The organism is Bacillus cereus group sp. BceL220, assembly GCF_051776965.1.
In the GTDB taxonomy this organism is placed as follows: Bacteria; Bacillota; Bacilli; order Bacillales; family Bacillaceae_G; genus Bacillus_A; species Bacillus_A cereus.
Window position 1 is genome coordinate 115,343 of the sequence record NZ_JBPWBC010000008.1, and the last position, 57,671, is coordinate 173,013.

Here is a 57,671-nt window from a genome sequence, read left to right on the forward strand (position 1 = left end):
AAATAAGTTTACCTCGATTGTATATCCCCTCTAATGAGAAAATAGTTAACCCACTTTCAACAGGAATTAAAGCTTCAAATCTCTCCAAAAAAAATACTCAAAAAAGACATCCCCAATTCTATAATCAACAACATGATCTAAATAATCATTTCTGCGTCATTGTAGGTAGTGAGTATGTCTTGAAAATTATTGCTTTACAGCAATCACTAATGCAGTACTCAGAAAAATTCACATTGTGGATTTGTTGTATAGATCCTTTTGCATATTCACTATTAAAAGAAATGAGTTTAATTAATGTAAACCTTTTACAAGTTGAAGAATTAGAAGATCGTGAACTAAAAGCAATTAAGAGAAAAAGAAAAGTAAATGAATATTGTTGGACTTTAAAATCTGTCTTGATAGAATATTTATTGGTCAATTATGATTTACCATCTATTCTATATTGTGATGGTGATTTATGCTTTTTCTCTGACCCTAATATTATTTTTGAGGAATGGGGTGACCATTCTATTTTCCTAACCCCCCAAAGAGATCGTGATTGGGTAGAAAAAATGTATGGAAAATATCAGGCCGGTCTAATTGGATTTAAGAATGATCTCTATGGACTAAAAAGTGTAAGATGGTGGAAAAATAAATGTATAGATTGGTGCAGTGCCGAGGCTGAGGAGGGGAAATTTGGAGACCAAAAGTATTTAGATTATATCCCTATATATTTTCCGAAAGTAAAAATTTCAAATAACTTAGGTATAAATGCTGCGCCTTGGAACTGTATATATAATAACGATTATAAAATTGACAAGACTAAAAACGATGTATTTATTGAAAACGACAAACTAGTTGTTTACCATTTTGCATGTATTACTATCTTTACTGAAAATGATTTTGATCTTTGGTCTTTGGGAGAAATTTCAATACCCAATAATATATTAAACCATATTTACACTCCGTATTTAGAGAGAATTCAATTTGTTTTAAAGCAATTAAAGGATAAATTCAATAAAGATACTAAACAATTTTTAAGTAAAAAAGATATAAATAAAGCTCAAACTTTATATAAAGATTCACAATTAAGAAGAAAAATGAATCAATCCAATCATTTTATGAACTTTTCCATGATTATAAGTAAAGAACGATTAATTCAAGGATTGACCTCTTATTATTCCTTAGAAAATTTCAACGCTAAATTTACTGTATGGATCTGTTGTATGGATGATTTAACTTATCAAATATTAGAGAAATTAAAATTAAAGCACGCCATACTAATTCCAGTAAAAGAAATTGAAAATCATGAACTCCTCAGTATAAAAAATGATAGAAGTTTACAAGAATATTGTTGGACATTAAAAGCGCCCCTATGTCTACATGTCCTTAGTCTTTATCCGGAAGTTGATCACATTATATATTGTGATGCTGATATGTATTTCTTTACAGCACCTAATATCATTCTTGATGAGTGGTGGAAATACTCTGTATTCCTTTGCCCTCAAAGAAGCTCTACTGCAATTGAAAGCATACACGGTATATACCAAGCTGGTTTAGTAGGCTTCAAAAACGATCAAAATAGTAAAGAAATTTTAACATGGTGGAAAGATAAATGCCTAGAATATTGTAATAATCATTATGATGTTGAAATGAATAGATGGGGTGACCAAAAATATTTAAATCACATTCCTAACATCTTTTCTAATATAAAAATCATGACTCATAAAGGTATTGATGCAGCACCTTGGAATGTCATTTTAAATAGCAGTTCTATATCTAAAACAGATAATAAAGTTTTTATTGATCAAGATGAATTAATAGCTTTTCATTTTGGAAGTATGCAAATTATTAATCCAAACGAGTTCGATTTATGGAAACAAGAAACTTTAGAATTACCTCCAGCAGTTTTAGATTATATATACATTCCTTATATTGAACAATTGAACAAGACATGTCATACCCTTCATAATACTTTTCAAAAATCTCCCTCCTCTTTATTTGCTGACCAAATTGATACAACAACAATAAAAAATTATTTTAAATACCCCTCCCCTCATCACAATTAAGACTGATACTTTCCTTATTTAAAAATAAATCTATTTATTTCAGCAACTAAAAATACATCTTAATAAAGGATAGATTATCATTATGATTGCTTCATTTAAAAATAAAACTTTCCTTATTACTGGTGGATACGGTTTTATTGGTTCTCACTTGGCACGAAGACTTTTAAATTTACAAGCAAAAATTGTTCTTTTCATAAGAACACCATCAAACTCTTGGAGACTAAAGGATATTCTAAAATATATTGAAACCTATGAAATAGATATACGAGATAAAAAACAAGTACAAGATGCAATAAAGAAAATTAATCCCGATTATATCTTTCACCTGGCAGCCTATGGTGTAAATTCTGCCCATACAGATTACATCCATGCTATAGAAACAAATGTTATAGGGACTTGTAACATTATTCAAGCAGCAAAATTGGTGAATTGTAAAAAAATCATCAATTTTGGGAGTAGTTCTGAATACGGTAACAAGATGGAACCTATTCATGAAAATATGTTACTAACTCCTGTGGATATCTATGGAAGTACCAAAGCTGCTGCTACTATACTCGCCCATCAAATTGCTAGCGAAAACAATATTAATCTTATAACATTAAGACCTTTTGGCATATTCGGAGAAGGCGAAGAGCCGCATAAAATTTTTAGCTATATAATCTTGCGAGTATTACAAAACAAAGATGTAAATTTAACTTTATGTAATCAATTAAGAGATTATTGTTATATAGAAAATGTAATAGATGCCTGTATCCTAGCAGTAGAAAATACTACTGTACAAAATGAAATCTTTAATATTGGGAGCGGCACTATTCACCCCTTGAAACATTATGTAGAATTATTATTCAAACATTTGAAAACCAATTCCAGACCAAATTACGGTGCAATTTCCTCTAGAACAAATGAAAGATGGGTTCCTGAAGCAGATGTGCAAAAAATAAAAAACTCTCTTTCCTGGGAACCTAGAATTAGTATTGAAGAAGGAATTATAAAAACTGTTAATTGGTATAAAAATAATAAACATTTATACCTAACTCCCTAAAAATAGGGTACTAAAGGAGGTGGACTAATTGTTAAACCAAAACTTTAATAATGCTTTTTACGGAAAAACAATTTTAATTACTGGACATACTGGTTTTAAAGGTTCTTGGTTATCCCTATGGTTGAATGAATTAGGTGCTACTGTAATCGGATATTCATTAGATCCTAAAAATAAAAATGATAACTTTAACATTACTAACCTTCAAAATAATATAATTGATATTCGTGGAGACATTAGAGATTTTAATAAATTAAATAAGGTTTTTACAGATTATAAACCTGAAATTGTATTCCATTTAGCTGCCCAACCTCTAGTTAAGTATTCATATGAATATCCTAGAGAAACATACGAGGTAAACGTTGTAGGAACTATGAATGTACTAGAGGCAATTCGATTACATGAATCAGCTAAAATAGGAATTATGGTGACAAGTGACAAGTGCTATGAAAATAAAGAATGGCCTTGGGGTTATCGTGAAATTGACCCTATGGGCGGCCATGACATATATAGCTCAAGTAAAGGATGCTGCGAACTTTTAATTTCTTCCTATCGTAATTCTTACTTTTCAGAAGAAAAATTTTCTCACCACAAGAAAATAATTGCAAGCGTTCGAGCTGGTAATGTAATTGGTGGTGGTGATTGGTCAATAGATAGAATTATTCCTGATTGTATACGAGCATTAGAATCAAACAAAAAGATTATTATTAGAAACCCTACTGCTATTAGACCCTGGCAACATGTACTAGAACCCTTAAGCGGGTATTTACTCCTTACAGAAAAAATTATAAATAATGGTATCCTTTATTCAGGGGCATGGAACTTCGGGCCATCCCTAAGCAATATTGTTTCAGTAGAAAAATTAGTGACCCGTTTACTAGATATTTGGGGCTGCGGGGATTGGACAGCAGAAAATATAGGTCCAATAAATTTTCATGAAGCAAATTTACTAAACCTTGACATTAGCAAAGCAAAATTCAATCTTGATTGGCAGCCAAAATGGTCCCTACAACAGACTATAGAAAATACAATAGAGTGGTATAAACGTTATAATTCTTACACCAGTTCTGAGATGATAAATCTATGTATTAGCCAAATCAAACAATATTGCATGCTTTGAACTACTCCCACATGCTCATACTTGCTGTGAGTTCCTTATGGAGGGAGTCTTCTTGGTTAAAATAATAAAAGATACATTAATTTTTATAGTCTAAATTATAAACCTACTATACCTAAAATTATGTGATTGTCCATTAACAAAAATTTTATTTCTTCGGTTATTTCAAATCAACTATTGACATTATATTGAAGAATAAAGGAATCACGTATTTTTCTAGTGATTCCCTTGTTCTGAGAAAATAATGTCTTGCTTTAACGACAATACAGTATATGTGATTATTAATTTATTTGTTCTAGTTATGAAAAAATCTATTCCTGTCAAAAGAGCTTTCTTCAAAGAAAAACTTCCTTTTTTTCTACTTATCCTACTCGAAAAGTAAATAATGTTATTTTTCAGATAATTACATCTACTATTTATAGAATTACACTGAGCTTTAACAAGCTTATGCTTATATATTGATTCTCTTATTTATTATCACCAATGTTGATGAATTTATGCATAGCTTATTCTATACACAAATAGCTTTTTGAATTATCTTTTCAGAATAAATAAAGGAGACTTTCTCTTTTATGCACTTTCCCCTTACCATTCTTAAATTTCCCTTTAATCAACAATAAGAACAAATCTTCAATATAGTACATCTTCTTTGAACTACCCCCACTTTCACTTCGTTTAGAAGTGAGGGATTCCTAAGTAAAGAGTTCTATCGAACTCTAATTGATTAGGCTAACCCCGCAGGCCTTGCGGTTAGAAGCCTTATCGCTTCACTCTTTAGATTGATACTTGCGTTAATATCCCTATCATGGTGTGTACGACAAGAAGGACAGTCCCATTCACGTAGGTTTAGATTTTTAACGTCTTTATTTTGATATCCACAACAAGAACATAATTGGCTGGAAGCAAATGTTTTCGATACGACAATGACTTGTTTGCCATACCATTTTGCTTTGTATTCTAACATTGATCGAAATTGCAACCAAGATACCTCACTAATTGCTTTTGCTAACTTATGATTCTTTAACATATTCGATACTTGCAAATTCTCTATACCGATAACATCGTGGTTTTTGATGATTTCAGTTGAAATTTTGTCCAAGTAATCTTTTCTAGTATTTGATATGTATTCATGAATTCTAGCTACCTTTACTCGTTGTTTATTCCAGCGAGAAGATCCTTTCATTCTTCTAGAAAGAACACGCTGTGCTTTCGCCAACTTATCTTCTAATGATCGGAAAAATTTCGGATTTTCATAGTGTGTTCCATCTGACAAAATAGCGAAATCTTTTAGTCCTACATCTATTCCAATGTAAGAATGTGTTTTCGGAAGTTCTTGTACTTCTGTTTCAACTAATAGTGACACAAAATATCTACCAGAAGGGTTCTGTCTAACTGTAGCATTTACAATACGCCCCTCTACTTCGCGACTTTTGGCAAATCGAACAAGGCCTAGTTTCGGCAACTTTATTTTGTTCCCTACAACGGCAATGTTTTCATTTGTTTGTTTTGTGGTATAAGATTGTACGTTGTTCTTCTTAGATTTAAAGCGCGGTGCGCTGTTTTGTTTTTTGAAAAAGCGCGTATAAGCATCTGCAAGGTTGCGAACAGACGACTGAATCGCAATACTATCCACTTCTTTTAGCCAAACAAGCTCTTTCTTCATGGCAGGTAGTTTGGCAGAGCATATACCATAGGTCAAGCCTTTTCCTGTCTCTTTGTATGCGTGATCCCATAAGGATAGAAAATGATTGAATACAAAGCGAGAACACCCAATCGTTTTGTTGATTAGAATTGCTTGTGCTTGATTTGGATAGATACGAAACTTATAGGCTTTATTAATCATTATTTGATTCACCTCCATTTCGGTATATGACTATTATATACCAAACATACATTCGATAGATAGTAGAGTAATACTTTCTATATGTCGAACAATTAAGATGGCTTCCTGCCATCTCTTGTTCGAGGCCAATTCATCTCCCACCTACTCACTGGACTGTGACCCTTCACGCTCCTTGAGGAAGGAGTCTTCTTGGCTAAAATGATAAAATAAAACAAAACCATACGTAAGATAATTTTACTATTACAAATAATGACATAGTCTGTTTCACCTTTTACATTATCTAAAAAAGAACTTGTAGGAATTCTTACAAGTTCTTTTTTATTTCCTTTATTCTCTTCTTATTTACATACGCAAGATTTATACATTTGGTGGTGATACATACTATATTTATCCGATAAAATAATCTAAAAATTAACACATAATTGATCGTTTTAAGAAAAAGAAATTTCATAAATCTTCAATCACAGTTTCTTAGTTCACCTGATAAAACGTATAAAGACTCCTATCATCTTTTGATAATTTTTGGATGTTTTATTCTAAGTACATTCGACAATAATTGATTATTTTCTGAATTTTCTTGAAAAAGTTGTAAAATCATACTATTTTTTCTTCTATTTTGCTATGATAGTTACAATTAAATTGGATTAGGATATTTCTATAAGATGGGGGCGTATATTATGAGTGTCTCAATAAAAGGAAATGAGCAGTTAACCTCTCTATTGAACGACTGGTATCGATCTATGCTATCTCAACAAGTTATAAAAGCTACTAATCTAAAAAAGAAAATTGATGAAAAAATCAGCAAATTAAGTACTGAGCCAAATCAAGAACATCAAGATCAAAATTTGTTACTATATTACTCACTACTTGAATTCCGTTACAATGTCTTAACAGATAGCCTTGGTATTCAACAAAATAGTTTTGATACTATTAGCGATTATGATATGCCTACAGATCAATTTCTACAATTCTATTATCATTTTTTCAAATCCATTCATTCCACTTTTATATCAAATTATACTGAGGCAGAGGAACATTATAAACTAGCAGAAAAAATATTGATAGCTATACCAGATGAAATTGAACACGCCGAATTTTACTATAGAATTGCTACTTTCTATCACCATACCTATAACAATCTCGCTTCTATCGAATACGCAAATAAATCGAGAGCAATCTTTTCAAAGTATGAAGGTTATGAAGTAAAAACAGCCTTTTGTAATAGTTTGCTAGGTGGCTGCTGCATCTATTTAAAACAGTACGAACAAGCAGAAGAATATCTACATTGTGCAATTGATTTACTACAAAAAAATAGGGAAGAAGATTCCTTGTTATACGTAAAAAATACTATGGGGTGGCTGTATTCTGATCAAAGTATGTCTACTTTAGCTATTCGTCACCTTTCAGAAGTAACAGAGAAAATCCCTACACACTTCAAGGCCATCTTCCTACAAGCTAAGGAACATTATAAGTTAGGAGAACAATCAACGGCCAGCCAACTCATTGATAAGGGACTACAAATTTGCAGAGAAATTCATAACGAAGAATACACACACCACTTCTCTATTTTAAAAAGATTAAACGAAAATATTCCATTGGAAGAATTAGAAAAAATCATTCAAGAAGGAATCTTATACTTTGAGGAAGAAGAATTATGGGAATATGTTGTCGAATACGCTGAATTATTCGCCACAAAATGTAGACAATTAGAGAACTACCAAAAGGTAAGTGACTATTTCCATATTTGTTATCAGGCAAGACAAAAATCAATCGCAAAAGGAGTGTTAAAATAATGAAAAAAATTAGCTTATTATTATCAGGCATTGCTTTTATTGGGGTATTAACGGTGGGAATTTTTCAGTTTTCTAAAACAGATCAGCTTGCTACTCATGGTCATTATCCTACTCCTTCATATAGTGTTGGCGATTATGGTGGTGCACCACCACAAATTTAATGTAACTGTATTTAAAAACCCTCCAAATGGAGGGTTTTTAAATGGCTTTTCTGCCTGTTCAATACGCATAGCGAGTACATATTATACTTATTTACTATGCATTTCCACTCTGTAACAAGATTCTAGCATTCTCTCCTAGAATCTCAACTTAAATCTTAAATCCACCAATTAACTCTTGAAGTTCTTCTGCCATCTGTGCTAATTGTATTGCTGAAGAATTTATCTCTTCCATTGAAGCATGTTGTTCCTCAGATGAACCAGCTATCGTTTGCATACTTGAAGAATTCTCTTTTACAGCCATAGCTATTTGATCAATCGATGTATCGACTTTCATTGCATCAGTAGTCATTGTATTAGATAGCTCCACCATACCATGCACTTTTGACACTATATCATTTGCAGATTTTGAAATCTCATAAAAACTTTGTTTTGTATCGTTCGCAACTTTAATTCCCGACTGTACCTCTACTCCCACTTCATTCATAGCTTTTACAGTCTCATGTACGTCTGCTTGTATTTCCTTAATTAAGCTTCCAATTTCCATCGAAGATTCGGATGATTGCTCTGCTAGCTTCCTAACTTCATCTGCAACAATTGCAAACCCTCGCCCCTGTTCTCCTGCTCTAGCTGCTTCAATTGCTGCATTCAATGCTAATAAATTTGTTTGTTCCGCAATATTTTGAATCGCTTCTAATATACTTCCAATTTGTTGCGATTTCTTATCTAATAATTTTATTACATTATCGGATTGAGAAACAGAGTGATGGATAGACTGCATTTGTGTTACAGTTTGTTCTACTAATTGTTCACCTTCATTGGCTTTTTGTTTTGTGTATATGGATGAAGCCGATACTTCAGATGCATTCTCAGCTACATATTGAATATTTCGTGTTACCTCACCAATTAATTCAGCTCCAGACTCAACTTCATTATTTTGAACCTCTGCACTATTCGAGATCTCTTCCATCTCTTTTGTAATTTGTTCCGTCGCAACGCTTGCTTGTTCTACACTAGCAGTTAGTTCCTCAGAAGACGCAGCTACATGTCCTGCAGATGTGTTAATTTGAGAAATAATATTACGTAACGACTCTGCCATTGTATTGAAACTACCGCCTAATTGACCAAGTTCATCCTTTGAACGAATATCTATTTTCTCGGTTAAATCTCCCTGACTAATTCTTTGTGCCGAAATAACTAATTGTCTTAGTGGATTAATAATAGATCTAAGTATGAATAAAATTACAATTCCACCTAACAATAATGAAGCCCCTATTATAGTGAGCGTTTTATAAAAAATAGGATTGGTAGCTTCTTCAATTTCTTTCGTAGGCATTACGCCAGCTATTTTCCAACCTGTTTTTTTGTTTGTCTTAAAGCTTATGTTTCGATCTTCCCCATTAAGGCTATAAGTAATTACGTCATCTTCTTTTTTGTACAGTTCATCCGCTAAAGTTTTCTCTAATTTCTCTCCTGGCTTTAGTGATGGATGAACAACTATTGTTTTATCTTGACTGACTATAGATACAAATCCTTGCTTTCCAATTTTAATCATTTTGGATGTTTTTACTATATCTTTAATATTCAAATCTACGCCAATGACACCACTTTTATCTGCATTTTGCTTTGCAATTGCTATTACCATATTTCCTGTAGACTTTGATTTATATGGAGATGAAACAATAATCTCTCCATTTGCTTTTACTGCATCCTTATACCAACTGCTTTCTAACGGATTAAACCCTTCTGGTATTTTTCCAACAGGTGCATGAATAAATTGATTGTTACTGGATGCCGTATAAATCGTTTCTATCTCTGGATGTAACTGTATATATTGATCAAATTTACTCTGTACATTTTGCGATTGTTCAGGATTATAATCCCCTTGTGTGAGTACCTTTGCAAAATGAGAGACATCTGTTTGCTTATTTTCTAATTCATCATCAACAATCTTATCTAAAATACTTATATTATCTTGTGCTGATTGTAAAATTGTTTCATTAAGATCTGTTTTTGCTTTATTATAAGATGATATTCCTACGATTAGACTTGGTATAATTAATATTGCTATAAATGCCATAGACAACTTCGTTTTAAGCTTTATTTGTCCCAATCTTTCTTTTATATTAAACACTAGATACTTCTCCCTTTCACTTTTACTACTGATATAGTTTATTTAAATTTTTCTCCTTTATTTTTTCTACATATATTTACAGTACCATTCGAAATGAAACCCCTATTAAATCCTATCATCTCAACTTCCTTATTTAACGATTTAAATTTCACAGGCAGCGTTTTATCTATCCTCCTTTCGAATATGTTATCTTTCCATATTCAGCAATTCTAAAACTACGAATTGTTCCCAATAAAATGGATGAAACATAACCTTCATTTAACAGATATTATTTGACCTTGATTGGATAAAAATTTTAATTTAGCGCTATTCAAATCGGATGAAGTCTTTACCATAATAAATTCTCTAAAAAATAACTACATAAATTTATTCTTTGTATGATTATGTTTAACAGCCTTTGAACCATTCTAAATGCATCACACTATTCATGAATCATTTACTACGGCCGATTTTGTTGTAAGAGATAACTAAACCATAAATTCTATATAAAAGAATAAAATAAATTGGAGAAATTCATTGTAACACGTATACATAAGTAATAGATATAAAATCCGATAATATATTATTACCTTATAATAAATAAATAATTCAGTATAAACTGTATTTTAGTTCTATAGAAGAATCTTCCCCTATATGCAATATTACATATAATCTACCTTATGTAGTTTGTTATACTATGCATGTGGATTTTTCATCCAAAAATCCACCCAAACGCATATTTATGTATATGCCACCCTAATTGATGAAAGTGAGAAGAATGTTTATCATTTTTCTCACTTTTTTATTTAGGTTCTGTTAATATTGTATTAAATAAGGGAAGACACCTTAGAGTTGGTGCTTCCCTTATTTGTTGATTATTCAAATCTAAAATAGGTATTTTCTAAACCTATTCTTTGCTTTAATGTTCTGCCCAAAGCATAATTATTTGGTAATTCTTTTTCAATGACACAAATAATATAACCTGCTTTTCCTGTTGTTAAATTAGTTAATTGTAAGTAGTTATTGTTGTCGTAGATATAAGAAATAATATATTCATAGAAATTATTTTCTTTGTCTTCTCTATTCATATCAACATTGTACAACCTAACTCTTGCTCCTGCCCAAATTTCCTCATCATCATCAACATTACTTAAAAGCATCCATTTCGAGTTATCCAATATTTCACCCTTTTCTTTAATTCGTTCCTACACCATATTCAAGGTATGCTAAATTATCCTTGTCTGATGAATATCTATTTATCTTTTCATATAGAGTAAACAAAATCTCTACTCATAATTTTTTCTTTGTTAGGCAAACTATATCTAAGCCGTTTGAACTAGCGGCTTCACTCTTCTGGTAATGGGATAGCACAATTTATTGAATTGACTAACTCATTCAACCCACTGGCACCGGCAGGCAACAAAATAGTTGTCTGCCATCTTCATGTATACTTTTTCTAATTTCATTACAAACCAAATGTGTGTTGTACTAATTTCAAAAAGGACGGAATTTCATTTTTGAAAATATAAAAAAGACAAGGTCCTGTCTACTTTTTGTATAGGACTTTTTCTTCTCACATATACTATTTTTGAACCTGTTACCAATACGTGTCCTAATGGTGTCTTGAATTCCTCCTAAAAAGGGCTGCAGATACGAGTGCATGCCCTTTTATTTAAATTGCTACTCTATCTTCGATAAAATAATTAAAAACTCAAATGCAATATTACATATTTTTTCAGTTAGGATTATATTAAGATTTACTTCATAGTCGAATTATGGTTTCCTATCTAATTCAGCAATATGTGAACTGTTTACCTAAAGAAAAGGCATCCAAAAGGTGTCTTTTCTTCTTTTAATCTAAAAAACATTTTGCCTTTTCAGTAAGATCCAATTATCCCTCTAACCTAAACCTCATAATTAAAGGCAATTTAATCATGGTACTCAAGAGTTTTCATCCATTTCAATATACCTATAGCTTAATTTAAAATCACATTTCCAGCACTATATTTGCTTTCCTACAGATTTTCTGTCTTGTTCTTAATTCTGTCAAAATCCTCATGTAGCTATACAAAGAATATATGCTATTATGATTTTAAGAAACTATGCGTTCCCTTAACCCTGTATCCGGCCCTGTATTTATTACAGGGTCTTTGTTTATTTTATTTAATACACATCCAATTTCAGTTAAAATTGTTTAAATGCTAATTAATTTTTGAAATGATATAACTATAAGCTCTTTTAGCAAATAAAATATAATATTAGACATATTTAACCAACTTGGGGCTATTATTAATTTTCTAAATATGCACTTCATTAACACTACACAAATAGTGTTAACTATCTTAATTGAATATTAGTAATAGTAAGTATAAATATTATCAATTTACTATATATTACATTTATGTAAAAATAGACGTATGTTAATCTTATTCAAAATCTTTCCCCTAATAAAGATTTGAAGTAGCATTTCATGATTCTCCTTACTGTTAATATGCCCTGGAAAAGAACCCTATAGGGTTCTTTTTCTTTTCATTATAACCTCAGTAAGTCCTTATTTAACATGCAAAAAGGACTGCTAATTATTTGCAGCCCTTTTACACGTTAATATACACTTGTATTACATGCTTAAAACTTTATTGTATTAGGTATTTATACCAACTAAACATGCCATTATCATTTAGATATATAACACTTCAAAGTTTAGAAGTATACAATAACAAATCTTTCCCAGCTTCCAGCTACATAACTAGTAGCTGTTAATTCTCTACCACCATTTGCTGATATATATCTACCATTACTTAGTGCTTGTAATACATATATCCTATTATCCCCACCATTATATAAGATAAATTTTTCCCATGCCCCAATTGATGTACGATCTGCTACTACTCTACCATTTGGCTCAAACGAAACATACTTCCCATTACTTTTAGCTTTTAAAGCGTACGTATATAATTCCCCCGTCGGAATTAATTCAAATTTCTCCCATTCATTAACTGCATTACGATTTGCTATTACATTTCCCAAAGGCTCAGCAGAAACATATTGTAAATTTGCTGCCTGTATAGCAACTGTCCAACTTCCATTAAATAAATTCACGCCTTTTAGTGAACCTGCTTTTGATAGATTGGCTGCCGATACATCATTCGATGGTGTAATCATCAATATCATTAAAACCATCGGCAACATCATTAAAACTAACTTTTTTGAGATTGTATTACCACTTGCACATGTTATGAACCTCTTCATTCCCATTCCTCCCTTAATATACATAGAACTCATATACATCATATCAAATTTGTAAAATATTGTAATAAAAGAGAGGGTTTATCAATAAATACCTTACTATTCTGTTTCTTTTTTCTCAAATCTATAACACTTAAACATGTATCAATTCTCAAGCACATTTTTAAAATTTTTTCCCCCTGATAAACAAATGTAGCAGTTGATGGCAAGGAGAGTATATACAAAAGAGAGAGTATTTTCATTTCACTTTTCTTTAAATAAAAGCCAAATAGCCGTTCATAATGAACGACTATTTGCATCTAACTAATAATTAGAAGGTTCTTCATGTTAATCTATTTTGTTTAATCCCGTTGAAGTAACTTGATAGGTTCTTTTTTTGCCTATATATTCTTGTTTATTATTCTCAAGGTTAATAAGTGTAGCGCGTGTCTTTTCCTTTACTGCTTCCCCTTCTATATGGGTAATCTCAATGTAATCTCCCGCTTTTACGGGCACCTTTTGGATTTCAGCAGTTTGTTGTCTATTTCCCACTATTTCCTTATTATACACAACACTACCGGTCGAATTCTTTACTGTAATACTTGCATACGTATTATTAAAGTAAGAATGTGGTACGCCTGCTTCTAAATTCACCTGCATTTTCTCTGTTGTCCTATTATAATCAACTTTTGCGATTTCTCTATCACTATATCCTTTTAATGACCACCCAAAATGATTTCCATCTAAAACCGTTGTTTCTGGCATTTCTTCTACTTTCTTCAAGCCTTCTGTTGTAACTTCGTACATGACTTTTTTTCCAAAGCTTTCTTGTTTACTGCTGTCTACATTTATTAAAGTAGCTCTATGCACACCTTCTAGGTGTGTCAACTCAATATAATCTCCTACTTTAACTGGAACTTTTTGCGATTCAGCATTTTGTTGTTTGTTTCCATAAATGTCTTTATTGTATACTACTTTCCCTGTTGCATTTTGTACTTTAATACTCGCATACGTTTCATTAAAATAATGATGCGGTACGCCTGCTTTTAAGTCGATTTGCATTTCTTCTGTCGACTTATTAAAATTAACTTTTGCAAACTCGAAATCACTAATTCCTTTTAGTGACCATGCAAATTGATTTCCATCTAAAATTGTAGCTTCGGGCATTTTTTCTGCTTTCTTCAGACCTTCCTTTGTAACTTGGTATATTGCTTTTTTTCCAAAGCTTTCTTGTTTACTATTACCTACATTTGTTAAAGTAGCTCTATGAATACCTTCTAGATGTGTTAATTCAATATAGTCTCCTACTTTGACTGGAACTCTTTGTGATTCAGCATTTTGTTGTTTGTTTCCATAAATGTCTTTATTGTATACTACTTTTCCTGTTGCACTTTGTACTTTAATACTCGCATACGTTTCATTAAAATAATGATGCGGTACGCCTGATTTTAAGTCGATTTGCATTTCTTCCGTTGACTTATTGAAATTAATTTTTGCAAACTCAAATTCACTAATTCCTTTTAGTGACCATGCAAACTGGTTTCCTTCTAAAATACTAGAAGAGTTCGGGATATCTGAATTAAAACCTAAGTTATCTAATATAGATTTTAGATCAGGTAAAACACCTATTCTATCATTCCACGGATCTTGAGATTTTGTTCCTGTATTCGGATTACTTAAGATATTTCTTAATTCGGCTGGTGTATAAGGAGAACCTCGATGTTCTTTAGCAATACCTTGAATCGAAGTTGCTGCTCCAGCAATAATTGGTGAAGCACTTGATGTTCCACTAAATGTTGATGTATATAAATTTGTAGTATTTTGACTTGAATTTGCTGATGTTGTATCAACATTTTCTCCCCATCCATATACATCTAATCGACTTCCATAATTTGAAAACCATAAACGTTTATGTGGAACAGTTGATGATCCCGCCCCAACCATAATAGCACCTGAATCCTTGAAGTCTGGACTATTTCGATTTAAGATCTTTTTTCCATTACGATCTTTAAAATTATCTAAGTCGTTTGAACCATTTGCGCCAGCTTCTATAATAATAATCCCTTTATCTGCACCAACACGAATTGCATCAAAAATATCTGGATGTACTTCTACAGGTAAATATTTATCCCCATACCCATCATACGAAGCTTGTGCCTCTAATAAAAGAATATCTCCCGCTTGTAAATTATGTACAGCACTTAAAATAGCATCCGCAGTATTATAAATTCCATTATCCCTAATCTGGGATATTACTTTTACATTTGCTTTTGGTGCAATTCCAATATTTCCAATTTGATTATCTTCAGATGAAACAATTCCTAATACAGAAGTACCATGAGCTCTATGCTGGCTTATATTTTGTCCCGACATAAGCTTAATATTTTTATTGACTAAATCCTCATGGTTCAATAACCATCCATATTCCATATCCACAAAAGTTGTATCCTTCCCATCACCACCTTTAATGCTCCAAGCATGCGAGGCATTAATTCCCTTTGGTGCCGCTTCAAGATATCCTTGATTTTTAAATCTAGGATCATCGTACGGATTAACAGATAAATCTGATAACTGTATTTCAGGGGGTGTCAAAATTTGTTTTTCTTGTATATAAGCCTCCTCTACGAGAGGAGATGTTTCAAATTTTTTCAGTAATAATTCTATTTCTATGTTATTAGGGGCTTGTACAATATAATAATTTAATAAATTATTAGCTGATTCATTAGCAACTGATTTAGATTGTACTGATAACTTTTCAATCTCTATCGGATTTACAGATGAGAACAGACGATTCAAAGTAAGTTCTGTATTTTCGGAAAATAACTTCTTTAAATTGTTATCATAATCTCCATTTTTTATTCGTTTTTCAATACCATCTTCATAAGGTAAATCAATTTGATTTTTAAACTTTACAATTAATCTTTCTTCCTGTGAATCTCTTTCTTTGTATGTGACATTATAAGATTCAGCGTAAACTTTATTATGAATACTATCATTTTGTAGGATTAGATCTGTTCCTACAAATGTGGTCATTGCAATTGATGAAATTAGAAACCCTTTGAATATGTTCATACTATACCCGCCGATCTATATTTTCTTGAGAATTTTTTAATGCGTATAATGGTTAAGATTTTTATATAATATATAAATCTATAATTTAACTTTTGTAGTGAAATCTATGACTTTATTAATAATCCCATAGAGGTAACCTGATATATTCTTTTCTTTCCCATATACTCCTGTTTATTATTCTCAAGATTAGTAAGTGTGGCGCGTGTCTTTTCCTTTTGTGCTTCTCCCTCTATATGAGTAAACTCAATACAATCTCCTACCTTGACTGAAACAGTTTGGCTCTCAGCATCTTGTTGTCTATTTCCTATAATTTCTTTATTGTACAAAATATTACCGGATAAATTCTGGACTTTAATGCTTGCATACGTATTAGTAAAATAAGAATGGGGTATACCCGCTTCTAATTTAAGCTGCATTTTTTCTGTTGCTTTGTTATATTCTATTTTCGCGATTTCTCGATCATTATATCCCTTTAATGACCATGCAAATTGATTTCCATCTAAAACCGTTGTTTCTGGCATTTTCTCTACTTTCTTCAAGCCTTCTTTTGTAACTTGATATCTTGCTGTTTTTCCAATGGTTTCATTTTTGTTATTTTCAAGGTTAATTAAAGTTGCTCGCGTTTTTTCCTTTGTTGCTTCTCCTTCTATATGGGTAAATTCAATGTAATCCCCTACCTTGACAGGCACAGTTTGGCTTTCAGCATTTTGTTGTTTATTTCCCACGATTTCCTTATTGTACAGAACGTTACCAGAAGAATTCTGGACCTTAATACTCGCATACGTACTAGCAAAATAGGAATGTGGTACACCTGCTTCTAGTTTTACCTTCATCTCTTCTACCGTTTTATCATAATCTACTTTTGCAATTTCTCTATCACTATATCCTTTTAATGACCATGCAAACTTGTTTCCTTCTAAAATTGTTGCTTCTGGCATTTTTTCTACTTTCTTCAGACCTTCCTTTGTAACTTCGTATATGGCTTTTTTTCCAAAGCTCTCTTGTTTACTATTATCTACATTTGTAAGAGTAGCTCTATGTACACCTTCTAGATGTGTTAACTCTATATAATCGCCTACTTTGACTGGAACTTTTTGCGATTCAGCATTTTGCTGTTTGTTTCCATAAATCTCTTTGTTATAGACCACTTTACCTGATGTGTTTTGCACTTTAATACTTGCATATGTACTATCAAAGTAGTCATGTGGTACACCTGCTTTTAGATTAATTTGCATTTCTTCTGTTGATTTATTTAAATTTACTTTCGCAAATTCGAAATCTCCAATCCCTTTCAGCGACCATGCAAATTCATTACCTTCAAAAATGTTTGGAGATTCATTTTTGATTTGTACCTTTTTCTCAACAGTTTGATCAAATATATCCGTTAATACAATTTTTGCATAAGCATTTGTTGGTAATGATATAGATTGACTGATTACATTTTGATAGGATTTAATATCATTAATTACGTTAATAGGTTGGCCCGTCATATTTTCATTGTTATAAATTTCAATTTTCCCCTTAAATTGCGGTGTACTATTTTCTTTTAGTTTCCAAGATACATTTAATTTTTCATTTTCATAATATATAGATTGGATATCAAAATCTAATTTTCCTATTTCAGGTTGAGTAGGTTGATTTAGCTTGAATATTTTTCCTGACCCAATAGTAGACTGCGTATTACCTCCTGCTTTGACCCATACATATTCTGAAGTAGATCCTCCATCATATTGATAAGTATTATCATGCGTTCCAGAAATACTTTGATTATTCCAAGAACTCCATTGTTTATCAACTAATTTTCGGCTATAACCATTTTTTAGGCGCGCTTCTCGAACATTCTGTCCACTATCAGCCCAGTCTTCTTGAAACATTCCTAATCCATGATTAAATGCAACATTAGCAACCGGAAAGTCCATAATTGCAATTTGATGCCATTTATTCTTTGTTACATCTTTCATCCATTGTCCAAATTTAGTATGACCATTTTCTTGCCATGAACGCATTGTCATTGTGTACCAATTGTAGTCTTTCCAACCATAAGTTGTTTGAACCTTCATTCCTGTTCCTTCTCCTCCAAAGGGTCCAGCTTGCGAATTCGGAGATAAGTATTCGGCCTTTATTGCTTCTTTAGAGGAAATTGGATCCCATAAGGCAAAATGTAAAGTGCGTTTTCCATTTTCATCAAACCCACTTTGTTGTTGAAAACCAGCATATCCTCCAGCTTCACCACCTGCATTCCAGTTGTGTACAGCCCAGTACGTATAAGGTGGAGTCTGAACTGGTGACCAGTCTATACTAATAATATCTGAGGCAGGTATATTTTGGGGACTCACATAAACTGCTGGAGCAGCTGAATGTGTTGCAGCTTTAGTGTGCGAAATAGACGTTCCAAACATAGAAAACATGCTACATGCTGCGGTCATTATAATAACTTTATTAAATCTTTTCTTCGTTTTCTGACTAATCACTAATCTACATCCTTTTCTAATTTTTATTATTGAATAATAACTTAGTAGAGAAATCTATCAAAATTCAAACAACATCCAGTAAATCTTTAAAATACTGCCCCAATTTTATGTTGTTCTATCTTCACATCTGATTCTTACATGTTATTTGATTGTAAGTGGTTTCCATAAAGATAACGCAAATATCCAATTCGGGTCACCATTTCCTTGATAATTTTGAACAGCTTCATACACTGTCCCTTGATGTTCTACTTTATCGCCCTTTGTATATGCCTTCTTTGGATCCCATTTTTCATAAGATACATTTTGATCTTTGGTTTTTACAAGAAGAATTTCACTTTGAATTGATGTATTTCCAGCTGCATCTACAGCCTTCACTGCATATTTATATTCCTTATTAACTGTTAAATTTTGATCAGTAAACGTCGTTCCTTGTACCGTTTGAATCAATTGCCCATCACGTAATACCTGATATTCTTTTACACCTATATTATCTGTAGAAGGATTCCATTTTAGCTCTACACTGTTAGAAGTAAGGTTGCTTGCATATAATCCTTTTGGCTGTGTGGGAGCTTCTGTATCTGGTTTCGGATTAACAATTTGATTTACTTTTTTCAGGCCATTCTTTGTAACTTCATACATTACTTTTTTATCAAGGCTTTCACGTTTATTATTATCTAAATTTATTAATGTTGCCCTCTCTCCGCCTTCTAAATGTGTAAACTCAATAAAATCGCCGGTCTTTACTGAAACTTTTTGTGTTCCAGCATTTTGCTGTTTATTCCCATAAAACTCATTGTTATATACTACTTTACCTGATGTGTTTTGCACTTTAATACTTGCATATGTACTATCAAAGTAGTTATGTGGTACACCTGCTTTTAAGTCTACTTGCATTTCTTCTGTCGATTTATTGAAATTAATTTTAGCAAACTCGAAATCACTAATTCCTTTTAGTGACCATGCAAACTGGTTTCCTTCTAAAATATTATTTACATTAGGCATATCTGGTTTAATTGGATTAGAATCCGTACCCTTCCAAATCTCTGCTGTTAAAATTGGATATCCTAATGCAGCTACTTTTTGAATAGTATCGTTATTTGGACGTAATCCCCACTTCTCAAAGAAAGGAATCAAATTTTGTTTGGCTACTTTTGATGCTGAAATCATAAATAATTGTTTTTTATTTTCATCAGTTTGTGGAAGTTCACTTGCAGGCATGTCTCTATACAATTGATGCAATTTAGGATAGAAATCCTCTCCATACGCTAACTGTAGTTGCCAAAGCATAACAAGCTTTACAAAAACATCGCTAATTTCATCATAATTTTTATTCACTTGTTCTAGATATTGAAATGCTTTTGGATAAATTCCACTTTTCTCTAAGTTGGATGGTTGATTAAATGCTTTTTCTACAGATAGGCTGTATATATTATTTTGTACTTCTGTCATATTATAAAACTTCCAGGGCGATTGTTGTCTCAAATGTCCTGCCTCATGCCAAGGGCCCCAGCCATCTGTTATAAATTTATTAATATCTAACACGTATTGGATTGCATCTCCTACATATGCTGTTCGATAAGAAGTTGCATACATATAATAATCAGGAGAATGATTTTCTTCTACGTAATGAACATAATGTTTATCTACTTGTTCTTCAGATAATCCAGCTACTTTGTCTTGAATTCGAGTAGCTTCATCCATCTTTTTTAAGAGTTGTACAGGATCTGTATTAGAACCCAACAAATATTTCTTAACACGTGCAGGACTGGCCGTAATTAATACACGTTCGCCTTTTAACTCCACTGCATGTGCATTAGGATATTGGTCCAGCATGTTTATTAAATCTTGTTTCGTATGCTTTCCTAGTTCAAAGAAAGGCATAGTCGTTCCACCTGTTGTGATTGTTGTTCGAATGGTACCACCTTGCTGTTTATTATAAAAATAAATCAGCCCCCCATTTGGAGATTGGATTGTGTTTACACCAGGTTTTAATGTAAATGATTTTATCTTAGAATCTTCTCTCCAAGAAGCATCATACGAATACGTTCCAATATATACCTGAATATCTTGATTACCTTCTACATTAATCGTTATTTGTTCATTTGGTTTTGCATATAAACCAGTTGGTTCATATGGACTAAATGCCATACTTTTTCTTTCCTGTTGTTTTAGTACCTCAACATCTCCTTTTCCTGGGACTGTAAATGTTATATTTTCTGATTTAACTGACTTTTCACTTTGCAGTGATGTCGATAAATTTTTTTGCTGCTCCTTTTGCTCCGCAAAGACATCTGATGAAGAAATCATTCCAGTCGCAAGCATAGTTACTGTAGCAGTAGCTGCAAGTATTTTTCTAGTTTTATGTTTTGAATTATCCCCCATATTATCTCCCTCATTTTTCCTTAGTACTCTTAAGGATTTTTTGTTTTCTTCTTCATGTTTTTACAATCTAAACTATTCATACTATTTAAGTTGTGTCTATTACTCTATATTTTTTCATAAATATCTCCTTTTCTTTATTTATTATTGTATATAAATGTTATTTGATGACACATTAAATAACAACTTTACGATAAACTCATCGATAACAGCCTATTATGTTTTGATTCTGTATTCTAAACTTCCATCTAATTGGAGAAATACACCCAATTGGAGAAATAAGTAAATAATTTTCAGCATTTAAGGGTTCGGATCTCACAAAAAAATTCATAAAACTTTTTTCACTTTAAAGGTTAATATAATTGCAACCACATTTGTTTAAGCCTCCACCTTTTTTGAAAAAAAAGCATCTAATTCCATTTGAATTAGATGCTTACATTTAGTCCTTAGGACAAATATTCTAAACTATTTATGTACTTGTAAATCTTTTTTTATTACTTCCCAGAGTGAATTATCTTGACGCATTGTTTTACCCTCTTCATCCCATTTTATTTTTCCTGTTCCCAATTCATAATCCATCCCTGTCCATGTGTCTTCACGAAATGCATAGAATGATTTATGCCAACCTTTTTGGTTGAAGATAGAAATAAGATCTTGCATGTATTGGGTAGCTCCTGGAACAGTACGGTTAATTCCAAACTCCTCTGCAATAATTCGATTAGATGATACATGATTTTTCTTAGACCATTGTTGGATTGGCTTCAAAAATTGCTCTAATCCCTGCTTATTCCACATTACAGGTTTCTCTAAATCTCTTACTTTTACTAATCCTGGATATTGATACTCCTTATTTTGTTTTTCACCTTGACTCGTTAATTCATATGGTTCATACATATGAAATGCATATAGGGTTTTTTTATCATTTACTGGTTTTAAATATTTAAAGGCCCATGGAGTAGCATATAAACCTGAATCTAAAATAATCGGTGTTTCTTGGTCTACTTCACGAATGGAATTGATTACTTTTTGATAAAATCTGTTTAAATCCGCTGTCGTTCCCTTCACTTTTGCATACCATTTCTCATAATCTTCCGTCCAAAAATCATTATATCTATTATTTTTAGCTGTTTCTGGATGTGGTTCATTTATAATATTATAACCAACCACCGCGGGGTGATCTTTTAATTCCAAAGCAAGATCCTTCCAAAATTGACTTGCTTGTTCTTGATACTTCTCTTCTTCCCATATTCTGTCGTCATTCTTGTTATTATTAAATTGGCGCCATCGATCACCAGGTAAGGATAACATTGTAAGAACAACTTTCATTCCTTGTGATTTTGCGGCATCTAAATCCGCCTTTAATTTTTCTAAATCCTCCTTTACTAATCCCTGATAGTTATCTGCATTACCTATCAGAAAATCCTTTCCAGAAGTATCTGGTTTATCCTCAAATAGAAAATCTTTATCTTTTGCCCATTTATCAGGTGCTAAACGTACATATTCAATATTAGCTTCTTTTGCACTTTTATAGTTTTCAGGTAATGACGTACTATTCATGAAATTAGTACCCTTTCTTTTCGAATCCCAAAAACTAATTTTTGAATCGCCTTTGTGGTATGTATCAGCTCTTACATTCATTTCCTGTACTCCGAAACTCATCATGCCTAATAACGCAACAATTGGCAAAATTTTTTTCACAACTTTTCCTTCTTTCTCTTTATATTTAACACACATAACATACCTTTGTTTTGTTACAGGAATATGGCAATTTTCCAAAAATGCTTTTTTAGTTTATAAGATAGCAGCGCATTCATAGAAATGAAAGAGATAATTAGAACATTGCTTCATTTTCAAAGAAACAAAAAAGGAATCCTTTACGGATCCCTTTTTGCAATGCACTCTTTTTCAAATGGTACATTTTGCACCTACTTTTAGTATACCTTATAATTCCTATAAAATAAATAAGATTAACTGAAATTTACTTCAAACTGTGATAGAAAACATAATTAAGAAGCGCAGATAACTAAATATTATCCCTTTTATTAAATAAAAAAGATTAAATAATTCCCCCTCCAAACTAGGACCCTTTTACACTTTTTTTACAAATATTATTATAGTTAGATAAACCAAATCATTACCCCATTAACAAAGAGACTCCATAATCGGAGTCCCTTTGTTAATTAGCTATTAAAAATGATAGCATGTGATTATTGTATAATTTTTTCCTTTTTTAGATCTGCATATTCTTCTACGAAATCCCATAAACCTTGCTTTTCGAAGTAAGAAATACTTTTTTCACTTCTTCTAAGAGTTTAATTGCTTCATCTTCATTAAGAGAACGTAAAATATTGAAATGATATACATACTCTTCATTTCCTAATTCCATACAAACTGCTAATCCTTTTTCAAATTGCTTTAAGAATATACAAGCTGTCCCTAATGTGTTTTCACAAGAAGCAACTTTCACCTCATACCCCATTAGCCCAAAATACAAGGAATATAGATACTTATTTTACTTTCAAAGGCTGAAACCTTGCTGCATAACTATTGAAAATAAACATAAGAAAGACGTTCAAATCCATATAGATAGAACGTCTTTTCACTTTACTTTATACATATACTGATTTTTCACTTATTCATTTTGCATTGTACTTAAAAAATCCATAAATTCATCTTCATTTACAGGTTTACTGTAGTAATAGCCCTGAATTAGATAACACGCATTACGTTGTAACACTGTTAATTGTTCCTTCGTTTCTACCCCTTCTGCTATCACTTTCATGTTTAAAGTATGAGCAAGTGAAATAATGGTTTGTATAATTTCATCTCCATCAGTAGAAGTTCCGATCCTATTAACAAATTCTCTTGGAATTTTTAAAGTATCAATTGGATAAAGAGGCAGATACGCTAGTGAAGAATAACCTGTACCAAAATCGTCAATTGATAAATGTACACCATATGATTTTAATACTTTTAACTTTGATAAGGTTTCTTTTTCATCTACCATTGCTATTCGCTCTGTTAATTCCAAATCAATCGAATTAGCAGGTACTCCTATCTCTTCTATAGTAGATATCATTGTTTGAACAAAATCTTTCTGTTCAAACTCTATAGCTGATAGATTTATCCCGATCTTTAGATTTGAAAAGCCCATAGAATGCCATTCTTTCAGTTGTCGACACGCTTTCTGTAACGTCCACTTCCCAATTGAAATAATCTGCGCCGTTTCTTCTGCGATAGGTATAAACTCAAAAGGAGAAATCAGCCCAAGCTCTGGATGTTGCCAGCGTATTAAAGCCTCTGCACCAATAACTTTACCTGCCTTACTATCAATTTGTGGTTGATACAATAAAAACAACTCATTATTTTCAATTGCATTTGGTAAATCCTGTTCTAATCGTAATCGACGAGTTACTTTTTGAGATAATGTCTCGTCATACATACAAACAGCATTGTTACCTTTTTCTTTTGCGCTATACATAGCGATATCAGCGTGTTGTAAAAGTGTAGTAGTATTTATTCCTCCAAATGGATACACTGCTATTCCTATGCTAAGAGATAAGTAAAAACTATGCTGATTTACTACAAATGGTTCTTCAGTTATACGAAATAAAGTTTTACACAAATCCAATAGCTGTTGCTCTGTTTGGTTATGGACAATGATTGCAAACTCATCTCCACCTATTCTTGCTAGAGGAATAGTCGGTGACAGATATGTCCTAAAACGTTTGGCAACTTCTTTTAAAACTCTGTCACCAATCGAATGACCCAATGTATCATTAATGGTCTTAAAGCGATTTAAATCAATATACAGGAGCCCAAATTTATCCTGTGTTTTTTTCGCACGCTTAATGGATCTATCTAATTCTTGTTGGAAGAATATACGATTTCCAATCTCCGTCACCGTATCATGGAATGCAAGGTAATTTATCTCTTCCTGTTGTTGTTTCATCCTCGTTATGTCTTTTACCATTACATAACTCCCAAAAATTTGACCTTCTATCATAATAGGAACTATAGTGACATACCAAAAGAGCATGTCCTTCTCATTGTTATTTTTCACACGTAACTGTAACGAAGATGAACTACATCGTTTCCCTTTCTTTATAGCTGCTTCCAATTCAGATTTATCTTCATCTAAAAAAATAGAGAAGCACTCTTTCCCTATTAATGCAGTACTTTCTTTTCCTAATAACATACTTCCAGCCTGGTTTATATTTAATACGATACCGTTTGAATCAATCGTTAAAATAGGATCCGGATGATACTCATATAATGACTTAAATCTCTCTTGATTTTTTACCAAATCATTAGATTTATTTATTAAATCCCTTGTTCTCTGAGATACTGTTTGTTCTAATTGATTATTAAACACTTTTAATGTTTTAGTTAACTCTTTGTTTTGCATTCGTACGATTGTATGACGAATCAGTACAAATACAAAAGCAATACAATTTCCCGTAATCAATGTAGCTGAAGAAGTTTGCTCTTTCAAAGTAAAGCCAATTAAGACTGCAACTGCAAGATAAGGGAATATACCAAGAAGTTTCTCTCCAAATGTCGGATTAATAATAAAATAATTTCTTTTAAAAGAAGCATCCTTTGGAATTGTAGCAGCAATAGCGATAAATAATAGTAAAACTCTATACAAACACCTTAAAAATATAACTGAACGCTCTGACAAATCATCCTGTAAGTAGAAATACAAGTAGTCCGTAATAGCCAATCCAGTTAATACTAGAATAAAAATAAACAATTTAATTTTTGCATTGAAAATAGCAGGTCGAAAGATTAGTGTAACTCCAAGTAATAGAAGTAATAAATCTATAATTGGAAAAATAAATGAGAGAAAAACATCTCCAATTGATAAGAATAAGATATTTGCAGATGGTTTATTAAATAGGTACCACTCTAATGTAAAAATGGCAGTAACAACAATGCATAAATCACAAATTAAATATGCTTTCTCCCATTTATTACATTCCATCATAATTTTATAAAAGAACGCAAAGAGAAAGAAGAACAAGAAAAATAACAAAAATACATCAGAGATATTAAAATTTTGTATTGGTAATTCTACATTAAGTACTTGAAAAGCAGATATGAAATTCCCTATCAAGAAACACCCTATCGCAATAGTAATACAAACCCAGAATACTCCTAACTTAATTCTTCTGGATAATATAGAATACAGTAATGAGATAAATACAGTAGTTTCAACAACTAAAGATGATAGCCGGATATTAAAATCTGATACAAAATAAAGATTCGGAAAAACAAATAAAAATATAACACAAAAACTTATATAAGCTATTAAAGCCAATAGCAATACATAAAATTGCACATATGCATGTTTACGCAATGGACTCACCTTCTTGAGTTTTTTCTATACTTTTATTAAAAAGGTCTTGATAGTGGCACAACTCCTACTAATTAAAATGTGTGCAACCTATTATGTATATTATGACCTTTTTAAAAGATTTCTTTCTACATACAACAGTCTTGTTAACTTTTTGTAGATGTTTACAATTATCAATACTGAGGATTCTAAAAAGGATAAGCTGAAAAATGTAGTTTTTTAAGTATTTGCGCATCGTAAATTTGGCGGGTACAACTTATCTACTCTTTACATATGAGATAGAATCTAATCCTCTATTGAATTATAGTTAGTTGCTATCTGTCACACTTAAAAAGGAATGAAATTTACTATCTTTAAAATAGAAATTCAAATTAGTTTACGAAACTACCTGCAACCATTATAGTTACACGAAAAGTTGATGTCAATTTCATATCCTCCCTTTTAACGGACAAAAGACATGACCAATTGAACAAAAATGTGATGTTTATAAAAAGGGCGGTAAAGTTTTATCTCCTTACTCAAAGAATTATAAATGATTTAGGATTAGATGAAATTGAAGCTAATATTGCATCTCCCTAAAAAGAATGTTACTCTAAAAGCAGAATTATGAAAGGAATGATGGATGAACAATGATTAACTAATTTATATTTTAAGTTGAATTTCATAACTTCAAACTACAAAATATAGGGTTAGTCTATCCATTTTTAAAATTCAGTTCATACTTTATTTGTCATGATTCAAATGATTAATAAGTACTTATTAAGTATAGACGAAAGACTAATCCTTCCGATTACAATTGGGGGATTTTTTTATTCCCATTTATGTTAGTTGGAACTTATTAATTGTTAAATTTACCTAACAAATAAAGGAGCAAGAAAAATGAGTACTTCAGACACTATTGTTACACATGTAATGCTCTATATAAGTCGTTAATATCCATCAAACTTATATAGAGCAATTAAAAACTGGATGGATGTTCCGACTTTATATGAAACGTTTCGATATATAAAGGAGGAATTATTATGTCAATGATAAAAGTCCAAGATTTAACTTTTTCATACCCAGGTAGCTTTGATAATATTTTTGAAAGTGTAAACTTCCAAATAGATACGGATTGGAAGCTAGGATTTATCGGTAGAAACGGACGAGGTAAAACGACATTCTTTAATTTATTGTTAGGGAATTATGAGTATGGTGGGAAAATCCTTGCTTCGGTAGAATTCAATTACTTCCCCTACTCTGTTGCAGATAGGAACAAATTCACTCATGAAATCCTTGAAGAAATTTGTCCCCAAGCAGAAGATTGGGAATTTCTGCGTGAGATATCCTATTTAAATGTTGATGCTGAGGTCATGTACAGACCATTTAAAACATTATCAAATGGGGAACAAACAAAGGTGTTGCTTGCTGCACTGTTTTTAAATGAGGGTCAATTTCTATTAATTGATGAACCAACAAATCACTTAGATACTGATGCACGAAAGATAGTCTCTGATTATCTAAGGAAGAAAAAAGGATTTATTTTAATTTCACATGACAGAATCTTTTTAGATGGATGCGTTGACCATATCCTATCTATAAATAGAGCAAATATTGAAGTTCAAAGTGGTAACTATTCTTCTTGGAAGTTAAATTTTGATAGACAGCAAGAGCACGAAGAGACTACAAATGAGCGTCTACAAAAAGACATAGGGAGATTAAAACAGTCTTCCAAGCGTTCAGCAAGTTGGTCTCATGATGTGGAAGCTTCAAAAAATGGAACGAGGAATTCAGGCTCTAAGTTGGATAAGGGGTTTGTAGGACATAAAGCAGCCAAGATGATGAAAAGAGCAAAAAACCTTGAATCAAGGCAACAAAAAGCTATTGAAGAAAAGTCAAAATTACTAAAAAATGTGGAGAAAACTGAGTCATTAAAATTGGAACAATTACAATTTAAATCAAATGAATTGATTACTTTGATTGATGTGTCCGTTAAGTACGATGACCAAATTGTGAATGAGTCGATTAGCTTCATAGTCGAGCAAGGTGACCGAATTGTACTTGATGGAACGAATGGGAGCGGAAAAAGTAGTATCCTAAAACTAATTCTAGGACATCCGATACAGCATACAGGCTTAGTTATTTTAGGTACAGGACTCATCATTTCCTATGTCCAACAAGATACTTCTCATTTGAAGGGATCACTATCAGACTTTATTGAACAGCACAAGATTGATGAGACCTTATTTAAATCCATCCTACGTAAGATGGACTTTGACCGAATTCAATTTGAGAAAGATATATCTCATTATTCTGGTGGCCAAAAGAAAAAACTACTTATCGCTAAAAGCTTATGTGAAAAAGCTCATATATATATATGGGACGAACCACTAAATTTTATAGATATCTATTCCCGTATGCAGATCGAAGAGCTTATTCAACAATTTAATCCCACAATGGTTATTGTTGAGCATGATAAAGCATTTCAACAAACAGTTGCAACAAAAACTATATCTATGTAGCTCAAAACGAATACTTGAAAATATAATCAGCAAATTGAGTCATTGAATTATAAAAACTTTAATGACGTGTTGAAAAAAGCCTAATTTCTCTACAATACATTGAGAAATTAGGCTTTAAATAGTAATAATAAAATTCATATACACTGAATAATTTACACGTTAGGTTTATCTGTTAATGCAGTAACAATCCTGTTCACTAAGTCTTCCGGCATCCATTCATGATTTGTATCATTCGTTTCATTTGGTCCTAAAGAATCAATAAACTTTTTAAACTTTGGAAATAAAACAATAGAAGTGATCCAATGTATCGTATGATTTATGGAGAAGAAATGAAAAACTCCTTGCTTTTCACCCTCCTGTAATATTTCTTTTAACTGTTCAAAATTACCTATGAAATACGGTTTAATCTTTTCTAATCGTGCACTTTCCTTAATAATCTCCTCATATGCCAACGATCCAATTTCAGGGTTCTCTTTTATATGTATAGTAAAAACCGTTAAATATTCTCTAAGGGCATCGATAGGATCAAATTGATTCTTCTCAAGAAAATTGGGTAGCTCATTAGCAAGGCCATATTTCTTAAATACCTCATAATATAGGTTTTCTTTCCCATTAAAATAGTAAGAAGCCATAGCAACATTCACTTTCGCTTCTTTTGCAATTTCTTGTATGCTCGTACCTTCGTAGCCACGCTCTCCAAATTTTTTCTTAGCAGCCTTTAAGATATTTTCCATCGTCTGCTCTCGAGATTTCCCCATTTCACACACCTCAAATAGTATATATTTCACTTCAAAAACCCAATAAGGACTTTGAATAGAGTATCTTTTTAATGAAATTTAATTATATATTTAAAGTGGTAACTTAACAACCGATGAGGTTCTGATTACTTTAAACAATATCCCCTTGCGTAGCATCAATAGCTTTCAACTACTTTACGCTCTTTTCTAATCGAGTGAAAGTCTGGACAAAAAACATCTAATGTTATCTTAACTTCGTGTGCAAACAAAAAAATAATAAGGACCAGACCTTATCTATAAAATAAATAAGATCTGATCCTTTCGTTACATTATACAAATTTAAAATAAACTAGCGCACTCGTATCTTGATGAAATAATTATCCATCAATCGTCCATCATTTTCTGACTAAATCTGTTTAATCTCGATGTAAGGTCCTTTAATGTTTAATTTGTTAATATCATTAGATATATTGCCTACAGTTGATTTTTCATTAAAAGTATAGACCTTTTCACCATTTACAAAGATACCCCAATTTTTATCTTCGTAACTGATACCATAACCAGCATTGCTAGACGTAGCTTTGAGTTGATTTCCATTCATTGAAAGAGATAATTTCCCTTTTCCTTTGTTAAGTTTATCATTCACGCTGTTGATACTATTCATTTGTTCTTCAAGGGCTTTTTGGTTATCAAGAGTAACTTGATGGTTTTTCCAGTCTAATTTATAGTGGTTCGTAAAGAATTCATTATATGTATCTTTATTATTTGTTCCCCACCATTTTGAACTTACCCATTCGATATTGTACTGATCTGAAATTCTACGATTTGTTATTTTTAAATCTGAAGTAGTTTCTGTTTTATCAGCAGTAATAACCGCTACTACGTTTGGAGAAAAACCATATCCTGTTAAAGCTGGTACTGTATCTTTTGAAACAAAATTATTCGTTCCTTCATTATAACTACGTGATTTCATAAATAGTTGATTACCATAGAAAGTATTGAAAGAATCACGATTATAAATTCCCCACTCTGGGAAATTAAATGATTGGAATCCTACTTTCCAATTTAATTTTTTATCTGTGTGAGTCTCTAATACCGTTTTATAATCTACTTGATCATAAGATACACTTTCTTTCCAAGCAAAGCTACCTGTGATACTTGCATCGGCATTTGGCCCTTTATCATTTACTCCTACTTTAACACTTCCACCAAGTGTATACCCTACCTCAGAAGTGACCTTTGCTGAAGTCATTGTATTAACTGGGGCAGCTTTATGGAATTGAGCACTATCACCACTTGTTATTTCTGCTTCAGTATGATAGGCTGATGGCCATTTTAAACCTGCGTTATAGTATCCGCTATTAATTGTATATTTAGCATCTATATTACTACCATCAGTGGTAACAATTGCAATCTTTTTATCTGCGTAAGGATCCTCAATAAAAGAAACTTTTATTGAATTTTTGATATTCTGCTTCATGTCATAAGTAGTTTTAAAACTATTATAGACCTTCCCACCATTTTGAAGATTTTCTACAGTTCCTTTAGAATCTGCAAATGCAGATGTTGCTTGTAAACCAAATGATCCAGACATAATAACGGACGCTACCGCAACGCATTTAGCTATTTCTTTTGCTTTTTTCATACAGACAGCCACTCCTTCTTAAACATTTAAAAGATATAAATATATTATTTCTAGTTCACAAAAATAGAGATAGATTCATAGCCATACAATATAGAAATTCATTAACTTTTATGACACTAACTAAAAACACATGTTTCACTAATCTTCCTCTCACTATTATTGATAACTATTATCAACATTATTAAAACATAAAATAACGATTTAAACAACAATTTTAAATACAAATTTAAAATTGTTGTTTGAAAAACTGCAAAAAAATTATAGAATTCTTCATTTCGAGAATTACTATATTTTCAATTACTTATTACAGCCTATATTCAGATACATTATTTCCTTTCCATTCATAATAATCTAAAATTCCTTCATAAATGGCTTCTGCTGCAATTTGTCTGCCATTTTCCGTAGATAATTTACTGTAATCAATACCATTATCTATAAACGCCAGTTCCGTCAACACAGCTGGCATGTCATTTTCTCTTATAACATGAAGGTCTCCATGTTTAACTCCTCTATCTCGTGTTTGAAGTGCCTCTACTAAACGTGTTTGAATTTTTTCCGCTAAAACACGACTTTCTTCCACATGAGGATTTGTTTTTTCGGATTTAGAAGATTTATAGTAATATGTTTCTGTCCCTTTTGCATTACCATTAAAAGCATTTGCATGTACGCTTATAAAGATATCACCCTGATTTTTCTTAGCAAATTTAACACGTTCCTGTAAAGAACTTTTTTGATCATGTCCTGGTCTACTATCAGATTGACGAGTTAATAAAACTGTAAATGGTGTATGCTTTTCAAGTAATTGTTGTAGACGTAAAGAAGTGTCTAGTACAATCTTACTTTCAGGTAATCCCTTTGTGGATTTCCCAGGATCTTCGCCACCATGTCCAGGATCAATAATGATTATTTTGCTTTCTAATGGGTTTTTTGGACGATGTTGCATCATATCTGTTTTTGCAGTAAGTTGAGCAGCTTCAGCACGTGTTATAAATCTATTTGGTTGCCAACCGTTCTCAGTACCATTAGAAATTTTCAAACCGATTAAAATATTGGCATATTTTTCTCCCCAATGGCCTTTTAAATCTTCAAATTTAACCTGCTCGTTATGATTTGGTGTGCTTTGTAGTTTATATGCATTTACTAGCATCGTAGCCATAGCAGCGCGAGTTACTTTTCCGGATGGATTGAAGATTCCATTACCCTCACCTTTAACAATACCAGCTTTTTCAGCAGCAGCAATATACGGAGTAGCCCAGTGGTTTTGTGAATCTGTAAATGATGGTTTTGCATTAGAGTCAATTTGTATACCTAAAACTTTTGTCATAATTTTTGTAGCTGAAGCTCTGTCTAATGAGTCATTTGAACCGAAAGTTCCGTCTGGATAGCCATTCAATACCTGTTTATCAACTAAATAATTAACGGATTTGTCCGCCCATGCAGGAACATCTGGGAACTTATGAGTATTTGCAAATGTATTAGATGAGTAGGATAATAAACTTCCAGCAAGAATTCCTGTAGCAATTAATTTGTATTTCAAAATGTAACACCTCTATCAATTTATTACAATTTGGTAAATATATCATTTATAATTAATCTTTAAATAATACGACCTTGAATAAAGAATAGATTAATTCGTTTATATTACCATATAACGGATAATGAATTTAAAATCGAACTATTACTCCAAAAATAATCCTCGGACATACACTTATAGATAGAGATTATTAAATGTACTCACCAACATTGTGTAACCAGTATAGTTACTTATATATACGAGTGTCAATTAAAATAACCTTACAATTTTGTAAGATAACCACCTTAATAGTAAACCAAGTAATTATTAAATATAATAAATAGTTACTAGATATAATAAAATAACAATCTTAAATTTTGAACAAAGACTAATTATTTTAATAGGAAAATAACTTATAACCACCGCATTTTCAACAATGCTTTTGAATCCTACTTTACTCTATAATTCTCTGTTATATTCCAACGTGAATGCTCCTATAATATAGTCAATTGCTGCAATGAATACTACTACTTATAACATTGTATTCCCTCAAAAAACATCTCTAGACGCCACCTAAAGTAGCCTTTATTAATACATTCACACAATCCATCTTTTCATTCCCTTAAGACATCCTCAAATTTTACAAGGACTGAAAAAAGAAGAGGGATACCTTCCCTCTTCACCAAAAAAATTAAAAAACACCTTAATTTATATCCCCTGCCTTTTACAATCTCACGTCTATTGATAGCCAGTTTAATTCTTCAATTCTATTTTCATAGATTCATGTATTCTTCTAAAGTCTGCTTTTGTTTATATATATTTTTAGCAATATCTCCTACATAGCGAATATGCCAAGGTTCATATGCATAACCTGTAATACTTTCCTTTCCCTTAGGATAACGAATGATAAACCCTGTACAATGCGCGTTTTCTTTCAGCCATTTTCCTTCCTTCGTATTAGCAAAGGATAACTCTAGTTCATTGTTCGCACTTTTAGAAGAAACGTCCATTGTTAACCCTGTTTGATGCTCGCTATGTCCTGGTTTTGCCGAGAAGCGATCCGTATGCTCTTGTCCTTTTCTTTTCACATTGTTTGTATACAATCGTTGTTGATAGTCATAGGAACGAAATCCCGAAACAGCATTTAACTGAATCCCCTCCTGCTTTGCTAAATCAAATAACCTTTCCAGTGCTTCTGCCGCCTCTTTACGGAGGTGGCTCTTTTCTACCGTTCCACTAAATGAGAATGGTACATTTGGTACAACTAAATCCTCTGGTTTATAGTCTTCGGGTAATCCATATTCCTTATTAACTACAGCCTGTATACTAGCAAAAGAACTTTCATTGTATTTTGATTGCCCTTTTCCTCTACTATCTTTCTCTTTATTTATGGAGTTTTCACGAGATTCATAGTTCGTCTTATCTGGTTCTTTACCAATAGATTGATTGGTGTAAATTATAAAGATACCTAACATCATAATTACACAAATGAAAATCCCTACTAATTTAAGTCTCATTATTCATTTCCTTCCTGCAACTCTTACTATTTCTCGTTCATAATATCTCAACCATATCAAATTCATATTAATTTGAAGTGAACTTTTGTTCTTACCATATTTCTTAATAGAAAGACTGTATATCCTTCTATTTGTTTGACGTCATTAAGATGCTCACAAATATAAATAAATTCTATTCCTACATATAGATAAAAAATCTAAAAATTTATATAATAAGATTAGAAGTGTAGCGTATTATTATTGAAGGGTCTTGGTATAATGCTAGGCATTAATGTAAAAAAAACAAATGAAGAGTTAATTATTTCATGGCAATTGGCGGAGATTACAATTCCATTACGTGATGTGATTGAGGTTACCGAAGATGCTACCTATGCTGGTGTTGAAGAAGTAGATGTAATACGTATTGGAACAGCTTATGGGACAACAGACCGTATTTTAATTAAAACAGTAAAACAAAATTATGTATTATTTACTACAAATAAAGTTGCTATTTTAAATGCCATTTACGCTTAAATATAGGAGTCTTCTTGGCTAAAATGATAAAAATAAGCACATCTTGTTATAAAAACAGATGTGCTTATTTTTTAATTTCTATGCATTTTTACGTTTCAAGAAAATAACTCCACCAACAATTAACAGTAATGCGCCTGCAGCCATAGAGATCCAACTTGTAAGATTAGTACCTGTTTGTGGTAACCATCCAATTTTAGATTGAATTTCTTGCTTAGGTTGTGGTTGTTCTTTTACTTGCTCGTTAGGCTGCTCTGGTGTTGGAGTATTTTCATCTGAATTTGGCTGTTCTGGTTTAGGTTGTTCCGGCTTTACCTCTTTAAATTTCACTGTTTGTCCCTTATCTTCAATTTCAGCGTGAATAGCTACTAATATATTATCTTGATACAGTTCTTCAAATACTACTACTTCTTTACCTTGTAATGCAGAAGCATTAAATGTGAAATCTAGTGTGATAGAACCATTCTTCTCTTTAGCAATAAACTTAGATTCTACTGTTACTTCTTTACCATCAACTAATAATGGCTTGTTTGTTGCTTTATCCATCAGTTTACCTTTTACAACATACTCTTTACCCACGATTAAGTCTTTGTATTCCACTTTATCTTGGATTGTTACAGATTTAGAAGCGTCTAACTCTTTAGAACCATCAGCTTTGTTTGTAGCTGTCGTTTTAATAGAAGGTTCTACAAATCGAACTGTTTGACCTACATCGTTAATGTCAGCATGTGTTGCAATTACTTGACCTTCATGTAATAAGTCTTCAAACACGACTACTTCTCTTCCTTGCTGTTCAGCACCAACAAAAGTAAAGTCTAATGTTACAAAACCGTTCTTTTCTTTTGCAGTAAACTTCGTTTCAGCTGTTACTTCTTTTCCATCAATTAATAATGGTTTGTTAATAGCTTTGTTCATTAGTTTACCTTTTACAGTGTACTCTTTACCTACAACTAAGTTAGTATACTCCACTTTGTCTTGAATAGTGATAGAATCCTTTGAATGAATCTCTTTTCCACCATCAGCTTTGTTTGTTGCTGTCGTTTTTACTGATGGCTTAACGAACTTAACTGTTTGACCTTTATCATTGATATCAGCATGTGTTGTAACAATTTTTCCTTCTTTCAATAACTCTTCGAATACTACTACCTCTTTTTCTTCTAAACCAGTTGCATCAAATGTGAAGTCTAATGTAATAGAACCATTTGCTTCTTTTGGTGTAAACTTCGTTTCAGCTGTTACTTCTTTACCATTTACAACTAATGGTTTATTAGTCTCTTTATTCATTAATTTACCTTTTAAAGTGTATTCTTTACCTACTTGTAGGTCTTTGTATTCCACTTTATCTTGGATTGTTACAGACTTAGACGTGTGCATTTCTTTTGTACCATCTGTTTTATCAGTAGCTGTTGTTTTTATTGAAGGAATCTTTTCATCTTTGACAATGTGTTTAATGATTTGACCATTCTCTTTAATTTCAAAAGAGAACGTTTCTTCATTTAATACATAACCTTTTGGTGCAACAGTTTCTTTATATGTGTATTTTCCAAATGGTAATTTTTCAAATTTAGCGATTCCTTTATCGTCTGTTTTTCCTTTTACTACTTCTTTTCCTGCTTCGTTATAAATCGTAAATTCTGCATTTGGAAGCTTGTTATTTCCATCAGCTACATCTACCTTTGTAATTTCTAGATCACCTTTGATAAGATGATTAACTGCCAATAACTCAATAATCTTTCCATGTTCCTTTATTTCGAACACAATTGGTTCTTTAACAAGAACATAACCATTTGGAGAAGCCTTTTCTACAAATGAATATTTCCCATACGCTAAATCTTTGACGTTAATCTCGCCATTTTTATCTGTCTTATATTCCCCAACTACTTTTCCACTTTCATCTTTCAATTCAAATACTGCACCTTCTAATTTTTTGCTAATATCTTCATTATCTACTTTTAGTAATTTTACACTACCTTTCACTTCGGTATTTTCCACCGTAAAAGTAAGTGTTTTATTGTGCTCTTTAATTTCAAAAGGATACTTTGTTTTACTTCCAATATATCCATTAGGTGTTTTTGTCTCTAAGAAATAATACTTACCATACGTAAGACCTTCAACGTTTGCAATTCCATTTTCTTTTGTTACTACTTTTTGCACTTCTTTTCCATCTTCAGTAAAGACTGTGAATTCAACATTTGGTAACATCTTTCCTGAATCACTGAGCTTTTTAATTTCGATGTTACCTTTTACTTTGTTATTTACTATTTGGACAGCTCCTGTTTCTCCTGTCTTAACTTCAATAGTTTGTGGTTTATCATCTGAAACATAGCCTGTTGGTGCTTTAATTTCTTTTAATGTGTAAGTACCAATTGGTAAGTTGTTTAATTCTGCCATACCATCAGCACCAGTCGTGATTTTTCCAACTGATTCATTATTTGCATTAAAGACCTCAAATACTGCACCAGCTAACACTTCTCCATTTTCTCCAACCTTTTTAATTTTTAAAGAACCAGCTGCTTCCCAATTTACTGCAAGATCACTACTAAGCTTTTCTTCATTTCTTTCTAATAGTACTGTAGCGTTCTGAACAGTATCCGTACCACGGTAAGCAATTGCTTGAACTTTAGTTAAATTAGCAGCTACACTTAAATTAAATTCACCCGTTTTTGTATTCTTAGGAATTTGGATACGAAATTTTTCTCCAACTGAAAGCTGATCTTTCACTTCTCCATTTTCACTAACAATTCTAACTCCATTAGGTGCATTTTCCGCTACTACCTTATAAGAACCACTCTTAGCATTTGTTTGTACTGAATATAAATTTGTTTCGAAGAATTCACCCTTTAATTCTGCTTTTTGCTTTTCAGCAGGAATCACATTCATAAAAACATCTTGAGTCTCTTCACTATTATTAGCATTACTAATAATAGCCTTAGCTGCTTTTTCAACATTTTTATTCTCATGTTTTAATTCATTTACATCGAGTTGACCTAATGCATTCCAAACCGCAAGTTGCGTTGCATAATGCGCTTCATTTTTATTAGCTACTCCCAGCTGTTCAGCACTTTTTTGCGGGAAACCATTTAATAAGACTCTATATACTACATTATCTGTTTTCCCCATTTCAGGAAGATCTTCACCATTTGGTGATTTTAATCCAAGGGTTAAGCAATAAGCAATTTGACCACTTGAATTTTTAATCATTTCAGTGCGAATGTACTTACCTAGACTATTACTATAACTCCAGTCCATTGAATATTTCTCATGCGTCATAACCTCTGCACTAGCCCTAGGTAAAAATACATTAAGGAATAATGCCAGTACTGATAATAATGTAAAAACTCTTATAATGACTCTCTTACCCAATTTTGTAACCTCCCTAGAATAAATTAATCCGAGTATATATCGCAATATCTAAAACATTCACGATCGACCCATTTATCATTATAAAACAATAAATTACAAATATTAAATAATTTTAATAAAATAGTCAAAAAATTTACACATTTTATTATTTATCAAGTTTTTTAACGAATTTACTATATACAAATTCTAAAACACGCCTACAATTTAAAAGACAAATATGTATGTTAAATATATAAATAGCAATTCTTTTGCTCCAGTTATTAAGCTTTCCCCCTATTAAAAATAGCCTTTTCATTTTCTTGTTAACCTGAGTAATTTATACACCTCTTTTAATCTATTACACTCCTCCATTTAAATATAAAGGTGACTTCTCGTTCAAATAATAAAGTGAAACTTTAATCCGTCCGATTCCCACCTAACTTCTTTGCTTTCATTGAATTTTTGAGCGGGAGTCTTACTCCCCAAAAATAGTTGGATATATTATGCAATATTGCATTTGATAATCATTTTCATTGTAACTATAATGATTACAGGGTTACTATTAATCCAATATTCTACATGGAGGTTTTATTATGTTTAAAAAAATTATTGTATCTTCTATGGCGCTTACTATGTTCGGTGGAGCTGCAACTATGCTAGAGGCACCTACTGCTCAAGCAGCTTCTAATAACTCAACGTCATCCTCTTACTTTGATGTCACTCCTGAAGAGGCCGTGGCTTTTTATCAATCTCAAGACTATAAAAAATTAAAAGTATTTTTGGATGACTTTGAAGCTAGAAACCCTTATACTCCAGGTGGAGGGTACGCTCAAGGGAGTGTACGTATGCAAAAATTCAACGATGCTCTTAGAGATGCCAAATTAACAAATGTCTACCAAGAATTTATTAGAATCTCATACTACAATCATTATCCAGAACCAAAATAATAACAACGGATTAAATGTTTATTATTTCTATAACTTAGCCTAATTTTAAATGTATAACCTAAAAATAATTACTAAAAACCACTCATATAAGAGTGGTTTTTCTATTTCCCCATATAATTTAGCGGAATGTTACATCACCTTTATTTTAATATCTTTTATAGTAGACATTCTCTAGTTGACACAATCTAGTAGGTTAGCAATGGGAATATCAAAATATATTTATAATTATTTTCTGTTTAATAGCAAAAAACGAACACCCTCTCACAATTAGATAAGGTGCTCGTTTTCATTTTTATCGGTAATTCTCAATTCACTTTAGCTTCTTTCCAATAAGTAAAGATTAAATTAACTTAAAAACAAAGCGTTTTACATTTAATTCATAGATCTTACTGAAACTTGGAATTGCCCCTTAGAACCATCATCATTTGAAACGTAAATTTTATATGTTCCATTCGGTAATGGAGATAAAGCATTCCGTACATTTGTAACATTAATTTGTTGTTCTCCAGGTTTTATATAACCACCAACAATTAGCTCTGTATTTGGACCTTTTACACTATATCCCATTGTATTTTGACCATTATTTTTCATAGAGAAGCTTAAGTCAGTACTCCCATCATATATGAAAGAAGTTACAGCCTCACCACTATAATCCATTGTTTGAGTTAATAATAAGTCTGCAGAAACGTGTTCAACTACATGAATTGGATCATTCGTTTTGTGCACTTCTTCAGCATAAGTATTATTCCCTAACACACCAAGTGTTAATGCTGAAACTACTCCACAACTAAGCGCTAGTTTATTTAACTTCATTTTAAGTTCCCCCTTGATGTTTGTATTCTATTACCATCATACATCCTTTTCCAAGTGCGTTTTTATGTAATAATTCATATCTATAAACCTATATATCTTAACTTTTCACCTTAATAGTTATTGAGAAACCCACATAGATAAAGCTACAATATTACGCTTCATAAAAAACTTATAAATTTTAAAGTCTTTTTCTAACAAAGTTTTATACGATTAAGTACCAAAATACTCAAATAAATAGCATTTCTATTTCAGATAAAATGTACTAATAAAATTTTTCTAAAATTTCACTTTGTAATTTGATATGTTCCATGTTAATATAACGAAGGCTACAAAACAGGCGTCACCATACATATCATTTTCACAGAATATTCATACTTAAAGAACCTTATTTTATCAGTAACTCAATCCCAATTTTACCTATACAAAAGTTAGTTTATAATTTCATATGCACATAAATTTAAATAGATTTTTTCTATTTTCCTTATCAATTTTAATACGAGTAATATAACAGTATTTTTCAAGTACCCTTCCTTTTTTAGATAAAAAGTCTACTAATACTAAACATCTATGTCCAACTCATACATAATTCTACTTACAAACTATTGGAGATGCAAAACTATGGGAATTTCTACTCTTTTATTAAATACCTTTATTATAATAATTTGTATCCTTAGCTATCACGTATTTTGGCTAGAGTTTAAAGAAAAAACAACATGTAATAATATATTATTTTCTATCCTTTCCTCCATTGCTATTATTTTTTGTATGACTTTTCCTTTTCATTTACATGTGGGATTTATTTATGATTTACGTTTTATTCCTATAATATTAGTTTTTCTATATGGAAATACAAAAAACATTGTTTTTATAGGAATTTTATATCTTTCTTATCGGTTTTACTTAGGCGGAAATGGCGTTCTTCCATCATTTATTATCTTCACTATTATTTTTGGTATAACAATGCTCTTTCGTTACTTATTACCTATGTATGTTAAAGAAAAAAAAGTATTATTAAGCTTACTCCTTATTTTAGTATGTACAACTTCACTTTCTATTTGCGGTATTGTAACTCAAATACATACAGGAGGGAAAATAGACTCTACTCTCATAGAATTTTTATTAAATTACATAATCATTAATATTTTCACAGTATTATTATCAGTTTATTTAATAGAGGGAATGATCGAGAAATATAAAATGAAAGAAAAGCTACAACGGGCTGAAAAATTTTATATAGCTAGCGAACTAGCAGCGTCAATTGCACACGAAATCCACAATCCACTAACCACGGTACATGGATTCACTCAATTATTAAATGAAAAACATGCCTCTAAGCTATCTCAGGATCAATACTTAGAAATCATGTTAATTGAAATGCAGCAAATACAATCTACTATTAATAACTATTTATCTTTAACCAAACCACAGAACACCCTAAAAGAGAAAATAGATATTAATCACATTTTAAATCAGGTGAAAGATACTATTTCACCACTCGCTCTATCATACAAAGTTGAAATCAAACAAAATAGTACAGATTCCTTTTATATAAATGGGGACCCCGAAAAATTCAAACTCTGTCTAAACAACATCATCCAAAACGGAATTGAGGCTATGAAAAATGGTGGATTATTACAAATAAATATACAAAAAGTAAAAGGAAATATCATAATTGATATTATTGATTCAGGAATTGGGATGTCATCTCAACAAATAAAACGAATTGCTTTGCCATTCTATTCAACAACAGAAAAAGGAACTGGGCTTGGTACTATGATTGCTTATAGTATTATTAAAGAATTAAACGGAGATATAGAGATAGAGAGTAACTTAGGTAAAGGGACACGCTTTTCTATTAGTATCCCTTACTAATGCGATAAAAATTTTCTGTTTAATTAATTACATAAATGAATTTTAAGAATCCCGCTAGCGCTAGCTTACTTATTAATTATCTTAAATTCATGTGTATTAATTAAAAATAATAAGGATCAGAGCTTATCTATTGTTACAGATATACTCTGATCCTTTAGTTTAATTCAATTAAAAACACTTAATATTTATAACTTTTCTTACATCGTGATGAAATACTAGTTCATCGACTTTATCTCATTTACTGATTAGATTGGTTTAATGTAAATATAACATCTCTCGACACTTAATTTGTTATTATCATTATAGACATTTCCTACAGTTGTTTTTCCATTAAAGTACAGACCTTGTGCCATTCATTGAAAAAGACAACTCCCTTTTTACTACTTCACTTCCACCGTATAATTCCCTGTCCCCCCGCCATACTGATACACATGTAAATAATACTTCCCTGGATACGTGTAGTAACTACCTACTAGTTTATTCCCTTGCTGCTGAGCATACGTAACATAATTAATTAAATCTGCTTCAGAATAAAGTACCCAGTTCATTCCGATATTATTTTCATTCGTTACGTTAATTTGAAGGTTTTTAGCAGTCTCCACATTAATTTCAAAGAAATCACTTGTATCGCCATTTCCTAAACTAGCACGTAAGACTTGATTTAACTGCAGTTTGTTTGCTGTTTGGAATGAGTTATTCGGTTCTTTTTCTACACTGTTATCTTCTTTCTTTTGAACAGTTACAGTCGCTGTAGCAGTATTAGTTGCTCCTTTATCGTCTGTTACCGTTAATTTCGTAGTATACGTTCCTTCTTTTGTATATACGTGAGTTGGATTTTGCTCATTACTTACTGCTCCATCACCAAACTCCCATTTATACGAAGTAATTTTCCCGTCTTCATCTTTTGATCCGTCGCTTTTAAATGAAATTGCTTCATTTACATTTCCACTATACGGACCGTTTATAACTGCAACTGGTGCTTTATTCTCTGCACCTTCTTCTGTATTAATACCGTGGAACACAACATCATATTCAAATTGTCCTGATGCATTCACGCGATAATTTACGAAGTATGCTGTTACTGTTTTATAGCCTGTCCATTCCTTTGCACTTAAACGTTTTAACGTATCATTAACGTTTTGTGTAATTGTTTTCCAATCTTCATATTCTCCTTTTGCTGCGGTTCCTGTATATGTACCTTGTAGTGTGAATGTATTAAAGAACTGTGATTTATTTTTCTTCACTGATACATTTTTCAATTTTGCTTCCGCCGTTATTTCTGCCGCAATATCTGAAACTGGCTTTGATGCATGATTCGCTAAATAATCGTCTGATACTAATGGCACATTATATTTCTCACGATTATCAACTAGCATTTGCATATAGTCTTGATATTCTTTATTTAAATTCACATCTTTACTTAATGTAGAGCGATATGCATCATATGCTGTTACATCATTTTTCCTAATAAGATCATGTATTTTATCGAACATATCATATCTCTTATTGTACATATAAGATTGTAAAGCAAAGGAATAATTATAGAACTCCCACGTTCCATACTTTGCATTTAACGTTCGCTCTGCCGTATAACGCTCCGCTGGGTTTGAAGATAATCCTCCTATAATACTCTTTCTCGGTACAACATTATCCGTTCTCGTTGCCCCTGCAAAAAATTCAGCATTCCCTTCTTCAAACCAAGATAATCTTTCATTTTCATATATTTTCCCTTGTCCCCATAACCCTGGTACTTCATATCTACCTTGTAAATAATGCGTGAACTCGTGTCTGAATAATTCTTCTAAACTATAAATACTTTCTTCTGGCGTACGCTCATAAGTAAAGAACGTACCTGTTCCTTCTATATAAAGACCACCGTTATTCGTTTCATAACCGTACAATTGACGATTAAATTGATATTCTGCTGGGCTATTATAAATAGCCATCGTTAGTACATCATCAGGATTTCCTTTTTCTAAAGGTTGATCACTTTCAACCGTACGATGGAATTGTGCCTTCACTTCTTTTGCCGCCCAATATAAACGTTTTACTTTTTCTTCTGTCACTTTATCTCCAGCTTTTAAAACAATTGCTCCATCATCAAACGTATACGTTTTTGGCAAATATTTTTTCTTTCCATCTTCTCTTATTTGATCTAAATTCACCTCTTTACCATTTGCATCTTTTCCGCCATAATTCGTTGCGATTTGCTCAGCAGCTACGAAATATTGCTCCCCTAAATACGGATAAATTTTCATCGCATCTGTTACAACTTGTAACCCTTTCGTTCCTGTACTATGGAACGTACCGAGTCTACCTGTATAATAAATGCCATTATTAATAAGCCAACCGTTTTTTGCTGTAATCGTTCCCATTAATGCAAAACGACTTAGTTCATTAATATAACTATCTATTTTCTGATACCATACTGTATCTTTCGGTGCTTTCCTCGTATCATACAAATACGATTGAATGTCGTAATCAACACCTTGCATAATATCGTAAATAGCATTTCCAGCTGAAAGATTATCTACTAATGTAGAATAATTATCATTATATTGTTTAAAAATTTTTGCAGCTGATGTTATCGTTTCCACATCACTCGAAGCGTTTCCTATTAACTTTCCGTATGATGATACCACTCTATTTTGCTCTAATGTACCCAGCTTGAAATTTGAATTGTTAGCTATCGCTTTTAATGCAGGTAAGCATTTATCATGATAACTCCGTTCATTTAATTTACTAAGTTCCGAATTATAAAATCCTAAATAAAATCCTGAACGTAATACCTCCACTAATGTCTCAATCCCTTTTGAATCATCCTTCGTATAGGCTTGTCCTTGCTGCTTCAATTTATCAATAATCGCCTGCATCCTACTATCATTTTGATAGAATGCTAGACTGTCTGTATTAAACTGAAATAGCCCCGTAATTTGCTCCCAATCAATTGTTACAAGTAAATCTACTAACTGCTGATTGCTTAATTGATTTAATTCAGCAATTGTATAAGTTTTCGCTACAGCTAATTGCTTACTTTCTTTTTTCACCTCAGGTGGTCTTTGTGATAAATCGGCAAATTGTAGCCTTTTCTCAAAAGACTTGCTTTCGAGCACTTTCGATGAATGAGCTAATTCTTGTACTGGTAGTTGTACACCGACTGGCTCCATTTTGAGCACATTTCGATAAGAAACTTGCTCTCCCTTAGTATCTTCTGCCAAACTGCCCCCTTGAAAACTCCCTAACATTAAACTAGCAAAACTTACCCCTACTAACATTTTCTTTGAATAGCCTTTCATACTCTCCCCTACCTTACATTTTTAGTGTCCCGCTCCATTATTTTACTATTTTTACTTTTTGTCCTGTATTGAGAAAAAATAAGGTAACGTTCACACATATATTCATTTCATGTAAAGTTAACGCTTGACTTTCCGTGCATTTTATATCAAAAAAGATAGATAATAGCAAAATTCCTGCTACATCTATCCTCGTTTTCAACACTATGATTTTAACTTTATAAACGTAACTTCCGGTAATGTTTGCATATGCTGAATAAACTCATTCTTTTCTTCTGACGATATATTTTTCAGTTGCATCCCTACCTTATAAACAGTTTCTGTACCTTGCTGTGAAGCTTCCACCTCATATGAGAGTATTGGGATGCCTTTCACTTGTAGTGTTTCTAATATTTGTTGTATCGCTTCATGTTTATTTACAAACATTTGCACTGTTATATTTTGTGGAAATAAAAATTGCACCTTAAAAATACGACTTACAATTTCTAAACCAATTAAAACGAGAATCGTCGCTCCAATGCCTACTACATACATTCCCGCTCCAATTGCTAATCCTATGCCGGCAGTAGCCCATAAACCAGCCGCGGTCGTTAATCCTTTCACCGCCTGTTTTTGAATAATAATTGTGCCTGCACCTAAAAAGCCAACTCCACTAACGACTTGTGCTGCAATCCGACTTGGGTCTAGAGACATATGCTCTTCATACACAATATCTGAAAAGGCATATTTCGAAACAACCATTATTAACGCACTTCCTACCGCTACGAGGAAATGAGTCTTTAATCCAGCTTCTTTCGATCGAATTTCTCTTTCAATACCAATCATTGCTCCTAACAAGCCAGCAACACCGATTCGTATAATAAAATCAAAATCTACACTCACGGGCACTTCCCCCTTTCATTCATTATAGATAGATAAAACAAAAATTATCACAAACATCCATTTATCGATACGAAAGAATACCACTAAAATAAACTTAATACTCCGACCGTTTTATGTTAATATTTTAAATATTAACATAAAATAAATAACTTCTAATTTTAAACCTCCACTAATTTTCTAAAAAAACAAAGGTGAATTACATGAAATTAGGTTGAGAAAGTTTAGAAAACGCTTTCACTTTGCGTCATAATTTTTTATAAAAACTACATAACTAAAGGAGCTTACTAACAATGAACGTCTCGTTACTTACACCTACTACTGATTTACAAGAAGAATACTTAGATTTCTATAACGAATGGAAAGATAGCGGTGAAACAATGATCCCGTGGGTTATCACAAAAAATCCTGCCAACTTCCCAGCTATGGTTCAAGAACTTCTCGATGCACATAACGGAATAAATATCCCTGAAACTTGGGTACCAGACTCTACATATTGGCTTGTTACAGATGAAAATAAAATTGTGGGAGCTGTTAATATACGTCATAGTTTAACTGAACATCTATTTAACGCTGGCGGTCATATCGGTTATGGCATTCGCCCTTCTGAAAGAAGAAAAGGTTATGCTACGAAGTTACTAGCATTATCATTAGAAAAAACGAAGGAATTAGACATCACGAAAGTACTTGTCGTTTGCGACGCAGTAAATACCGCTTCTGAAAAAACGATTTTACATAACGGCGGGATTCGTGATGATGATTTCACTGAGGAAGATGGGAATATAGTAAGAAGATATTGGATTGAGCTATGAATGATCAAAAATAAGCGAGAAAGTGATTATACACTTTCTCGCTTATTTTACACTGCTTCTATTTCAAACTGCACTGTAATACCACTTGGATCTACTACCGCAAACCCATTTGTAGTTTCATTTATTTCATGTTGTTTTTCTATTAATCTTTCTTTCACTTCATCTAATGCTTCTTTATGCGGTAGTACAATCGTATACACCTTTAGTCCAGTTGCATGTACTGGCGGGTGTGGATTGTTTACTCCGTTCCACGTATTTGCACCAATATGGTGATGATATCCCCCTGCTGAAATAAATAAGCAATCCTCTTCACGCTGTTGTACTTCAAAACCTACTGTTTTCACATAAAATTCATGTGATTTCTCTACATCAGCTATTCTTAAATGTACGTGCCCAACGACAGTATTAGCAGGCAAACCATCAAACTCATAATCAACGAATGTTGCCAATTCTTTTAAATCAAGTGGTGTACTTCCTCCTGGCCCTTCTCCCCATCGATCGCGCGGACGGTCTGCATAAATTTCAATACCATTCCCCTCTAAATCTTGCAAATAAAAAGCTTCGCTATATGTATGATCACTTGCACTATTAAACCTTGAAATTGGTAAAATTTCATTTGAATATGTATAACGCCCTTCTTGCTCAGCCGGGCTGTCAATTACATTCTTATTACGAAGAACCCCAAATAGCGCAGAAGCAAAAGCTTCACGAGTCGGAACTAAAAAGGCTACATGATATATACCAGTCGTACGCGGTTCTTGCAGTACCCCGTCCTCTAACTTTTCAAGAACAAGTAACGCGTTCTTTCCACCTTTTCCAGATAAATATGTTTTATTCCCCTCTTGCTTAATTACCTCTAATCCTACAACATTCTCATAAAAAGCAATTTGACGCTCTAAATCTTTCACTTTAAATTCAACATGACCAATACGTGTTTTCGGATGAATTTGTACCATGAATAACTTCATCTCCTTATCCCTATATTTTCCCATTACATATAACCGTTACTATGAAGGATACAACTAAAATCATCCTATGTAAATAAGAAAAGTCAGAATTTACATACATTTTTATTTTCATAATAAAAAAGCCACCTTTTCTAACTTTTAGAAAAGGTGGCTTTATAACTCTTATCTCATTTTATGTACTTCAGCAACTAGCTTTCCACCCTGAATGCCCATATAAAGCTTCACAGGTGCATCATTCGTATTTTCAAATACTAAATCTAAATATGGATATGCAATTGTAGCATCTCTTCCTTGTGGAACATAACCTACCGTTTTAGAATGTGTAGTTCTCTCCACCATTTTCAGGCCAGCTTGATCTGCTGCATTGTATAAAGTTGAAGATGTTTGACAAACACCACCGCCATATCCATCTACTAATTTACCATCAACTATTTCTTTCCCTAATTGATATCCTTTATCTGGTGTCGTATCACCGATTAATGAATTAAAAGAGAAACGATCTCCTTTTGCTAACACAACTCCATTTATGCTCGCTGCTGACAAACGAATATTCTCAATACGGCCACCTGTTGAACCACCTAAGTTCGTTTCATATCTACCAATTACCGTACCATTTCCTTGCGCATCACTTAATGTTGCGACTGGTTTTTTCTCCACAATCGGCAACTGATACGTAGCATCCCACATACCAACGTTTAACAATTTATCTACTAATTCTTTTTCCATTAATTCATAAGAAGGTTTTCCTTCTTGCCAACTTCCATCAGGTGCTATACGTGAAGGAACCATTTTTTTGTCGACGCTTTTTCCAACCTCACCAACAACCTTTGTTACAGACTTTTTAAATTTCGCTTCATCTTCAAAATAGCCTAAACCAGATAAATCTAATTTTTTCACTTCAGTACCAGTTCGACCATCAACTAAACTAATAGTATCTTGCACTTCTGCTTTAGCCTCTACAGTGTGCCCACCAATATCACTTACCAATGCAACATCACTTACTTTTGCACCACAGCCACTCACTATAGCTACACATAACACCCCAACTAATATACCCTTTACTTTACGGAACAATATACTCTCTCCCTTTCCCCAACATCACTATTATGTATTTATTTCATTTTTATGTATGTTTTGTTACAATCATTTTACAATATGTTTATAAAATGTTACAAGTTATTTTTCACTCTATATAAATTACTCTTTTCTTTTATAAATGTCTATACATATTTACATAAAAGTTTGAGTTTGATAGAATTGTAACTTTTATGTAAACTCTTTCTTTTATCCAGTATATACCATCAAGCAAAAGAAATACAAATCAAAAACCCTCAAGCTATTTTTTATTAAGTGAAACTTTAATCAGTGGGGTCTTACTGCCCGTTAATGCGGGATAAAGAGAAATCCCGTCAACATAAATAGGTATTTGCCGTGCCACCGCTCCGCTTTTGCACATACATTATGGTGAATTCAACCTATTTTAAAGAAATGGAGGATGTTATTATGTATCCCTACAATCCATATGATCCATATAATCAATATGCGTACCAACAACCACAGTATGACTTACAAGCACAATATCAATCTTATATAGATCAAGCAGAGCAAACGAATCCATATGACCAAAATAGACAATTCCAACTTCCAATCTCTTTTCCTGGCACTGGAAATCGTCAATTAGAAAGACGCGTAAATGAGCTTGAACAAAGAGTACGTCAACTAGAAAATACAGTTGAGCGCCATACACGTAGACTAAACCGCTTAAACCAACGTTTACGTACAGTAGAAAACAGACTAAACATTCCATTCGCAGCATTAGAAGACGGATTTTAATCGAGAAAATAAAAATTATATAAGGAAGGGGCTCCCCCTTCCTTATATAAATTGACGAAAGTTTTTTCCATCTCTATACTGATAAGAGTTAATGAAATGAAACAAGGTGATAAATATGGATTTTGAAATAAATTATCTTTCCTTTTATGTTGTACAAGTAGAAGGAAAAGGTGAAGCAGTTGATAAACGCTACAAACATTTTCAAACTTTAGACGCTGAAGAATATGAAGATAGCTCCTTAAAAGAATTTTTGAATGGTGAGTTATTAAAAATATCGAAGCGAAAAGTAGAACGTCATGCAAAAACAGAACAAGCCCCAACAAAAATTGGTCGCTTTATTGTAGAGGAAGGGCACGAACTTGATTCAAACCCTCATTACAACCTTTTTAATCGTATTCGCTTTGCACAAACAAAGGACAACTTTAAAGATATGAGCGAACCTCTCGTTTATACATATCTTGACACAAGCGCTGTACGCGGTGGTGTATTTTTAATTGCTCAGGCAAAACTACGCAAATACTTTGATGACCCATTCGTATTCGTAATGAAATGCGACTTCGAACCAAAGGTTGCTTCTATTTCTGATGAATCCACACTGATTCGTAACGTTGAAATGGCCATCACAACAAAGAATATGAAATCTATCCAGTATCCATACATGCCTGAAGAAGGTATGGTTGAAGTAGGCGAACTAAAAATACACCAAGCATCACATGCCCGCTACTTTGAAGACTTCTTAAAATTCGTCGAATATGAACGCTCTATGCCTGAAATTATGAAAACACAAGTAATGGACATGGTATACGACCAAATTGAAGATGTATTTGAAGAAGGTACGGAAGAACGCGAACAATTCGACCAAGCGATGGAAGTATGGGCTGCCAGTCCGAAACGCGAAATTATGGAACAATTTTCAACCGAAGAAGTAATGGAAGCAACTGCCCAAATCGTCGAGCACGCTCCTGAAGTGGAATTAAAACTAAAAGCAGATCATATCTCTGTGAAGGCTTTGCTTGCTGATTTCGGGGATCAAATACATATTGCGAAGGTAAATGATCGATACGTATTAATGATTGAGGCTGATACACTTACGTTTGAGAAAGGCTTCTCTCCTATTGAATTCCTGAAGCCGGATGAGTTGCAAGATGTGATTGAGCGGATTGAGAATAAGCAGCAATATTCTTATGATCCGAACGGGATTGAATAAATCCTTCCATATAACTATTTTTACCGAGCGCTTTTAATAAGCGCTCTTTTATTGTGGACATATTTTATAGTTATATAAAAAACCGATTCTACTAAGAATCAGTTTTTCTGCTTTATAACAAAAATATTTATTTTCAATCCAAGATAACACTTGTTGCAGAATCCAGTAAATTCCTTCCTTGTTGTACAAGCGTATTTCCATTAGAGTAGTCACTATGTATGTTGGTAAAATGAAAACTTCACTTCACTACCTCAAATTTATTATACTCGTAAAAAGATAATTGAAAACGATATTCCGGATGCTCTCTCACCCAATCGTAGGCTTCTTCTAAAATTCCCATTTTGTTTTGTAGGTCATTAAGTTCACTACATTTGTCCTTTTTCTGTTTGCACAGAGGGCAGAATCCATTTACTATGTCGGCACTTGTCGCCCTAATAGTTTTACTTTTTAAGTCAACTACTAAACGAAGAAGAAGAGAATACTCAGCTTTTGTAGTCACCGTCATTTCAGCAACCCCATCCTCATTCCAAAAGACACCGTTTAATTCCATCTGTACGGTGACATCTTTAATATCCAAGTCTATCACTATCACACCTCCCTTGTATAAAACTCATATTTTACTCTTCGATTTTAACCTTTAATACACCACGCTTTAAAGATATATTAAGCTTTTTCCAATTCTTCTTCTTTGCTATGAAAGGAAGTATAATTACTGCTGATAGCGTGGCAAATATTATCCCCAACACTAAAACTGTTACAATGTTAAAGATTGCTTCCATTTAACTCTACCCTCTTTCATTTCTATGGGCTCTAATTTTATGAATGTATTTAAAAATTCTTACCACCTCTTAATTTTCAAAGCAATTATAATGGCCCAATCACAACAAATCAATTCCTATTTAATATGAATACTTTATTCATCCATCAGTATAATGATGTTAAATTTATGTAGCTAGAAATAGAGGAGAATGTCATTTAACCTCTACATTCTCCTCCATCTCAGCCAAATACCTAATCTGTCGTTCCGCTTTTCTCACTGCCGTACGAAAATGTTTTTTCAGGAGTTCTACTGTATTTTCACTTATATAATATCTTTCCGTTATACTTTCCCACGTGTCACTACTTTCAAATGTACTCCATTCAAAAGGGCGTTCTGTATTTTTCTTTAGTTCTTTAAACACCCATTTCCGCATCTTTTTTTTCGCTTTTTCTGTTAGTTTTCCGTTTTTTACAAGTTCAAGTTCACCATGTCTTTTGTATCGCTTATTAATATCTCTCTCGCTATACACTTTAAGAAGTATATTTGCTGTATTTTCGGCATCTGCTAAAGCACGGTGCTGTTTCCCTTCCCACGTTAAAGCGAGCTGTTCTACCGCAAATTGTAAACTTGGCGTATGTTCAAACAATTCCTCATATGCTTGGAAAACAAATTTTTGCAAATCAATTCTACTTTCTTTTTCTATAATGGGGCATTCAACACCATGTAATGTACAATCATGAGATAGAAAGCGATAATCTTCTTTTCCCCATGAAACAAATATAGAATCTTCTCCGATAAACTGAATAAATTTCTCTATAATTTGAGGGAATTTGTCTACAGCCATTAAATCTTTCTTCGTAATACCGGTTAATTTTGTTGTATGACGAGTTAATCGTGCACTTGGTTTTACTAACTCCGAAAATTCTTCAATTATCTTCATTGTACCTATTTCTATTTTTACAGCTCCGATATCAACTATTTCTGACGGATCTTCTGATTTATACGGTCTGAAATTCCTCTCAATATCAAACACAATGAAATGTGTAGCGTTTTTCAATTTATTTACCTCTTTCTAAATTCCTTTTTCACACAAACACTCTATTTTCAGTATTTATTTATTCATGTACTTTATACAAAAATACTACGAATAAATAAATGAAAATTCAGTCTTGTTATGATATGTAAGTAGGAGGATATCTATAAAAATGCAAAAAAAAAGAAGGGCGAGCCCTTCTTTTTTCAAAAATTACTTCTTGTTTACGTTAGTAGCTTGAGGTCCACGGTTACCTTGTTCTACTTCGAAAGTAACTTCTTGACCTTCTTCTAAAGTTTTGAAGCCTTCGCCTTGGATAGCTGAGAAATGAACGAATACGTCTTCTCCGCCTTCAACTTCGATGAAACCGAAACCTTTTTCTGAGTTAAACCATTTTACTTTACCGTTTTGCATGAAAAAAATCCTCCTACAATGTACCTATATGTACATATTCATTTTCAACCACCTTACAATAATAAGCCAGATATTAAAAAACTGCAACCCCTGAGGAGATTTAACATTGCTATCCTCCTCGGAAGTTACAGCTCATTTAAATCTCTATATTATTAAAAGTAAAATGGTTTAAACATACTATATCATATCAATATAATAAAAGTAAAGTTTTTTCTTAAATTATTTTTTGTTCCCACTGCATTGCTTTTAATTCACCTGATCCAGCTACTACATAACCATCTTTTTGATTAACAATGCGCCATCCGTGCCCTTTAACTGAATCACATACTGTAACAATACCTTCGTCAAGAAGTACACGGCACACACTACTAATACCCGCCTTATTTTGTGTTGAAGTTGTATATAAGACATGTTGGTCTACACTTAAGTCTAAATAACTACTTGCTTTCTGCTCACTTTGACATGTATGCCAATATATTTTTTCACTCGCAATACTGTCATCTATTTTACAATAAGAAATATTCCCGCTAACTCCCTTGCACGATCCACTTGCCGCTACTAAATAAGAATTGTGTAAAGTCAACGCAGAGATCATTTGATTCATCGTAATTTTAATCCTCTTTAATTTACGTGTCTTCAAATCAAAGAGCCAAACACCACCATACTTAGCATGTATTTTCGTACCAATAAATAAGTAATGTTTATATAAAAATAATGATCGAATAGACGGTGCCGCACTGCCATACTCAAGAAACGGATGAATAGTCTCCCATGTCGAACCGAAATTATTAGAAAGATACAGCGTTTTTTCTCCATGAGCAACAACAGTTCCTTGTACATTGCTACATACATTCCAACTTGTTGCTTTTGTTGGAAAACGCTGAATTGTCCAGTTCTCTCCACTATTCATACTACGAATAAAAATCCCTTCGTCACCTACACCATAAACTACATTATCTTCGCTATGTAAATCCCTAATTCGTTTTTGAAAACCATTTAAAATTCGTTTCCATTCTCCGTCTTGTTCAACAAATAAGCCATTATATGTAGTAGCTAACAACAGTTTTCCATCTCTTAACTTTGTAATAGCAGTTGCACTTAACATCGTCTCCACGTTGACACTCCCATTCTTAGAAATTCTCAGCAAATGCAATTGCAAAATTACTGCATTTTTCAACATCCTCTTGATCTTCTGGAGCTAATTCAATTTTCAGCCCTTCTTGTACAAGCTCTGCACCTCGTTCTACAAGGCGTTCTTCAAATATCGTTACCGCTTCACAAAACAGTTCATACGCCGTATCACCTGATCCGAATACCGCTACCTTTTTCCCAGCTAAATCTATATTTTCTAAGTCCTCATGAAAATCTTCTGCTTCAAATGGTAATTCACCATCGCCCCACGTATAAGATCCTAAAATGATTCCATCATAAGCTAATAATTCTTCAGCATCCATGCCTTCCATCTCTTGCAATACTACTTCATGATCAAAAGCATCTAAACTAACTTTAATTAAATCAGCAATACTCTCTGTATTTCCTGACATACTTGCATAAGCTATTAAAATTTTTGCCACTTTGGCATCCCCCTCTAACAATAAATGATTCTCATTCTCATTATATTAATAATGAGAATCAATTTCAATTGATTTTTTTCTACTTTTATTTACATTTCACATTACTTATTTCAAATAAAGTGAAACTTTAATGAGTCCTCACCAATCAGGATTTTTCAGACAGCCCACAAATAGAGGAATAAATAAAAAAAGCACAGATGACTATACAATCATCTGTGCTTTTTTATTACTTTTTAAAAATACCAAAAGGCTTCCCTACTGGTAAAACAACTTTTCCGAAGTGTGTGTTTAACACTGCTGCTGCTGAACCATAGAAAGATAATAATGAAATAAGAAGTTCAGAATATGCTGCTAAATTATGCATTGCGTGCGGCATAACACCTAAAGTACTTAATGAAAGACCAATAAATAAGAAATCAATAAGGACGAAGATCATAAATAATACTTTATGTGTTTCCATTGCACCAATCGTCATAAAGATTGTGAAAATCAAATATCCGATAAAGGCTACACCAAGCTGTTTTGAATCTGCAACTTGTGCTAATTTTTCGCCAAATACTCCAAGTTGAATTAACCAAGTCATTCCAACACCTAACCAAAATAGGCCGTACGCACCAAATGCTGTCGTACCGAATGTATTGTTATGCTTTGCATCGTGAATGCAAGCAAAGATTTGTGCAAATCCTCCTAAAAAGATTGCCCATGGTAATACAAGTGAAACGCCATCTGTTAAGCCTAACTTTTGAGATGATGCTACAAGTGTTACCATCGCTAATCCAAATAGACCAATTCCAGATGGATCCGCTGTTGTCATTTTCACATGATGTGTAGTAGTTTGATTGCTCATATAAACCTCCTGATTATAAACATACTCGAATACAATACTTAAATCAGAAGCCTATGTCAATGGTTTTTTTTGTATGTTGTCAGACGTTATATTTTATAATAATTAAATATATTTCCGACCACTTCATAAGGTTTTATATTCACTTTTTCCAACTCGTTTATCGGTAGCCATAACGGAATATAACTCCCTCTACCTTCCCGCTGAAATTCCTCACCTGTTCCGCTTCCGAACACTCCGCCTGTAATATAGGCGCCATAATAATATTCATTTCCTTTATATTTTAACTTTGCAATAAGGTGCTCCACTTGTATATATACCCCTAATTCTTCGTATACCTCTCTTTTCGTTGCTTCTTCAGGCGTTTCACCTTCCTCAATCCCTCCGCCAGGAAAAACATAATATGTTTCCTCTTCTCGAATACGTTTTATAAGAGCGATTTTTCCTTCCTGTACAATGATGGCCGCCCCGCGATTTCTTATCATTTTATTACCTCAATACGAATCGCAACTGTTCCCCACTCTTTTTCTTGTTCTTTCGTATATATTTTGTATGTACTTTCTAACATTTCCTCTAAACTATCATTTTCACAATCCAATAATTTTTTATCAATTTGTTCATACATAGATTTAAAGCTCTCGTATCGCTTTATTTCCGTTACTTTTACCGTCATCATTTCTGTTGTCGTAAGATTCGTAAATATGATTTCATCGTCTTTGTTTATTAGTTGACGTTTTTTATCGTATAGGCGTACTTCATATACTTTTTTCCCTGATTGAATTGACTGAAACGGTTTATTATATAAACCCATTTCGTATCGCATACATCCCACTCCCTTTTGTTCATTTCACCTATTAATACAGTTCACATTACTACATCTTGCATATAATATTCCATACGTATCGCTTAATTGAGAAAGGAGGCTGAAGAAGCATGTTATATTTAAATCAAAAACCTGAATATAATAAATATGATATTGGTGATTATACTTATAGTAAAGTAGGGCCAACCATTTTTTCTTGGAACGATGAAACAAAATTAAAAATAGGTAAGTTTTGTTCATTAGCAGAAGAAGTCGTTTTCATACTTGGCGGTGAACATCGCGCAGACTGGATAACGACTTATCCATTTAATGCACTTTTTGATGAAGGAGCACATATTACTGGTCACCCTTCTTCAAAAGGTGATATCGTAGTCGGCAATGATGTATGGATTGGTTATCAATCCTGTATTTTATCTGGTGTTACAATTGGTAACGGGGCCATTATCGGCGCCAGGAGCGTTGTTACAAAAGACGTATCCCCGTATGCAATTGTAGCTGGTAATCCTGCAAAATTTGTTCGATATCGTTTCCCACAAGAAACGATTGACAAACTAGAGAATCTCGCATGGTGGGACTGGGACATTTCTGTTATAAAAGGAGCCATTCCATTACTACTCTCCGACAAAATCGACGAATTTTTCACCTCGCCTGAAAATGAATCTATATGATTAAAACAAAAAGAGCATCCAATTATTTTTCAGGATGCTCTTTCTGTTTTTATTTTTTATGTCCATGCAAATGATTACACGGAGAACATTGAAATGGAATCTTATCTAAGCAATTAAAGTTTGTTTCGCAAATTTGTTCAATCGTTGGAACAAATGGAATAACAACTATGTTACTTTCTACTATTTGTGTAACAGGTGGCAATACTGTGCCTACTTGATGTTCAAAACGAATACTCGCTTGATTTATATAATTTCCTGAACCATTTGGCGCGCTCTGTACTGCTACTTGGAACGAAACTGTCCTTGCTTCACCAGGATTTAAACTTCCGATAAGAAACCCTACTGCCGGGCTTACATTCGGCACTGGCGTATTATCAACCGTTACACTTCCAGGAACAAATCGAACACTACTATCTAACATATCTTGAAAACGAATATTTTGCATTACAGTATCACCCGTATTTGTGATGACTGTCGTAAACGTAATGACATCTCCAATTGTTGCTACCTGTAAATCTGCCGTTTTTACGACTGTCGTTGAGACATTTT

43 protein-coding genes (2 of these 43 running past the window's edge) are annotated in these 57,671 nt (G+C 32.6%); 13 read left to right on the plus strand and 30 right to left on the minus strand.

Annotation, left to right across the window (positions count from 1 at the left end; genetic code table 11):
* The 3 genes from ACS2FK_RS20720 to rfbG form a co-directional block, all read left to right on the plus strand.
* Positions 1-2,048, plus strand: the 3' portion of a protein-coding gene (locus ACS2FK_RS20720; protein WP_016512476.1) for a hypothetical protein. The gene continues 19 nt to the left of window position 1, outside the view; only the last 2,048 of its 2,067 coding nucleotides appear in the window; its start codon lies off the left edge, out of view; the stop codon is at positions 2,046-2,048.
* 82 nt (positions 2,049-2,130) lie between these two features.
* Positions 2,131-3,090 carry an NAD-dependent epimerase/dehydratase family protein gene (locus ACS2FK_RS20725; RefSeq protein ID WP_023522665.1) on the plus strand — a complete coding sequence of 320 codons (960 nt, stop codon included), beginning with the start codon at positions 2,131-2,133 and terminating at the stop codon, positions 3,088-3,090.
* A 28-nt stretch (positions 3,091-3,118) separates the two neighbouring features.
* A complete protein-coding gene (rfbG, locus tag ACS2FK_RS20730; RefSeq protein ID WP_023522666.1) occupies positions 3,119-4,207 on the plus strand; it encodes a CDP-glucose 4,6-dehydratase in 1,089 nt (362 codons plus the stop codon).
* A gap of 721 nt (positions 4,208-4,928) precedes the next feature.
* Here the strand turns inward: rfbG and tnpB are convergent.
* Positions 4,929-6,047: an IS200/IS605 family element RNA-guided endonuclease TnpB gene (gene tnpB / locus ACS2FK_RS20735; protein WP_063548250.1), complete on the minus strand. Its 1,119-nt coding sequence runs from the start codon at positions 6,045-6,047 to the stop codon at positions 4,929-4,931.
* 677 nt (positions 6,048-6,724) lie between these two features.
* Here tnpB and ACS2FK_RS20740 point away from each other — a divergent pair.
* Positions 6,725-7,840 (plus strand): tetratricopeptide repeat protein, encoded by a 1,116-nt coding sequence (locus ACS2FK_RS20740; RefSeq protein WP_063548252.1) that lies wholly within the window; start codon positions 6,725-6,727, stop codon positions 7,838-7,840.
* Complete coding sequence (locus ACS2FK_RS20745) at positions 7,840-8,001, plus strand: transcriptional regulator (RefSeq protein ID WP_023522667.1); 162 nt, start codon at positions 7,840-7,842, stop codon at positions 7,999-8,001. The genes ACS2FK_RS20740 and ACS2FK_RS20745 overlap by 1 nt, the downstream gene beginning before the upstream one ends.
* 148 nt (positions 8,002-8,149) lie before the next feature.
* Here the strand turns inward: ACS2FK_RS20745 and ACS2FK_RS20750 are convergent, their stop codons facing one another.
* The 9 genes from ACS2FK_RS20750 to ACS2FK_RS20790 form a co-directional block, all read right to left on the minus strand.
* A complete protein-coding gene (locus ACS2FK_RS20750; protein ID WP_023522668.1) occupies positions 8,150-10,132 on the minus strand; it encodes a methyl-accepting chemotaxis protein in 1,983 nt (660 codons plus the stop codon).
* A gap of 854 nt (positions 10,133-10,986) precedes the next feature.
* Positions 10,987-11,271, minus strand: coding sequence for a hypothetical protein (locus tag ACS2FK_RS20755; protein WP_063549352.1), 285 nt, complete (start codon positions 11,269-11,271; stop codon positions 10,987-10,989).
* A 1,540-nt stretch (positions 11,272-12,811) separates the two neighbouring features.
* The gene (locus ACS2FK_RS20760) at positions 12,812-13,360 is read right to left on the minus strand and encodes a fascin domain-containing protein (RefSeq protein ID WP_000819406.1); all 549 of its coding nucleotides are present in this window, start codon (positions 13,358-13,360) and stop codon (positions 12,812-12,814) included.
* A gap of 324 nt (positions 13,361-13,684) precedes the next feature.
* Positions 13,685-16,408, minus strand: a complete 2,724-nt coding sequence (locus tag ACS2FK_RS20765) for a putative mucin/carbohydrate-binding domain-containing protein (protein WP_063548254.1) — start codon at positions 16,406-16,408, stop codon at positions 13,685-13,687.
* A gap of 104 nt (positions 16,409-16,512) precedes the next feature.
* Positions 16,513-18,879 (minus strand): putative mucin/carbohydrate-binding domain-containing protein, encoded by a 2,367-nt coding sequence (locus tag ACS2FK_RS20770; protein ID WP_063548256.1) that lies wholly within the window; start codon positions 18,877-18,879, stop codon positions 16,513-16,515.
* A gap of 141 nt (positions 18,880-19,020) precedes the next feature.
* Positions 19,021-21,261 carry a M60 family metallopeptidase gene (locus ACS2FK_RS20775; protein ID WP_063548258.1) on the minus strand — a complete coding sequence of 747 codons (2,241 nt, stop codon included), beginning with the start codon at positions 21,259-21,261 and terminating at the stop codon, positions 19,021-19,023.
* A 462-nt stretch (positions 21,262-21,723) separates the two neighbouring features.
* The gene (locus tag ACS2FK_RS20780; RefSeq protein WP_063548260.1) at positions 21,724-22,992 is read right to left on the minus strand and encodes a glycoside hydrolase family 5 protein; all 1,269 of its coding nucleotides are present in this window, start codon (positions 22,990-22,992) and stop codon (positions 21,724-21,726) included.
* Positions 22,993-23,506: 514 nt separating this feature from the next.
* Positions 23,507-23,737 (minus strand): hypothetical protein, encoded by a 231-nt coding sequence (locus tag ACS2FK_RS20785; protein WP_063548262.1) that lies wholly within the window; start codon positions 23,735-23,737, stop codon positions 23,507-23,509.
* Positions 23,738-23,890: 153 nt separating this feature from the next.
* Positions 23,891-26,620: a GGDEF domain-containing phosphodiesterase gene (locus ACS2FK_RS20790; RefSeq protein WP_063548264.1), complete on the minus strand. Its 2,730-nt coding sequence runs from the start codon at positions 26,618-26,620 to the stop codon at positions 23,891-23,893.
* A 1,019-nt stretch (positions 26,621-27,639) separates the two neighbouring features.
* Here ACS2FK_RS20790 and ACS2FK_RS20795 point away from each other — a divergent pair.
* Positions 27,640-29,118, plus strand: a complete 1,479-nt coding sequence (locus tag ACS2FK_RS20795) for an Lsa family ABC-F type ribosomal protection protein (RefSeq protein ID WP_063548266.1) — start codon at positions 27,640-27,642, stop codon at positions 29,116-29,118.
* A gap of 152 nt (positions 29,119-29,270) precedes the next feature.
* Here the strand turns inward: ACS2FK_RS20795 and hlyIIR are convergent, their stop codons facing one another.
* From hlyIIR to ACS2FK_RS20815, 4 genes are all read right to left on the minus strand, one after another.
* A complete protein-coding gene (hlyIIR, locus tag ACS2FK_RS20800) occupies positions 29,271-29,876 on the minus strand; it encodes a hemolysin II regulator HlyIIR (RefSeq protein ID WP_000520482.1) in 606 nt (201 codons plus the stop codon).
* 385 nt (positions 29,877-30,261) lie between these two features.
* Positions 30,262-31,500 carry a hemolysin II HlyII gene (hlyII, locus tag ACS2FK_RS20805; protein ID WP_000709367.1) on the minus strand — a complete coding sequence of 413 codons (1,239 nt, stop codon included), beginning with the start codon at positions 31,498-31,500 and terminating at the stop codon, positions 30,262-30,264.
* Positions 31,501-31,804: 304 nt separating this feature from the next.
* Positions 31,805-33,037: an N-acetylmuramoyl-L-alanine amidase gene (locus tag ACS2FK_RS20810; RefSeq protein WP_063548268.1), complete on the minus strand. Its 1,233-nt coding sequence runs from the start codon at positions 33,035-33,037 to the stop codon at positions 31,805-31,807.
* Positions 33,038-33,786: 749 nt separating this feature from the next.
* On the minus strand, positions 33,787-34,530 hold the full coding sequence (locus tag ACS2FK_RS20815; RefSeq protein ID WP_063548270.1) for a M15 family metallopeptidase: 744 nt from the start codon (positions 34,528-34,530) through the stop codon (positions 33,787-33,789).
* 258 nt (positions 34,531-34,788) lie between these two features.
* On the opposite strand from ACS2FK_RS20815, the gene ACS2FK_RS20820 reads away from it, so the two are divergent.
* A complete protein-coding gene (locus ACS2FK_RS20820; protein WP_023522679.1) occupies positions 34,789-35,043 on the plus strand; it encodes a SunI/YnzG family protein in 255 nt (84 codons plus the stop codon).
* A gap of 78 nt (positions 35,044-35,121) precedes the next feature.
* On the opposite strand, the gene ACS2FK_RS20825 is transcribed toward ACS2FK_RS20820, so the two are convergent.
* Positions 35,122-38,403, minus strand: coding sequence for a VaFE repeat-containing surface-anchored protein (locus ACS2FK_RS20825; protein ID WP_063548272.1), 3,282 nt, complete (start codon positions 38,401-38,403; stop codon positions 35,122-35,124).
* Positions 38,404-38,975: 572 nt separating this feature from the next.
* Here ACS2FK_RS20825 and ACS2FK_RS20830 point away from each other — a divergent pair.
* Entirely contained in the window at positions 38,976-39,329 is a 354-nt protein-coding gene (locus ACS2FK_RS20830) for a hypothetical protein (protein ID WP_023522681.1), read from the plus strand.
* 372 nt (positions 39,330-39,701) lie between these two features.
* Here ACS2FK_RS20830 and ACS2FK_RS20835 read toward each other — a convergent pair whose 3' ends face one another.
* Entirely contained in the window at positions 39,702-40,142 is a 441-nt protein-coding gene (locus ACS2FK_RS20835; protein ID WP_023522682.1) for a hypothetical protein, read from the minus strand.
* A gap of 618 nt (positions 40,143-40,760) precedes the next feature.
* Here ACS2FK_RS20835 and ACS2FK_RS20840 point away from each other — a divergent pair.
* Entirely contained in the window at positions 40,761-42,014 is a 1,254-nt protein-coding gene (locus ACS2FK_RS20840) for a sensor histidine kinase (protein WP_063548274.1), read from the plus strand.
* Between the two features lie 380 nt (positions 42,015-42,394).
* On the opposite strand, the gene colA is transcribed toward ACS2FK_RS20840, so the two are convergent.
* Positions 42,395-45,310 carry a collagenase ColA gene (gene colA, locus ACS2FK_RS20845; RefSeq protein ID WP_063548276.1) on the minus strand — a complete coding sequence of 972 codons (2,916 nt, stop codon included), beginning with the start codon at positions 45,308-45,310 and terminating at the stop codon, positions 42,395-42,397.
* A 201-nt stretch (positions 45,311-45,511) separates the two neighbouring features.
* Positions 45,512-46,189, minus strand: coding sequence for an MgtC/SapB family protein (locus ACS2FK_RS20850; protein WP_000109724.1), 678 nt, complete (start codon positions 46,187-46,189; stop codon positions 45,512-45,514).
* Between the two features lie 290 nt (positions 46,190-46,479).
* On the opposite strand from ACS2FK_RS20850, the gene ACS2FK_RS20855 reads away from it, so the two are divergent.
* Complete coding sequence (locus ACS2FK_RS20855; RefSeq protein ID WP_063548278.1) at positions 46,480-46,998, plus strand: GNAT family N-acetyltransferase; 519 nt, start codon at positions 46,480-46,482, stop codon at positions 46,996-46,998.
* Between the two features lie 47 nt (positions 46,999-47,045).
* Here ACS2FK_RS20855 and ACS2FK_RS20860 read toward each other — a convergent pair whose 3' ends face one another.
* Positions 47,046-47,954 (minus strand): VOC family protein, encoded by a 909-nt coding sequence (locus tag ACS2FK_RS20860; RefSeq protein WP_063548280.1) that lies wholly within the window; start codon positions 47,952-47,954, stop codon positions 47,046-47,048.
* Positions 47,955-48,128: 174 nt separating this feature from the next.
* Positions 48,129-49,040 (minus strand): VanW family protein, encoded by a 912-nt coding sequence (locus ACS2FK_RS20865; RefSeq protein ID WP_063548282.1) that lies wholly within the window; start codon positions 49,038-49,040, stop codon positions 48,129-48,131.
* A gap of 429 nt (positions 49,041-49,469) precedes the next feature.
* Here ACS2FK_RS20865 and ACS2FK_RS20870 point away from each other — a divergent pair, with 429 nt between their 5' ends.
* Positions 49,470-49,799: a hypothetical protein gene (locus ACS2FK_RS20870; RefSeq protein WP_000283711.1), complete on the plus strand. Its 330-nt coding sequence runs from the start codon at positions 49,470-49,472 to the stop codon at positions 49,797-49,799.
* Between the two features lie 115 nt (positions 49,800-49,914).
* Positions 49,915-51,006 carry a DUF3900 domain-containing protein gene (locus ACS2FK_RS20875; RefSeq protein WP_063548284.1) on the plus strand — a complete coding sequence of 364 codons (1,092 nt, stop codon included), beginning with the start codon at positions 49,915-49,917 and terminating at the stop codon, positions 51,004-51,006.
* 238 nt (positions 51,007-51,244) lie between these two features.
* Here ACS2FK_RS20875 and ACS2FK_RS20880 read toward each other — a convergent pair whose 3' ends face one another.
* The 9 genes from ACS2FK_RS20880 to ACS2FK_RS20920 all read right to left on the minus strand — a co-directional run bounded on the left by ACS2FK_RS20880 (position 51,245) and on the right by ACS2FK_RS20920 (position 56,454).
* Positions 51,245-51,592 (minus strand): hypothetical protein, encoded by a 348-nt coding sequence (locus ACS2FK_RS20880; protein ID WP_000566112.1) that lies wholly within the window; start codon positions 51,590-51,592, stop codon positions 51,245-51,247.
* Between the two features lie 31 nt (positions 51,593-51,623).
* Positions 51,624-51,785 carry a hypothetical protein gene (locus tag ACS2FK_RS20885; protein ID WP_000387293.1) on the minus strand — a complete coding sequence of 54 codons (162 nt, stop codon included), beginning with the start codon at positions 51,783-51,785 and terminating at the stop codon, positions 51,624-51,626.
* A 192-nt stretch (positions 51,786-51,977) separates the two neighbouring features.
* Entirely contained in the window at positions 51,978-52,823 is an 846-nt protein-coding gene (locus ACS2FK_RS20890; RefSeq protein WP_016512466.1) for an exonuclease, read from the minus strand.
* 189 nt (positions 52,824-53,012) lie between these two features.
* On the minus strand, positions 53,013-53,213 hold the full coding sequence (gene cspB / locus ACS2FK_RS20895) for a cold shock-like protein CspB (RefSeq protein ID WP_001179150.1): 201 nt from the start codon (positions 53,211-53,213) through the stop codon (positions 53,013-53,015).
* A gap of 214 nt (positions 53,214-53,427) precedes the next feature.
* Entirely contained in the window at positions 53,428-54,327 is a 900-nt protein-coding gene (locus ACS2FK_RS20900; RefSeq protein ID WP_000449499.1) for a WD40/YVTN/BNR-like repeat-containing protein, read from the minus strand.
* 16 nt (positions 54,328-54,343) lie between these two features.
* Positions 54,344-54,787 carry a flavodoxin gene (locus tag ACS2FK_RS20905; protein ID WP_063548286.1) on the minus strand — a complete coding sequence of 148 codons (444 nt, stop codon included), beginning with the start codon at positions 54,785-54,787 and terminating at the stop codon, positions 54,344-54,346.
* A gap of 226 nt (positions 54,788-55,013) precedes the next feature.
* Positions 55,014-55,634 (minus strand): acetate uptake transporter, encoded by a 621-nt coding sequence (locus ACS2FK_RS20910; RefSeq protein ID WP_000070945.1) that lies wholly within the window; start codon positions 55,632-55,634, stop codon positions 55,014-55,016.
* Between the two features lie 86 nt (positions 55,635-55,720).
* Positions 55,721-56,116: an NUDIX hydrolase gene (locus ACS2FK_RS20915; RefSeq protein ID WP_000620832.1), complete on the minus strand. Its 396-nt coding sequence runs from the start codon at positions 56,114-56,116 to the stop codon at positions 55,721-55,723.
* A complete protein-coding gene (locus ACS2FK_RS20920; RefSeq protein ID WP_063548288.1) occupies positions 56,113-56,454 on the minus strand; it encodes an ASCH domain-containing protein in 342 nt (113 codons plus the stop codon). Before ACS2FK_RS20920 ends, ACS2FK_RS20915 begins: the two co-directional genes overlap by 4 nt.
* A gap of 110 nt (positions 56,455-56,564) precedes the next feature.
* Between ACS2FK_RS20920 and ACS2FK_RS20925 the strand changes: the two genes are divergently transcribed.
* Positions 56,565-57,122, plus strand: a complete 558-nt coding sequence (locus ACS2FK_RS20925) for a CatB-related O-acetyltransferase (RefSeq protein ID WP_063548290.1) — start codon at positions 56,565-56,567, stop codon at positions 57,120-57,122.
* Positions 57,123-57,171: 49 nt separating this feature from the next.
* Here ACS2FK_RS20925 and ACS2FK_RS20930 read toward each other — a convergent pair whose 3' ends face one another.
* On the minus strand, positions 57,172-57,671 hold the 3' end of the coding sequence (locus tag ACS2FK_RS20930; protein WP_063548292.1) for a DUF11 domain-containing protein. The gene runs 6,973 nt beyond the window's last position; 500 of the gene's 7,473 nt are visible here — the last part of the coding sequence; its start codon lies off the right edge, out of view; the stop codon is at positions 57,172-57,174.

Coding starts and splice junctions, on each gene's coding strand:
- ACS2FK_RS20725 (WP_023522665.1), top strand. CDS start 2,131: ATGATTGCTTCATTTAAAAATAAAACTTTCCTTATTACTGGTGGATAC.
- tnpB (WP_063548250.1), bottom strand. CDS start 6,047: ATGATTAATAAAGCCTATAAGTTTCGTATCTATCCAAATCAAGCACAA.
- ACS2FK_RS20740 (WP_063548252.1), top strand. CDS start 6,725: ATGAGTGTCTCAATAAAAGGAAATGAGCAGTTAACCTCTCTATTGAAC.
- ACS2FK_RS20745 (WP_023522667.1), top strand. CDS start 7,840: ATGAAAAAAATTAGCTTATTATTATCAGGCATTGCTTTTATTGGGGTA.
- ACS2FK_RS20755 (WP_063549352.1), bottom strand. CDS start 11,271: ATGCTTTTAAGTAATGTTGATGATGATGAGGAAATTTGGGCAGGAGCA.
- ACS2FK_RS20760 (WP_000819406.1), bottom strand. CDS start 13,360: ATGAAGAGGTTCATAACATGTGCAAGTGGTAATACAATCTCAAAAAAG.
- ACS2FK_RS20765 (WP_063548254.1), bottom strand. CDS start 16,408: ATGAACATATTCAAAGGGTTTCTAATTTCATCAATTGCAATGACCACA.
- ACS2FK_RS20775 (WP_063548258.1), bottom strand. CDS start 21,261: ATGGGGGATAATTCAAAACATAAAACTAGAAAAATACTTGCAGCTACT.
- ACS2FK_RS20780 (WP_063548260.1), bottom strand. CDS start 22,992: ATGTGTGTTAAATATAAAGAGAAAGAAGGAAAAGTTGTGAAAAAAATT.
- ACS2FK_RS20785 (WP_063548262.1), bottom strand. CDS start 23,737: ATGGGGTATGAGGTGAAAGTTGCTTCTTGTGAAAACACATTAGGGACA.
- ACS2FK_RS20795 (WP_063548266.1), top strand. CDS start 27,640: ATGTCAATGATAAAAGTCCAAGATTTAACTTTTTCATACCCAGGTAGC.
- hlyIIR (WP_000520482.1), bottom strand. CDS start 29,876: ATGGGGAAATCTCGAGAGCAGACGATGGAAAATATCTTAAAGGCTGCT.
- hlyII (WP_000709367.1), bottom strand. CDS start 31,500: ATGAAAAAAGCAAAAGAAATAGCTAAATGCGTTGCGGTAGCGTCCGTT.
- ACS2FK_RS20815 (WP_063548270.1), bottom strand. CDS start 34,530: ATGAGACTTAAATTAGTAGGGATTTTCATTTGTGTAATTATGATGTTA.
- ACS2FK_RS20820 (WP_023522679.1), top strand. CDS start 34,789: ATGCTAGGCATTAATGTAAAAAAAACAAATGAAGAGTTAATTATTTCA.
- ACS2FK_RS20830 (WP_023522681.1), top strand. CDS start 38,976: ATGTTTAAAAAAATTATTGTATCTTCTATGGCGCTTACTATGTTCGGT.
- ACS2FK_RS20835 (WP_023522682.1), bottom strand. CDS start 40,142: ATGAAGTTAAATAAACTAGCGCTTAGTTGTGGAGTAGTTTCAGCATTA.
- ACS2FK_RS20840 (WP_063548274.1), top strand. CDS start 40,761: ATGGGAATTTCTACTCTTTTATTAAATACCTTTATTATAATAATTTGT.
- colA (WP_063548276.1), bottom strand. CDS start 45,310: ATGAAAGGCTATTCAAAGAAAATGTTAGTAGGGGTAAGTTTTGCTAGT.
- ACS2FK_RS20855 (WP_063548278.1), top strand. CDS start 46,480: ATGAACGTCTCGTTACTTACACCTACTACTGATTTACAAGAAGAATAC.
- ACS2FK_RS20860 (WP_063548280.1), bottom strand. CDS start 47,954: ATGGTACAAATTCATCCGAAAACACGTATTGGTCATGTTGAATTTAAA.
- ACS2FK_RS20870 (WP_000283711.1), top strand. CDS start 49,470: ATGTATCCCTACAATCCATATGATCCATATAATCAATATGCGTACCAA.
- ACS2FK_RS20875 (WP_063548284.1), top strand. CDS start 49,915: ATGGATTTTGAAATAAATTATCTTTCCTTTTATGTTGTACAAGTAGAA.
- ACS2FK_RS20885 (WP_000387293.1), bottom strand. CDS start 51,785: ATGGAAGCAATCTTTAACATTGTAACAGTTTTAGTGTTGGGGATAATA.
- cspB (WP_001179150.1), bottom strand. CDS start 53,213: ATGCAAAACGGTAAAGTAAAATGGTTTAACTCAGAAAAAGGTTTCGGT.
- ACS2FK_RS20910 (WP_000070945.1), bottom strand. CDS start 55,634: ATGAGCAATCAAACTACTACACATCATGTGAAAATGACAACAGCGGAT.
- ACS2FK_RS20915 (WP_000620832.1), bottom strand. CDS start 56,116: ATGATAAGAAATCGCGGGGCGGCCATCATTGTACAGGAAGGAAAAATC.
- ACS2FK_RS20920 (WP_063548288.1), bottom strand. CDS start 56,454: ATGCGATACGAAATGGGTTTATATAATAAACCGTTTCAGTCAATTCAA.
- ACS2FK_RS20925 (WP_063548290.1), top strand. CDS start 56,565: ATGTTATATTTAAATCAAAAACCTGAATATAATAAATATGATATTGGT.